The organism is Mesorhizobium sp. M0771 (assembly GCF_040320155.1).
Taxonomy (GTDB): domain Bacteria; phylum Pseudomonadota; class Alphaproteobacteria; order Rhizobiales; family Rhizobiaceae; genus Mesorhizobium.
Genome location: NZ_JAMYPC010000008.1, coordinates 1 through 55,511, shown reverse-complemented (window position 1 = coordinate 55,511; position 55,511 = coordinate 1). Strand labels below are relative to the sequence as shown.

General features: G+C 64.8%; 53 protein-coding genes (1 of these 53 running past the window's edge). 30 read left to right on the top strand and 23 right to left on the bottom strand.

Translation table 11 applies throughout. From position 1 onward, the window contains the following. A protein-coding gene (locus NKI05_RS14415) for a glutathione S-transferase family protein (protein WP_023703088.1) crosses the window boundary here: on the bottom strand, nucleotides 1–14 show its start. It extends 616 nt beyond the left edge of the window; 14 of the gene's 630 nt are visible here — the first part of the coding sequence; the start codon lies at nucleotides 12–14; the stop codon falls past the left edge of the window. 210 nt (nucleotides 15–224) lie between these two features. On the opposite strand from NKI05_RS14415, the gene NKI05_RS14410 reads away from it, so the two are divergent. The 7 genes from NKI05_RS14410 (at nucleotide 225) to NKI05_RS14380 (ending at nucleotide 7,718) form a co-directional block, all read left to right on the top strand. Beyond that, nucleotides 225–1,211, top strand: a complete 987-nt coding sequence (locus NKI05_RS14410) for a tagatose kinase (protein ID WP_023814845.1) — start codon at nucleotides 225–227, stop codon at nucleotides 1,209–1,211. Beyond that, the gene (locus NKI05_RS14405; protein ID WP_023673474.1) at nucleotides 1,208–2,485 is read left to right on the top strand and encodes a D-tagatose-bisphosphate aldolase, class II, non-catalytic subunit; all 1,278 of its coding nucleotides are present in this window, start codon (nucleotides 1,208–1,210) and stop codon (nucleotides 2,483–2,485) included. The genes NKI05_RS14410 and NKI05_RS14405 overlap by 4 nt, the downstream gene beginning before the upstream one ends. A 52-nt stretch (nucleotides 2,486–2,537) precedes the next feature. Continuing rightward, nucleotides 2,538–3,128: a DUF922 domain-containing Zn-dependent protease gene (locus NKI05_RS14400; RefSeq protein ID WP_023673473.1), complete on the top strand. Its 591-nt coding sequence runs from the start codon at nucleotides 2,538–2,540 to the stop codon at nucleotides 3,126–3,128. A 194-nt stretch (nucleotides 3,129–3,322) separates the two neighbouring features. Beyond that, entirely contained in the window at nucleotides 3,323–4,408 is a 1,086-nt protein-coding gene (locus tag NKI05_RS14395; protein WP_352792514.1) for an ABC transporter ATP-binding protein, read from the top strand. A gap of 39 nt (nucleotides 4,409–4,447) precedes the next feature. After that, nucleotides 4,448–5,773, top strand: coding sequence for an ABC transporter substrate-binding protein (locus NKI05_RS14390; RefSeq protein WP_023693796.1), 1,326 nt, complete (start codon nucleotides 4,448–4,450; stop codon nucleotides 5,771–5,773). Nucleotides 5,774–5,914: 141 nt separating this feature from the next. Then, nucleotides 5,915–6,814, top strand: a complete 900-nt coding sequence (locus NKI05_RS14385; protein ID WP_373432851.1) for a carbohydrate ABC transporter permease — start codon at nucleotides 5,915–5,917, stop codon at nucleotides 6,812–6,814. A 1-nt stretch (nucleotide 6,815) separates the two neighbouring features. Beyond that, a complete protein-coding gene (locus NKI05_RS14380) occupies nucleotides 6,816–7,718 on the top strand; it encodes a carbohydrate ABC transporter permease (protein WP_352792511.1) in 903 nt (300 codons plus the stop codon). A 30-nt stretch (nucleotides 7,719–7,748) separates the two neighbouring features. Here NKI05_RS14380 and NKI05_RS14375 read toward each other — a convergent pair whose 3' ends face one another. Further along, a complete protein-coding gene (locus NKI05_RS14375; RefSeq protein WP_352792509.1) occupies nucleotides 7,749–8,453 on the bottom strand; it encodes an SDR family oxidoreductase in 705 nt (234 codons plus the stop codon). A 131-nt stretch (nucleotides 8,454–8,584) separates the two neighbouring features. Here NKI05_RS14375 and gcvA point away from each other — a divergent pair, with 131 nt between their 5' ends. Continuing rightward, nucleotides 8,585–9,484, top strand: a complete 900-nt coding sequence (gcvA, locus tag NKI05_RS14370) for a transcriptional regulator GcvA (protein WP_352792507.1) — start codon at nucleotides 8,585–8,587, stop codon at nucleotides 9,482–9,484. Between the two features lie 58 nt (nucleotides 9,485–9,542). On the opposite strand, the gene NKI05_RS14365 is transcribed toward gcvA, so the two are convergent. Next, on the bottom strand, nucleotides 9,543–10,571 hold the full coding sequence (locus NKI05_RS14365) for a flavin-containing monooxygenase (RefSeq protein ID WP_245261747.1): 1,029 nt from the start codon (nucleotides 10,569–10,571) through the stop codon (nucleotides 9,543–9,545). Between the two features lie 532 nt (nucleotides 10,572–11,103). Beyond that, a complete protein-coding gene (locus NKI05_RS14360; protein WP_023712523.1) occupies nucleotides 11,104–11,520 on the bottom strand; it encodes a winged helix-turn-helix transcriptional regulator in 417 nt (138 codons plus the stop codon). 136 nt (nucleotides 11,521–11,656) lie between these two features. On the opposite strand from NKI05_RS14360, the gene NKI05_RS14355 reads away from it, so the two are divergent. Beyond that, nucleotides 11,657–12,244 (top strand): dihydrofolate reductase family protein, encoded by a 588-nt coding sequence (locus NKI05_RS14355; RefSeq protein WP_023814849.1) that lies wholly within the window; start codon nucleotides 11,657–11,659, stop codon nucleotides 12,242–12,244. Between the two features lie 95 nt (nucleotides 12,245–12,339). Here NKI05_RS14355 and NKI05_RS14350 read toward each other — a convergent pair whose 3' ends face one another. Beyond that, nucleotides 12,340–12,768: a VOC family protein gene (locus NKI05_RS14350; protein ID WP_156931523.1), complete on the bottom strand. Its 429-nt coding sequence runs from the start codon at nucleotides 12,766–12,768 to the stop codon at nucleotides 12,340–12,342. Between the two features lie 244 nt (nucleotides 12,769–13,012). Here NKI05_RS14350 and NKI05_RS14345 point away from each other — a divergent pair, with 244 nt between their 5' ends. Continuing rightward, nucleotides 13,013–14,221, top strand: a complete 1,209-nt coding sequence (locus NKI05_RS14345) for an MFS transporter (RefSeq protein WP_023740063.1) — start codon at nucleotides 13,013–13,015, stop codon at nucleotides 14,219–14,221. Between the two features lie 30 nt (nucleotides 14,222–14,251). On the opposite strand, the gene NKI05_RS14340 is transcribed toward NKI05_RS14345, so the two are convergent. After that, nucleotides 14,252–16,546 (bottom strand): cation:proton antiporter domain-containing protein, encoded by a 2,295-nt coding sequence (locus NKI05_RS14340; protein WP_352519871.1) that lies wholly within the window; start codon nucleotides 16,544–16,546, stop codon nucleotides 14,252–14,254. A 238-nt stretch (nucleotides 16,547–16,784) separates the two neighbouring features. On the opposite strand from NKI05_RS14340, the gene NKI05_RS14335 reads away from it, so the two are divergent. Continuing rightward, complete coding sequence (locus tag NKI05_RS14335; protein ID WP_023673885.1) at nucleotides 16,785–17,516, top strand: DUF2270 domain-containing protein; 732 nt, start codon at nucleotides 16,785–16,787, stop codon at nucleotides 17,514–17,516. Between the two features lie 37 nt (nucleotides 17,517–17,553). Here the strand turns inward: NKI05_RS14335 and NKI05_RS14330 are convergent, their stop codons facing one another. Further along, nucleotides 17,554–17,898 carry a hypothetical protein gene (locus tag NKI05_RS14330; protein WP_023699394.1) on the bottom strand — a complete coding sequence of 115 codons (345 nt, stop codon included), beginning with the start codon at nucleotides 17,896–17,898 and terminating at the stop codon, nucleotides 17,554–17,556. Nucleotides 17,899–18,182: 284 nt separating this feature from the next. On the opposite strand from NKI05_RS14330, the gene NKI05_RS14320 reads away from it, so the two are divergent. Next, nucleotides 18,183–18,488: a hypothetical protein gene (locus NKI05_RS14320; protein ID WP_023689804.1), complete on the top strand. Its 306-nt coding sequence runs from the start codon at nucleotides 18,183–18,185 to the stop codon at nucleotides 18,486–18,488. A gap of 49 nt (nucleotides 18,489–18,537) precedes the next feature. Here the strand turns inward: NKI05_RS14320 and NKI05_RS14315 are convergent, their stop codons facing one another. Continuing rightward, nucleotides 18,538–19,185 carry a Vgb family protein gene (locus NKI05_RS14315; RefSeq protein WP_023814852.1) on the bottom strand — a complete coding sequence of 216 codons (648 nt, stop codon included), beginning with the start codon at nucleotides 19,183–19,185 and terminating at the stop codon, nucleotides 18,538–18,540. 29 nt (nucleotides 19,186–19,214) lie between these two features. After that, nucleotides 19,215–20,435, bottom strand: coding sequence for a hypothetical protein (locus tag NKI05_RS14310; RefSeq protein ID WP_023685490.1), 1,221 nt, complete (start codon nucleotides 20,433–20,435; stop codon nucleotides 19,215–19,217). A 389-nt stretch (nucleotides 20,436–20,824) separates the two neighbouring features. Between NKI05_RS14310 and NKI05_RS14305 the strand changes: the two genes are divergently transcribed. From NKI05_RS14305 to NKI05_RS14295, 3 genes are all read left to right on the top strand, one after another. Continuing rightward, nucleotides 20,825–21,577, top strand: coding sequence for a DUF899 domain-containing protein (locus NKI05_RS14305; RefSeq protein ID WP_023685489.1), 753 nt, complete (start codon nucleotides 20,825–20,827; stop codon nucleotides 21,575–21,577). Between the two features lie 86 nt (nucleotides 21,578–21,663). Then, nucleotides 21,664–21,987, top strand: a complete 324-nt coding sequence (locus tag NKI05_RS14300) for a hypothetical protein (protein ID WP_023814853.1) — start codon at nucleotides 21,664–21,666, stop codon at nucleotides 21,985–21,987. Further along, the gene (locus tag NKI05_RS14295; RefSeq protein ID WP_023689800.1) at nucleotides 21,984–22,988 is read left to right on the top strand and encodes a zinc-dependent alcohol dehydrogenase family protein; all 1,005 of its coding nucleotides are present in this window, start codon (nucleotides 21,984–21,986) and stop codon (nucleotides 22,986–22,988) included. Before NKI05_RS14300 ends, NKI05_RS14295 begins: the two co-directional genes overlap by 4 nt. 18 nt (nucleotides 22,989–23,006) lie before the next feature. On the opposite strand, the gene NKI05_RS14290 is transcribed toward NKI05_RS14295, so the two are convergent. The 4 genes from NKI05_RS14290 to NKI05_RS14275 all read right to left on the bottom strand — a co-directional run bounded on the left by NKI05_RS14290 (nucleotide 23,007) and on the right by NKI05_RS14275 (nucleotide 26,902). Then, nucleotides 23,007–23,504 (bottom strand): ATP-binding cassette domain-containing protein, encoded by a 498-nt coding sequence (locus tag NKI05_RS14290; protein WP_352792503.1) that lies wholly within the window; start codon nucleotides 23,502–23,504, stop codon nucleotides 23,007–23,009. Continuing rightward, nucleotides 23,452–24,870: an ABC transporter permease subunit gene (locus NKI05_RS14285; RefSeq protein WP_352792501.1), complete on the bottom strand. Its 1,419-nt coding sequence runs from the start codon at nucleotides 24,868–24,870 to the stop codon at nucleotides 23,452–23,454. Before NKI05_RS14285 ends, NKI05_RS14290 begins: the two co-directional genes overlap by 53 nt. Before the next feature lie 71 nt (nucleotides 24,871–24,941). Continuing rightward, nucleotides 24,942–26,087 (bottom strand): sugar ABC transporter substrate-binding protein, encoded by a 1,146-nt coding sequence (locus tag NKI05_RS14280; RefSeq protein WP_032893929.1) that lies wholly within the window; start codon nucleotides 26,085–26,087, stop codon nucleotides 24,942–24,944. Between the two features lie 158 nt (nucleotides 26,088–26,245). After that, complete coding sequence (locus NKI05_RS14275) at nucleotides 26,246–26,902, bottom strand: SGNH/GDSL hydrolase family protein (protein WP_023814855.1); 657 nt, start codon at nucleotides 26,900–26,902, stop codon at nucleotides 26,246–26,248. A 166-nt stretch (nucleotides 26,903–27,068) separates the two neighbouring features. Here NKI05_RS14275 and NKI05_RS14270 point away from each other — a divergent pair, with 166 nt between their 5' ends. The 3 genes from NKI05_RS14270 to NKI05_RS14260 all read left to right on the top strand — a co-directional run bounded on the left by NKI05_RS14270 (nucleotide 27,069) and on the right by NKI05_RS14260 (nucleotide 31,416). Then, on the top strand, nucleotides 27,069–28,304 hold the full coding sequence (locus tag NKI05_RS14270; RefSeq protein WP_352792498.1) for an ROK family protein: 1,236 nt from the start codon (nucleotides 27,069–27,071) through the stop codon (nucleotides 28,302–28,304). A gap of 242 nt (nucleotides 28,305–28,546) precedes the next feature. Beyond that, entirely contained in the window at nucleotides 28,547–31,096 is a 2,550-nt protein-coding gene (locus tag NKI05_RS14265) for a caspase family protein (RefSeq protein WP_023814857.1), read from the top strand. A 14-nt stretch (nucleotides 31,097–31,110) separates the two neighbouring features. Then, a complete protein-coding gene (locus tag NKI05_RS14260; protein WP_023703064.1) occupies nucleotides 31,111–31,416 on the top strand; it encodes a hypothetical protein in 306 nt (101 codons plus the stop codon). A 24-nt stretch (nucleotides 31,417–31,440) separates the two neighbouring features. On the opposite strand, the gene NKI05_RS14255 is transcribed toward NKI05_RS14260, so the two are convergent. Then, entirely contained in the window at nucleotides 31,441–31,803 is a 363-nt protein-coding gene (locus NKI05_RS14255; protein ID WP_023672522.1) for a hypothetical protein, read from the bottom strand. A gap of 134 nt (nucleotides 31,804–31,937) precedes the next feature. Between NKI05_RS14255 and NKI05_RS14250 the strand changes: the two genes are divergently transcribed. Next, the gene (locus NKI05_RS14250; protein ID WP_031205196.1) at nucleotides 31,938–34,034 is read left to right on the top strand and encodes an alpha/beta fold hydrolase; all 2,097 of its coding nucleotides are present in this window, start codon (nucleotides 31,938–31,940) and stop codon (nucleotides 34,032–34,034) included. Nucleotides 34,035–34,043: 9 nt separating this feature from the next. Here NKI05_RS14250 and NKI05_RS14245 read toward each other — a convergent pair whose 3' ends face one another. Further along, nucleotides 34,044–34,661, bottom strand: coding sequence for a TetR/AcrR family transcriptional regulator (locus NKI05_RS14245; protein ID WP_023709407.1), 618 nt, complete (start codon nucleotides 34,659–34,661; stop codon nucleotides 34,044–34,046). 442 nt (nucleotides 34,662–35,103) lie between these two features. Between NKI05_RS14245 and NKI05_RS14240 the strand changes: the two genes are divergently transcribed. Genes NKI05_RS14240 through NKI05_RS14230 form a run of 3 tightly spaced genes read left to right on the top strand, consistent with a single transcriptional unit; the run spans nucleotide 35,104 to nucleotide 38,875 of the window. Next, nucleotides 35,104–35,598 (top strand): (2Fe-2S)-binding protein, encoded by a 495-nt coding sequence (locus NKI05_RS14240; RefSeq protein WP_023672519.1) that lies wholly within the window; start codon nucleotides 35,104–35,106, stop codon nucleotides 35,596–35,598. Continuing rightward, nucleotides 35,595–36,578: an FAD binding domain-containing protein gene (locus NKI05_RS14235; protein WP_023743891.1), complete on the top strand. Its 984-nt coding sequence runs from the start codon at nucleotides 35,595–35,597 to the stop codon at nucleotides 36,576–36,578. The genes NKI05_RS14240 and NKI05_RS14235 overlap by 4 nt, the downstream gene beginning before the upstream one ends. Further along, nucleotides 36,575–38,875, top strand: a complete 2,301-nt coding sequence (locus NKI05_RS14230) for a xanthine dehydrogenase family protein molybdopterin-binding subunit (protein WP_023743890.1) — start codon at nucleotides 36,575–36,577, stop codon at nucleotides 38,873–38,875. The genes NKI05_RS14235 and NKI05_RS14230 overlap by 4 nt, the downstream gene beginning before the upstream one ends. Before the next feature lie 184 nt (nucleotides 38,876–39,059). Here the strand turns inward: NKI05_RS14230 and NKI05_RS14225 are convergent, their stop codons facing one another. Then, nucleotides 39,060–40,070: a zinc-dependent alcohol dehydrogenase family protein gene (locus NKI05_RS14225; RefSeq protein WP_023688978.1), complete on the bottom strand. Its 1,011-nt coding sequence runs from the start codon at nucleotides 40,068–40,070 to the stop codon at nucleotides 39,060–39,062. A 106-nt stretch (nucleotides 40,071–40,176) separates the two neighbouring features. On the opposite strand from NKI05_RS14225, the gene NKI05_RS14220 reads away from it, so the two are divergent. Both NKI05_RS14220 and NKI05_RS14215 read left to right on the top strand, forming a co-directional pair. Further along, nucleotides 40,177–41,124 carry a LysR family transcriptional regulator gene (locus NKI05_RS14220; RefSeq protein WP_023743889.1) on the top strand — a complete coding sequence of 316 codons (948 nt, stop codon included), beginning with the start codon at nucleotides 40,177–40,179 and terminating at the stop codon, nucleotides 41,122–41,124. 95 nt (nucleotides 41,125–41,219) lie between these two features. Further along, nucleotides 41,220–41,720: a hypothetical protein gene (locus NKI05_RS14215; protein WP_245260094.1), complete on the top strand. Its 501-nt coding sequence runs from the start codon at nucleotides 41,220–41,222 to the stop codon at nucleotides 41,718–41,720. Between the two features lie 140 nt (nucleotides 41,721–41,860). Here NKI05_RS14215 and NKI05_RS14210 read toward each other — a convergent pair whose 3' ends face one another. The 3 genes from NKI05_RS14210 to NKI05_RS14200 are packed head-to-tail and all read right to left on the bottom strand — an operon-like array spanning nucleotide 41,861 to nucleotide 44,620. Next, complete coding sequence (locus tag NKI05_RS14210) at nucleotides 41,861–42,751, bottom strand: ribokinase (protein ID WP_023814860.1); 891 nt, start codon at nucleotides 42,749–42,751, stop codon at nucleotides 41,861–41,863. Beyond that, entirely contained in the window at nucleotides 42,748–43,623 is an 876-nt protein-coding gene (locus tag NKI05_RS14205) for a MurR/RpiR family transcriptional regulator (protein ID WP_023672510.1), read from the bottom strand. Before NKI05_RS14205 ends, NKI05_RS14210 begins: the two co-directional genes overlap by 4 nt. Before the next feature lie 13 nt (nucleotides 43,624–43,636). Next, nucleotides 43,637–44,620, bottom strand: coding sequence for a TIM barrel protein (locus NKI05_RS14200; protein ID WP_352792492.1), 984 nt, complete (start codon nucleotides 44,618–44,620; stop codon nucleotides 43,637–43,639). A 238-nt stretch (nucleotides 44,621–44,858) separates the two neighbouring features. Here NKI05_RS14200 and NKI05_RS14195 point away from each other — a divergent pair, with 238 nt between their 5' ends. The 6 genes from NKI05_RS14195 to NKI05_RS14170 are packed head-to-tail and all read left to right on the top strand — an operon-like array spanning nucleotide 44,859 to nucleotide 50,730. Next, nucleotides 44,859–45,461, top strand: a complete 603-nt coding sequence (locus tag NKI05_RS14195; protein WP_023703071.1) for a CDP-alcohol phosphatidyltransferase family protein — start codon at nucleotides 44,859–44,861, stop codon at nucleotides 45,459–45,461. Between the two features lie 41 nt (nucleotides 45,462–45,502). After that, on the top strand, nucleotides 45,503–47,284 hold the full coding sequence (locus NKI05_RS14190) for a bifunctional alpha/beta hydrolase/class I SAM-dependent methyltransferase (RefSeq protein WP_031205197.1): 1,782 nt from the start codon (nucleotides 45,503–45,505) through the stop codon (nucleotides 47,282–47,284). Between the two features lie 4 nt (nucleotides 47,285–47,288). Then, nucleotides 47,289–48,644: a phosphatase PAP2/dual specificity phosphatase family protein gene (locus NKI05_RS14185; RefSeq protein WP_352792489.1), complete on the top strand. Its 1,356-nt coding sequence runs from the start codon at nucleotides 47,289–47,291 to the stop codon at nucleotides 48,642–48,644. A 10-nt stretch (nucleotides 48,645–48,654) separates the two neighbouring features. Further along, nucleotides 48,655–49,089: a hypothetical protein gene (locus NKI05_RS14180; RefSeq protein ID WP_023693832.1), complete on the top strand. Its 435-nt coding sequence runs from the start codon at nucleotides 48,655–48,657 to the stop codon at nucleotides 49,087–49,089. Between the two features lie 3 nt (nucleotides 49,090–49,092). Beyond that, on the top strand, nucleotides 49,093–49,761 hold the full coding sequence (locus NKI05_RS14175; protein WP_023672504.1) for a lysophospholipid acyltransferase family protein: 669 nt from the start codon (nucleotides 49,093–49,095) through the stop codon (nucleotides 49,759–49,761). Between the two features lie 39 nt (nucleotides 49,762–49,800). Continuing rightward, nucleotides 49,801–50,730 carry a phosphatidate cytidylyltransferase gene (locus NKI05_RS14170; protein ID WP_031201228.1) on the top strand — a complete coding sequence of 310 codons (930 nt, stop codon included), beginning with the start codon at nucleotides 49,801–49,803 and terminating at the stop codon, nucleotides 50,728–50,730. A 10-nt stretch (nucleotides 50,731–50,740) separates the two neighbouring features. Here NKI05_RS14170 and NKI05_RS14165 read toward each other — a convergent pair whose 3' ends face one another. The 4 genes from NKI05_RS14165 to NKI05_RS14150 all read right to left on the bottom strand — a co-directional run bounded on the left by NKI05_RS14165 (nucleotide 50,741) and on the right by NKI05_RS14150 (nucleotide 55,346). After that, nucleotides 50,741–52,348: an FGGY-family carbohydrate kinase gene (locus NKI05_RS14165; RefSeq protein WP_023751870.1), complete on the bottom strand. Its 1,608-nt coding sequence runs from the start codon at nucleotides 52,346–52,348 to the stop codon at nucleotides 50,741–50,743. A 161-nt stretch (nucleotides 52,349–52,509) separates the two neighbouring features. Next, complete coding sequence (locus tag NKI05_RS14160) at nucleotides 52,510–53,238, bottom strand: SDR family oxidoreductase (protein WP_023814863.1); 729 nt, start codon at nucleotides 53,236–53,238, stop codon at nucleotides 52,510–52,512. A gap of 27 nt (nucleotides 53,239–53,265) precedes the next feature. Next, nucleotides 53,266–54,525 carry a sugar ABC transporter permease gene (locus NKI05_RS14155; RefSeq protein WP_023695496.1) on the bottom strand — a complete coding sequence of 420 codons (1,260 nt, stop codon included), beginning with the start codon at nucleotides 54,523–54,525 and terminating at the stop codon, nucleotides 53,266–53,268. Continuing rightward, nucleotides 54,522–55,346, bottom strand: coding sequence for an ATP-binding cassette domain-containing protein (locus NKI05_RS14150; protein ID WP_023814864.1), 825 nt, complete (start codon nucleotides 55,344–55,346; stop codon nucleotides 54,522–54,524). Before NKI05_RS14150 ends, NKI05_RS14155 begins: the two co-directional genes overlap by 4 nt. Nucleotides 55,347–55,511: the final 165 nt, after the last annotated feature.

Sequence of the window (55,511 nt, the reverse complement as noted above, 5' to 3'; positions counted from 1 at the left end):
TGAAGCGTGAGCATGGCTGTCCTTTCGCTGCGGTCGACGCCTGATTTGCACGGTGCCACGATACCAGCCACCCGAATCCTGCAATGTGTACGCGCGGAAACAGATAAACTATACGCATGTAGAGTTTTATTGACTTCGCTGTATGTGCGATTTACCCGATAAACACTTGCGTCGGATAACTGCGCGGGCAAGCAATCAGTTTGCGTGTGAGAGGAATCGCAAGCATGAGCCTTTCGCGCCGAAGCGAGATCGCCGCCGAGGCCGTGGGGCCAACGATTGTCGCCGGCGAAATCCTGGTCGAGATCATGGCGACGGAACGGGGTTTCGGCTTCCTCGAGCCGCAATCGCTTGTCGGGCCATTCCCCAGCGGTGCGCCGGCGATCTTCATCGATCAGGTCGCCCGGCTGGGAGGCGGCGCCGGCATTATCGGCTGCGTCGGCCGCGACGATTTCGGCACGCTCAACCTGGACAGGCTGGAGCGCGACGGCGTCGACGTCTCAGCCGTCGATATCAGCGACCGCTTCCCGACGGGATGCGCCTTCGTGCGCTACCGGCCCGATGGTATCAGGGACTTCGTCTACAACATCGCCGAATCCGCCGCCGGGCAGATCCACCTGACCACTGCTGCGCGCCTGCTGGCGGACAGGGCCGGCCATCTGCATATCATGGGATCGACGCTGTCGGTGGCAGGGCTGAAGGAGATCGTCAGCTACGCAGTGAAGGCGGTTCGTGCCCGCGGCGGCTCGACCTCATTCGACCCGAATGTGCGCAAGGAGCTGATCGACGGCTCCGACGGCGCACTGTTTTCCGCACTCATCGACGATGCCGACCTGCTGCTGCCGTCCGGCGACGAATTGCTCGCTACGGCGGGCGTCGATGACGAGCACCGGGCGGTGGCGGCGCTGTTTGCCAGGGGCGTCGGCGAGATCGTGCTGAAGCGCGGTGCTGACGGCTCTTCCTGGTTCGGCGCCGACGGCGCCAGGATCGACTGCGCCGGTTTTCAGGTCGAGGAAGTCGACCCGACGGGCGCCGGCGATTGTTTCGGCGCCACCTACCTGACCTGCCGCCGCCAGGGGATGGAGCCCGGCAAGGCGCTGCTTTATGCCAATGCCGCCGGCGCCCGCAACGTCACCCGGCGCGGCCCGATGGAGGGCGTCACCAGCTTCGACGGACTCGATCAATTCATCAAGGGAACAGCGAGACGGACATGAGCGCCAACCCGCTTGCAGGCCTCGCCAGCGCGCGCAAAAACGGCTCGCCCTACGGCATCACCTCGATCTGCTCCGCGCATCCGCTGGTGATCCAGACGGCGATCAGGCGCGCCGTTGCCGACAGGGAGAAAAACCTGCTGATTGAGGCAACCTGCAATCAGGTCAACCAGTTCGGCGGCTATACCGGAATGACCCCGGCGCTGTTCGTCGCCTTCGTGCTGGAGATCGCCTGCCGCGAGGGGCTGGAAGCCTCGCGTATCATCTTCGGCGGCGACCATCTGGGACCGAACCCGTGGCGCGCAGAGCCGGCGGCGCAGGCGATGGACAAGGCCGAGGCCATGGTCGGCGCCTATATCGCGGCCGGCTTCACCAAGATCCATCTCGACGCATCGATGGGCTGCGCCGGCGAGCCGGCGGCGCTTGACGACGAGACCATCGCCACCCGGGCGGCGCGGCTGGCAAAGGCGGCCGAAACGGGCGCGCACGCCGCAGGCAGCACCTTGCCGGTCTACATCATCGGCACCGAAGTTCCCGCCCCCGGCGGCGTCGACCATGCGATCAGCGAGTTGAAGCCGACCGAGGCGGCGGCGGCGCGGCGCACGATCGAGGTTCACCGGGAGATCTTTGCCCGCGAAGGCCTGACCGAGGCGTTCGGCCGCGTCATGGCCGTGGTGGTGCAGCCGGGCATGGAATTCGGCAGCCAAAATGTCGTCGCCTACGCGCCCGAAAAATCCAAGGGCCTGACCGGCTTGCTCGATGAGCAGCCGTCGCTCGTCTACGAGGCGCATTCGACCGACTACCAGACCCGTGCGGCTTTGACCGCGCTGGTCGCAAACGGCTTTCCTATCCTCAAGGTCGGCCCCGGCCTGACCTTCGTCTTGCGCGAGGCGCTTTACGGGCTCGACCTGATCGCCTCCGAAATGGCCAGGGACTATGGCGACCGGTCGCTCGCCCGGACCATGGAAAGCGCGATGCTGGCAGCCCCCGGCCATTGGCACAGCCACTATCACGGCAATGAAGCAGAGCTCTATGTGCAGCGGCATTACAGCTACAGCGACCGCATCCGCTATTATTGGAGCAACCCCACCGCTGTCGCGGCCGTCGAGCGCCTGCGCAAGGCGCTGGACGACGTTGCCATTCCCGAAACGCTGATGCGGCAATTCCTGCCGGCGCTGCCGGCCGAACTCGGGCCGGCGGGCAATCCCGAGGCTATCCTTCTCGAAGCTGTCGATCAGGTGCTGGCCGACTATGACGCGGCCTGCCGTGGGACCTGAGTGCATTGCGCCGGGTTGATCTTTGCCTCAGCCCAGTGTCTCTGACGTTTCCATGAAACCAGCCATGTTCTTTCTCCTGTTCGCGGCCTCCCTGCTGGCGTCGCCGGCACGGGCCGACTGGAAGCCGGTCGAAAAGGTCGAGACCTACGCCATCGCAGGGCGGACCGGCCCGGAACTCTATGCCGCGATCGGCGAAGCCGGCCCCTTGCTCGGCAAGGGTCGGGTCATTGCGCACACCAATTTCAAGCTGACCTGGACCAGGGACTACAGGCCGCAAGGCGACGCCTGCGTGCTCAAATCGGCGCGCCCGAAACTGATCATCACCTACACCTTGCCGAAGCCGGCCGAACCGTTGCCGGCTTCCGTCCAGAAGAACTGGACGGTGTTCATCGCCGGGCTCGCCGCCCACGAGAGAGTGCATGGCGCAGCCATCGCCGAGATGGTGCGCAAGATCGAGGCGGTGAGCGTCGGCCTGACCGTTACTGATGACCCCGCCTGCAGCAAGATCAGAACCGAGCTGACGAGGCAACTCGCCCAGATCTCGCTGGCTCAGCGGCAGGCGAGCCGCGACTTCGACCGGGTCGAATTCGGCCCCGGCGGAAACCTGCAGAAGCTGGTGCTGGCTTTTGTGAATGGGGGGTAGTTTGCCGGCGAACCGGTCATTGCGCCGGTGTTCCGAATGACAAGAGCACCGGCCGCATGGCCGCTTTACAGGCAGGCTTGGTAGCGCTACCGTCTGATCGTCACGCGACCTGTTGGGGGAATGGGAGACGGTCGCGAGGCGGGAGAGGAGCGGTTTCCTTCGGGGCGTCGCAAGAAGCATTCGGGAGGAGATCGATGGCGTCTGTCGCGATCGGCGATGTTTACAAATCGTTCGGGACCGTCGAGGTCCTGCATGGCGTCAGTGTGGATATCGACGACGGCGAATTCGTCACGCTGGTCGGCCCGTCGGGTTGCGGAAAATCGACCCTTCTCAGGATGATCGCCGGCCTGGAAAAGATTTCTCGGGGCGAGATCGCGATCGGGGATCGGGTCGTCAACAACGTTGCGCCGAAAGAGCGCGACGTTGCCATGGTGTTCCAGAACTACGCGCTCTACCCGCACATGACGGTCGCCGAGAACATGGCGTTCTCGCTCATGCTCAAAGGTGTTTCGAAGGCCGATTGCGCTACCAGCATTCAGCGCGCCGCCGAAATCCTCGGGCTGGTGCCATTGCTGACGCGATATCCGCGCCAGCTTTCCGGCGGCCAGCGCCAGCGCGTCGCCATGGGCCGGGCGATCGTGCGCGATCCACAGGTTTTCCTGTTCGACGAACCGCTCTCCAATCTCGACGCCAAGCTCAGGGTGCAGATGCGCGCCGAGATCAAGGAACTGCACCAGCGGCTCAAGACGACCACAGTCTATGTCACCCACGACCAGATCGAGGCCATGACCATGGCCGACAAGATCGTCGTCATGCATGACGGCATCGTCGAACAGATCGGACCGCCGCTGGAGCTCTACGACAGGCCAAACAATCTCTTCGTCGCCAGTTTCATCGGCTCGCCCGCCATGAACCTGATCAAGGGCGAGATCGTCACCGACGGGTCTCCGTCCTTTCGCGGCGCCGGGGGAATTTCCGTGCCGCTGGCCGGCGCGCCGGCCGTTGGCAACGGTCATCCGGTGGTGCTGGGAATACGGCCCGAGCATTTGCGGCTATCGTCAGACCAAGGCATTCCAGTCCCCGTCGCGGTGGTCGAGCCGACCGGGTCGGAAGTGCAGATCATCGGCCGCACCGCCGGCGGCGACGAGATCGTCGCCAATTTCCGCGAACGCCATGCCTTAACACCGGGCGAATCCATACGCCTCTCTGCCGCGCCTGGCCTGATTCATCTCTTTGACGGCAAGACCGGAACACGATTTGAAACGCGTAACGGATGGTAAGGACCGCATAGCAAGGAAGATAAACCGGAGGAGACGACCATGAAATTCACGAGACGCGATGTAATCCGCACGACCGCAGGTGCCGCGGCGGGAGCTCTGGGAAGCCGGTTCGTCGGCTCGCCGGCTTTTGCCCAGGAGGGCTTGAAATACAAGCCCGAGGAAGGCGCAAAGCTGCGGCTGCTGCGCTGGTCGCCCTTCGTCAAGGGCGATGAGGATCAATGGCTGGCCAACACCAAGCGCTTCACCGAGGCGACAGGTGTCGAGGTTCGTGTCGACAAGGAAAGCTGGGAGGACATTCGCCCCAAGGCAGCGGTCGCCGCCAATGTCGGTTCCGGCCCGGACCTCATGTTCGTCTGGTTCGACGACCCGCATCAATATCCCGACAAGCTGCACGACGTGACCGAGCTCGGCGAGTATCTGGGCTCGAAATATGGCGGCTGGCACGACGGACCAAAGCAATATGCGACGCGGGACGGCAAGTTCGTCGGCCTGCCGCTGGCCACGATCGGCAATGCCATCGTCTATCGCGAAAGCTGGGTGAAGGAGGCCGGCTTCTCCGAATTTCCGAAGGACACGGCAGGCTTCCTCGAGCTTTGCAAGGCGTTGCAGGCGAAGGGACATCCGGCTGGCTTCACGCACGGCCACGGCGTCGGCGACGGCAACAATTACGCGCACTGGCTGCTGTGGAGCCATGGCGGCCAGATGGTCGACGAGAGCGGCAAGGTGGCGATCAACAGCCCCGAGACGCTAAAGGCGATCGGATACGCGCAGGAACTCTACAAGACCTTCATTCCCGGGACCGAAAGCTGGCTCGACGTCAATAACAACCGCGCCTTCCTGGCCGGCGAACTCGGCGTCATCGCCAACGGCATTTCCGCCTACAATACGGCCAAGATCAACAAGGACAACGATCCGAAGCTGGCTGAGATCGCCAAGGACATCCGCACCACCAACCTGCCGATCGGTCCCGTCGGGAAATCGGTCGAACTGTTCCAGGTGACCACCGCCGTCATCTTCAACTACACGCCCTACCCCAATGCGGCCAAGGCCTATCTGCAGTTCATGTTCGAGGATCCGCAGATGACCGACTGGATCACCTCCTCGGCGGGCTATTGCTGCCAGACGCTGAAGGCCTTCGACAACAATCCAGTGTGGACGGCCGACCCGAACAATGCCGCCTATGCCAAGGCCTCGGCGACGCTGCGCCCCAACGGCTATGCCGGGCCGCTCGGCTATGCCTCGGCGGCGACCATGGCCGACTATGTCCTGGTCGACATGTTTGCCAAGGCGGTGACCGGCCAGGCGACGCCGCAGGAGGCGATGGAGGAGGCGGAGAAGCGCGCCAACCGCTACTACCGCGTTTGATCACGGCACCGCCGGGCAGCGTCTAGTGCGCTGCCCGGCCCGTCGCACAATCCCATGGCGGCCGTTGACGCCGTGACCTGATTCCCCGATGAGGAGCCCTCCATGGCCGTGCCGTCCGTTGCCGCCCAGCCGCGTCCGTCGATGCTTTCGCGGATCTCCGAAAGCCGCAACGCGCTGGGCTTCGGCTTCATGCTGCCGGCGGCGGCGCTGCTGCTGGTCTTCCTGACCTATCCGCTCGGGCTGGGCGTCTGGCTCGGTTTCACCGATGCCCGGATCGGCCGCCCCGGCATCTTCATCGGCGTCGAGAATTATCAGTACCTTTGGAATGACAACGTCTTCTGGCTCTCCGTCTTCAACACGCTGCTCTACACGGTCAGCGCCTCGATCCTGAAGTTCGTGCTCGGCCTGTGGCTGGCGCTCATCCTCAATGAAAACCTGCCGTTCAAATCGTTCTTCCGCGCGATAGTCCTGCTGCCCTGGGTGGTGCCCACTGTACTGTCAGCCATCGCCTTCTGGTGGATCTACGATTCGCAGTTCTCCATCCTGTCCTGGGCGCTGCAGCAAATGGGCCTGATCGACCACCGCATCAATTTCCTCGGCGATCCGGAGAATGCGCGCGCTTCGGTTATCGCCGCCAACGTCTGGCGCGGCATTCCTTTCGTCGCCATCACGCTGCTCGCCGGCCTGCAGACCATTCCGCAGTCGCTCTACGAGGCGGCCACGCTCGACGGCGCCAGTCGCTGGCAGTTGTTTCGTTATGTGACGCTGCCGCTGCTGACGCCGATCATCGCCATCACCATGACCTTCTCGGTGCTTTTCACCTTCACCGATTTCCAGCTGATCTACGTGCTGACCCGCGGCGGACCGGTGAATGCCACGCATCTGATGGCGACATTGTCTTTCCAGCGCGGCATTTCCGGCGGCCAGCTTGGCGAGGGCGCGGCCATCGCGGTGGCCATGATCCCGTTCCTGCTGGCGGCGATCCTGTTCAGCTATTTCGGCCTGCAACGCCGCAAATGGCAACAAGGCGGCGGAGACTGACATGGTCAAGACGGCCGCGACAAGGAAGGCGAAACGTGGGGATATCGACGAAGGCGGCATGGGCTACCTGCAGAGCCTGCCGCGCCGCGTGGTGACGGTCTATCTGCCGCTGCTGGTGTTCGTCTTCGTGCTTTTGTTTCCATTTTACTGGATGACGATCACGGCGGTTAAGCCCAATCTCGAGATGACCGACTATGCGCAGTTCAATCCGTTCTGGGTGGTGCATCCGACATTGGAGCATATCCGCTATCTCCTGTTCGAAACCTCCTATCCGGGCTGGCTGCTCAACACGATCATCATCTCGACCGCCGCCACGTTCCTGTCGCTGCTGGCGTCGGTGTTCGCCGCCTATGCGATCGAGCGGTTGCGCTTTTCCGGGGCGCGGCAGGTCGGCCTCGGCATCTTCCTCGCCTATCTGGTGCCGCCCTCGATCCTGTTCATTCCGCTGTCGGTGATGGTGTTCAACCTCGGGCTCTACGACACGCCCTTCGCACTCATCCTTACCTATCCGACCTTCCTGGTGCCGTTCTGCACGTGGCTGTTGATGGGTTACTTCCGCTCCATCCCGTTCGAACTGGAAGAATGCGCGCTGATAGACGGAGCGAGCCGGTCGCAGATCCTCACCAAGATCGTGCTGCCGCTGTCGGTGCCCGGCCTGATCTCCGCCGGCATATTCGCCTTCACCCTGTCATGGAACGAGTTCATCTACGCGCTGACATTCATCCAGTCCTCGGAAAACAAGACCGTGCCGGTGGGTGTGCTGACCGAGTTGGTGCGCTCCGACGTCTACGAATGGGGGGCGCTGATGGCGGGAGCGCTGATCGGCTCGCTGCCGGTGGTGGTGCTCTATTCGTTCTTCGTCGAGCACTATGTCTCGTCGATGACCGGCGCGGTGAAGGAGTGACGCGCCGGCTCACGCGAGGCGACCGCGCGGTCAGATCGCGCCGATGATGCCGCCGTCGACGCGGATGTTCTGGCCGGTGATGTAGCCCGCACCTTCGGAAGCGAGGAAGGCGATGGTCGCGGCAATTTCCTCCGAGGTGCCGTAGCGCTGCATCGGCACGCTGTCGCGGCGCTCCTCGGTGGCCGGCAGGCTGTCGATCCAGCCGGGCAGCACATTGTTCATGCGCACATTGTCGGCGGCGTAGGTGTTGGCGAAGATCTTGGTGTAGGCGGCAAGACCGGCGCGGAACACGGCGGATGTCGGGAACATCGGGCTCGGCTCGACCACCCAGGCGGTCGAGATGTTGATGATGGCGCCGGCCCTCTGCTTGATCATCTGCGGCGCCACGATGCGCACCGGCCGGATGACGTTCATCAGATAGACGTCGAGACCGGTGTGCCACTGCTCGTCGGTGATTTCGAGGATCGGCGCGCGTGGCCCGTGGCCGCCGCTGTTGACCAGCACGTCGATGCGGCCGTAGCGCTCGAGCGTGAGGTCGGCGAGCCGCTGCAGATCGTCATTCGACTGGTTGGAGCCGGTGACGCCGAGGCCACCAAGCTCTTTCGCCAAGGCCTCGCCCTTACCTGAGGACGACAGGATCGCGACCTTGAACCCGTCCGCCGCCAGCCGCTTGGCCGCCGCCGCACCCATGCCGCTGCCACCGGCGACGACCACTGCCACTTTTTCTACATTCATCTTGATTTTCCTTCGCACGGGTTGGCGGGACTCTGAAGCCCATGTTTCCGACCTTCGAGCAATGCTATAAACGGTGTTGCCATCTGGTTCGAACCAGAAAGCCTGAAATCAAGCTGTAGAAAAACTCCTGCATGCCCGAAGCCTTCCTGAGCCTGCCGCCGTTGAATGCGCTGCGTGCCTTCGAAGCCGCCGCGCGTCATCTCAACTTCCGCATCGCCGCGCAGGAGCTGAACGTGACGCAAGGGGCGGTGGCGCAGCATATACGCGGGCTGGAGGCGGATCTCGGCGCAAAGCTGTTCGACCGGCTGCCGCGCGGCCTGGCGCTGACCGATGAGGGACGTGCCTATGCGCCGAACATTCGCCGCGCCTTCGAGCTGATCTCCGAGGCAACGCTGCTGTTGCGGCCCGAGCCGGCGCGGCTGACGATCAGCGTCACGCCGAGCTTTGCCACCAAATGGCTGATCCCCAAACTGCCGGAGTTCGTCGCCCACAACCCGCTCGTCGATTTGCGCATCCTGGCCAGCCAAAGCCTGTCGAGTTTTCAGGCCGACGGCGTCGACATTGCGGTCAGGCAAGGCCGCCCGCCCTTCGGCGCCGGCCTGATGGTCGACCTGTTGTTCCCACAGCAGATCGTCGCCATCTGCAGCCCTGCCCTGCTGCCTACCGAGGCGAACGAGATCGCGACGGCCGATATCCAGCATCATGTCCTGTTGCACGACGCGCACAATCTGTGGCCGGAATTCATGGAGAGAGCGCTCGGGCTGAAGATGGCCACCGAGGCCAAACGCATGCGCTTCAACCAGACAGGCCTCGCGATCGACGCCGCCATTGCCGGCCAGGGCATCGCGCTGGCCAGCCGGTTTCTCGTCGCTGCCGACATTGCCGCCGGCCGGCTGGTGCAGCCGATCAACGCAGAGATGCGTGGGACGCACGATTTCTATGTCGTGATGCCGCGCAAGCAACGGCACCCAGAACCGACGCAAGCCGTGCGGCAATGGCTGCTCGATAAGGGCGACGCGGCGGGGCTGTGATGGATAGCCGATCTCCCCGCAAGGCGGGAGATCCGCAGCTTGGCCGACGCCGCCCCTTTCAGCCTCGCCGAGCAATGTCGGCCGCCACTGCCTTCGCCTCGCGTCCAATTTCCCTGAGCAGACCGGTGACCGGATTGTAGAAGCCGACGAGGTAGAGGCCGAGTTGCGAGGCGCGGGCGTTGACGCCACTGCGCTCCGGCTGCAATTCCACGGGCAGAAACTTTTCGTAGCCCGGGCGATAGCCGGTGGCGAGGATGACGGCGTCGAAATTTTCCTGCCTGCCGTCGGTGAACGCAGCGCCGCGCTCGGTGAAGCCCGCTATGTCGGGCGCGATCTTGATGGCGCCTTTGGTGATGGCGTCGACCGTGCCGACGTCGATGACCGGGATGCGGCCGACTTCGTCGATCTGTTGCAGGATGCCCTGTTTCGGCCTGACGATGCCGTATTTCTCGAGCTTGCCCAGCGCGAAATCGAGGATGATCGGAAACATCCAGTCGTTCAGCGCCTGCGGCATTGGCCGGCTGGCGATGCCGACCATCTGGATCGGCACGCCAAACAGCTGGCGCGGCACGATGTGGACGCCCTTGCGCACCGAAATGGTCGGACGCGCGCCACTTTCCGCCAAGTCGAGCGCGATCTCGGCGCCGGTGTTGCCCATGCCGACGATCAGCACCGAGCGGCCGGCAAAAGGCGCCGCTTGCGTATAGTCGGCGCTGTGCAGCACCTCGCCCTTGAAAGCCTCGATGGCAGGGAGCCGGGGGATGATCGGCTCGGCATTGTTACCGCTGGCGATAACGACATGGCGCGCCTTGAGGTTGTCCGATCCTGTCTCGACCAGAAAACCGCCGTCCCCGAGGCGAATGGCTTTCACCGTCACACCGAAGCGCGGGCGCAGATCGAATTTTTCCGCGTAGTCGTCGAGATAGCGGACCACCATTTCGCGCGGCACGTAGCGCGGATAATTTTTGGGAAAGAGCAGGAACGGCAGCGACGAGAACGACTTGACCGTATGCAGATGCAGCCGCCGATAGTGCCGCCGCCAGGCGGGCGCGATCTCCTGCGATTTTTCGAGCAGGATGAAATCCACTTCCTGCCCGCTTCAGGCAGGCACCGACCGCAAGGCCGGCGGGCCCGGCGCCGACAATAACGACAGTGGTGTCCAAGCGATTCTCCTCCCGCTAGCTCCTTAGGCTACGCGTAGAAGCGCAGGCGGGACAAGGCGCGCCTCACCTTCTCCCCTTGTTGGAGAAGGTGGATCGGCGCGCTAGCGCCGAGACGCCTTCGCATCGCGGCGCGCACGCTGCGCATCCTGGCCGGTCTCGGCTCACCCCCGGTGACGAATGTCTATCCCGGCAATCGCCCATGCTGTCGGACGGGCTGCCTGTCGCCGGCCGCACCGCGGTCGAAGAGCTCTACGTGCATGGCGGCATGGGCCCAATCGGCATGCATGCCGCCCCCGCCACCGCGCGCTGGCTGGAAGAGGCCGTGGTTCGGGCGATGGAAATCCGAAGCAGACATGGCTCCGGCCACAGCGATTTGCGGGATGGGAAGGGTGAGGCTGGGCGACGTCGTGTCGATCTAGCCCGCCATCGGCCCGAAGGGAGGGCTGGCCTTGCTCGCTAGCCGATATGCTCGGCGCGCAGCTTCTTCTTTATCTGCTCCATGCCCGCCTCGCCGCCCGCGGCCAGTTCATCGGCGATCCTTGCCAGCTCGTCATCGGCGTTGCGGTACTTGCTGCCCCAGGCGCCGAGCGTCGCCAGCACCGGCAACAGGTCGATGCCCGCCTCCGTCAGCTTGTAGATCGCCTTGAGCTTGTGCGTGGGGTCGTCGCTTCTGGTGACGATGCCCTCATCCTGCAAGGTCTGCAGCCGCTCGGCCAGCGTGCGTGACGAGATGCCTTCGCCTGATAGCAGGAACTCCCGGAAGTGCCTTTTTTCCGCGAAAATCATGTCGCGGATGATCAGCAGCGTCCAGCGGTCACCGAGCAATTCGAGCGATAGGCTGATGGGACAGCCGGATCTTTCCCTGGTCGACATTTAAATGCTTCCATTTTTAAATCACTTTACTATTGACATCATTTTTCGCTCATGTCAATGGTTCCGAAAGTAAAGCAATAACCAACGCCGCCTGACCTGGCGCTGGTGACACCAGAGCTCAATCAGGAGAACGACGATGAGAAAACTGATCCTGCAGATGCAGATATCGGTCGACGGTTTTGTCGGCGCGGCCGGCGATGAGCACTGGCAGCTCTGGGAATGGGGCGCCAACTGCCCGTGGGACGACGACTTGAAGCAGGATTTCAACGCGGTGTTCGCCGGCATCGACACCATTCTGCTCAGCCGCAAGATGGCCGAAGAAGGCTATCTAACCCATTGGGGCAATGCGGCAAAAAACTATCCGCGCGATCCCTTCTACGCCTTTGCGCAGCGCATCGTCGAGGCGCGCAAGGTGGTGCTGAGCGACAAGCTCGCGGCATCGCGGTGGGAGCGCACGACGCTTGCCAGCGGCGACCTGCCGCGCGAGGTCAAGGCGCTGAAAGCTGAAGGTGAAGGCGACATGGCGGTGTTCGGCGGCGCCGGCTTTGCCTCGGCGCTGATTGCAGCGGGACTGGTCGATGAGTTCCAGCTGTTCATCAATCCGGCCGCGCTGGGCGACGGCCAGCGGATTTTCGACCGTGGCGGCTTCCGGAAATTGCGCCTGCTCGGCTCTAAAGCCTATGCCTGCGGAATGGTGGTGAACCGCTACGCGCCGCCAATGTGAAGCAGTTCAGCGATTGAATCCGTGGACCGCTTCAACTCTTTGTTTTTACGAGAACTCCGGACGGATCACCGCAACCCGCTCCTCGTGAACCTGCGCTAGAAATTGATCTCGACCGAAGCGGCACTTCGCTTTGCCGGCCCGTGAAACACCGCCTCGATGTTGTTGCCGTCGGGGTCGAGCAGGAAGGCGGCGTAATAGCCGGGGTGGTAGGGCCGCTCACCCGGCGCGCCATTGTCGGCCCCGCCGGCATCGAGGCCGGCCCTGTAGAAGGCATCGACCATGGCGTTATCCCTGGCCTGGAAGGCCAGATGATGGCGCCCGGTCAGTTGTCCCCTCGCCGCCCGGCTGTCGAGGCTTGAGATGAACAGTTCGTCGGCCCAGAAATAGTCCTCGGCCTCGCCGCCGATCGGAATGCCGAGCACCTTGAAGACGGCTTCATAGAAGCGCCGGCTCGCCTTGAGGTCCCTGACCACCAGCTGGACGTGGTCGATGAGGCGGCCGCGATGCAGTTCCATGAGCGATATCTCCCGTCGCGAGACCACAAAGCTAGCGCCGCGGAGCGGCTCGTCAATTCGGCAGTCTATTTGTCGGCGCGCTTGGCAGCCTTACACCTGCTTTTGTCATATCCGGATGGACTTCCACGCAGACCGGATAAAAAATGCAACCGGATTGTCGGATTCGAAATCGCGCCAACGTCCTTCGGACGCAAGCGGCGCAACGGAGCTGGAGCGAGTGGCGCCGCATCGAAACCGATCTCGGGAGAAGAGCATGAACAGTTCCTACCGTTGGGTGATCGTCGCGTGCGGCGCGCTGATGACCTGTGTGGCGCTCGGCGCGATGTTTTCGCTGGCGATCTTTCTCGAGCCGATGGCGCTCGACACCAACTGGTCGCGAACCGGCATTTCCAGCGCCATGACGCTGAATTTCTTGGTGATGGGCGCAGGCGGTTTCGCCTGGGGCGCCATCTATGACCGTGTCGGCGCCCGCCCGGTGGTTTTTGCCGGCGCGGTGCTGCTCGGCCTGTCGCTGGTGGTGGCGAGCCGAGCCCAATCGCTGCTAGTCTTCCAGCTGAGCTATGGCGTCATCGTCGGGCTGGCGGCCAGCGCCTTCTTCGCGCCGATGATCGCGCTGACCACCGCCTGGTTCGAGACCCATCGCAGCCTGGCCGTGTCGCTGGTCTCGGCCGGCATGGGCGTGGCGCCGATGACCATTTCACCCTTCGCGCGCTGGCTGATCACCGCCTACGACTGGCGTACCGCCATGTTCGATATCGGCATCATGGCCTGGGTGCTGTTGCTGCCGGCCGTCTTCCTGGTGCGCCAGCCGTCGACGGCGGTCGCGGCAGCGGATGGCAGCGCGCCCGCGCCTGCCGCGGCCCCCGGCATGTCAGTCGGCCAGGCGCTGCGCTCGCCGCAATTCCTGGTGCTGGGTATGACCTTCTTCGCCTGCTGCGCAGCGCATTCGGGGCCGATCTTCCACATGGTGAGCTATGCCATGTCGTGCGGCGTGGCGCCGATGGCAGCCGTGTCGATCTACAGCGTCGAGGGCCTTGCCGGGCTTGGCGGGCGCGTGCTCTACGGCGTGCTCGGCGACAGGCTGGGCGCCAAGCCGGTGCTGATCGTGGGCCTCGCCATCCAGGCGGTGGTGATCGCCGCCTATCTCGCCGTCGGCAATCTCGAGCAGTTCTATCTCCTGGCGATCATCTTCGGCGCCACCTATGGCGGCGTCATGCCGCTCTATGCGGTTCTGGCGCGCGACTATTTCGGGCCGCGCATCATCGGCACGATACTTGGCGCCGCGACCCTGTTGTCCAGCCTCGGCATGTCGTTCGGCCCGCTCGCCGGCGGCATGATCTTCGACGCCTATGCCAGCTATTCCTGGCTGTTCATCGGCTCGGCGCTGATCGGACTCGGTGCTGCCGGCATCGCCATCGCGTTCCCGCCGCAGCCCGGCCGAGAGAGGCTGCAGGCGGCATGAGCGAAATTTCCCCTCGAGGGCAAATACTCATCACCCTGTCGCCGTTCCCGAGCGCAGCTCTTCCCTGACCTCGTCGTCGCGGCTGAGCCTGGCGTCCGAGATCAGCACCACCGGGCATTGGCAGCGCTGCAGCACGCCTGTGGTCGTCTCGCCAAAGAAGAGTTCCTCGCCAGGGCGCCGCGCCACGCCCATGACGATCAGCGCCGCCCCCCTGCCGGCCTGGCGGGCAATGGCATCGGCGGCGGCGGCCCGGCTGCGGATGGCCGTCTCGATCTCGACGCCATAGCGGTCGGCTAGTGCGACGGTATCCTTCAGCACCGCCTCCCTGCGGCGATGCGAGACAGTGTCGCGCGGTTCGTCGCGGCCGACGCGCGCGACATAAAGTATCTTGACCCGCGCACCCGTGACCGCTGCAATCGCCAGCGCCATTTCGGCACCCCGGCGGGCGATCGCGGTGCCGTTGACCGGAACCAGAATCTTCCCGCCTTCAGGTCCTAGCCTTGGCATCTGGCGGCCGGCGCCGGGCGCCTTCAGCACCAGGCATAGCGGGCCCTCGAAGGCGCCGGCGATCTCGTTGATGCGGCGGGCAAACCCACCTTTCGACGTGACCGCGCGGCCGAGCCCGATCAGCAGCAGCCCATAGCCTTTGCGCGCCTCCTTGGCAACCGTTTCGGCCGAAAGCTCGGCCTCGTGGCGCCGCGTGACAGGCGCCGCGCGGGCAAGCTCCTCGTCCGAACTCCTGGCGGCCTCGCGGCTGTCCTCGGCACCCTTTTCGATCGGCTCGAGCTTCGCATCCGTGCCGGGCTCGGCCTCCTCCCCCTCGCCTCGGGCATGCAGCACCGTCGTCGGCCTGCCGGCGCCCACGACTCCTGCGAGGTAAGCGGCAAAGCGGCCGACAACGCCCTCATCGGTCACCACCAGCAGTCGTTCCAGATTGGCGATGAAGCCGCGTTGGTCGATCTCCTCGCGCTCCAGACGCTTCTTCTCGTTCTCGCCCATCGGCAAGCGGCCGAGTGCCCAACGCAAGGTCGGCGGCATGGCGAGCGTGGTGATGACGGCCATGGTCACGATCATGGTGAAAAGATTGTGCGACAGAACGCCGATCGACAGGCCAATAGAGGCGACGATGACTTCGGTCGAGCCGCGCGCGTTCATGCCGCAACCGACGGCGATGCCTTCCTTGCGGCTCATGCCGGCAAGCTCGGCGCCGATGAAGGCGCCGGCGAATTTGCCGAAGCTGGCGATCAGCACGAAAGCGGCCGTGAGTAGCGCAAGCTCGTGGTCGACAAGCACGGTGAGATCCGCCGAAAGGCCGGCGACGCCGAAGAAAACCGGCATGAACAGCGCCATGATGACGCCGCGCAATTGCCCTTCGATATGACGCGACAGGATCGGCGATTCCCCAACCAGTATGCCGGCGACGAAGGCGCCGAGCACGGTGTGGACGCCGATCAGATCGGTGATCAGCGCCATTGCGCCCATGATGGCGAGAATGACGGTGACGACGGCGTATTCGCTGCGGAACGTATCGTTGGTCCAGCGGATGGCGTCGAAGACGATGCGGCGGCCAATCGTGAAGGAAAACCCCATGAAGGCGGCGACGCCGACAATGGTGAAGGCAAGGCTGCCGAGCTCGATGCGCCCCTTGGTGGCGATGCCGATGGTGATGGCGATGATCACCCAGCCGATCGTGTCCTCGATGATGGCCGACGAGACGATGATCTGACCGAGATCGCGGCGCATGAAGTTCATCTCGCGCACCACCATGGCGACGATCTTGACCGAGGAGATCGACAGCGCCGTGCCGAGGAAGAGACCGGCGACAATGCGCTCGGTTCCGTCGGCCAGCAGCGAGGCCGGCATGAACTGCGCGGCGGTGAAGCCGAGCGCGAAAGGCACGGCGACGCCCGCGGCGGAGATGGAAAAGCACGCACGGCCGACCCTGCGCACCAGCCGCAGATCCGTCTCCATCCCGGTGAGCAACAGAAGCATCAACACGCCGAGCTGGGCGATGGCGCTGATCATGCTCTTTTGGGTGGCGTCGCCTGAAAAGATCACGCGTTCTGCTTCCGGCAATAGCCAGCCGAGCAGCGATGGCCCGAGCAGGATGCCGCCGATGAGCTGACCCATCACCGCCGGCTGGCCGAGACGCTCCAGCAATTCGCCGATGCCGCGGCCGACGAGAAGCAGAAGGAGGATTTCGAGAACGAAAATGCCCTCGCTGGACATGCTGGTCTTTTCGGCTGCCAACGATGCGGCCGGCATGAATGCGAAAGCTGCCGCGGCAAGCGCGACCGGCCGGCGCCGGTTGACCACGAAGGACATCCACCCCCTCATCGTGCCCGGTATAACGTTTGCGGGCGAGATCGGTTGCACGCCACGCTCCCTTGGCGCGCCGCAGGTTCCTCATTACCTGAATCGCATAACGGGCCTATCTGACTGCGGATACACCGCCGAGACCCGGGCCGGCGACGGAACATTTTCAACCGATTGCGCGTTGCGCGGATGGGGATGACCGGCGTCGTTTCGGCCGGCCATGGCGTTGGGAGGCGCGTGGCAAGGGATGTCTCAGGTCAAGACCGTGAAAACCGACGAAGCGGCTGCAGCGCCGCGGGCCTCTGATGCGTTCGCGCTGAAGCTCACCTCATCGGAATTCGTGGCCACCATGTCGCATTTCCACCGCGCCGAAATCGCCCGCATGGCCGGCTGGCGCGACCGGCTGGACCGTACCAGCAACTGGGCGATTACTGTCGTCGCCGCCATGCTCTCAGTCTCACTCTCGACGCCCAGCGCCCATCACGGGGTGCTGCTCTTTGCCATGCTGCTGACCACGCTGCTGCTATGGATCGAGGCGCGGCGCTATCGTTTCTTCGACGTCTACCGGGCCAGGGTGCGCCAGTTCGAGCGCTATTATTTCGCGCAGATCTTCTCGCCGCAGCCCGACTACGCCTCCAACTGGCTGGCCATCGTCGGCGAAGGCCTGCGTTCGCCGCGCTTCCTGATCTCGCAACGCGCGGCGTTGGTGCGCCGGCTGCGCCGCAACTACATTTTCATGTACACGATCCTGATGCTGGCGTGGGTGCTGAAGATCACGACGCCCAGTCTGCAGCGCGAAGGGTCGCCGATAGGCTTGGGCGCGTCATTTCTCGACGCCGCGCGCGTGGCGCAGCTCGGCCCGGTTCCAGGCATCTATGTCGTGTGCATGGTCGGGCTGTTCTATGTCGGCCTACTCGCAGCCGCTTTCCTCATCTCAAGCGACGAGGGCGAGCTTTCGCATGGCACCGTGCATGTCTGAGAGCGGCCTCGAAAAGCGCAATCTGCCGCGGTGATCTTCAGCAGACATTGTCGACCATCAGAGCGGTCGCTTCCGACCGGCTTGCGGCTTCCTCAACCGGAAGCCGTGCGCGATGGCGCTTGTAGGCGGTGAGCGCGATGACCAGCACGCAGCATACGGCGTTCAGCCAGTTGATCGCCGCCAGAGCGGGATCGTTCAGATTGATGTGGGCGTAGAGTCCCGTCGTGGCGTTGGCGCCTGTCCACAACAGCCAGGTCGCGTAGGAAATCACCGACGCCCCGTGCCTGTCCCGGGCCACCCGCACGATCTGCGGCAGGTAGGACACCACGCGCAAGCCATTGAAAACAGTGAAGAGATAAAAAGACAGATCTGCAAGTGTCATCCGAAACCCCTGTCATGGCCGGACGTCCCATAGCGTTCCTTGCAGTGGCGGCATGTGAGCCCGTTCACATGCCGGCTTCGATTTTCCTGTTGCGGCCCGGCACCCGGATTCTTTCGCCATGTGGGCGTTCGCCGTGAGCCAGCCCGACGAGGTCGACATGAACCAGATCCTGTTTCGGCCGACGGCGCGGGAGTACTAAACAGATCTCGTGCTTGGGCAAAGTTCGGGTTGACCGCTGCCAAGAGCGCGGCGACTATCCCTGCAACGTGCAGGAGGACATGAGAATGGACGAACCCGATCGCTGGCGGCACATGGCGAGCGCGCCCAAGGACGGCAGCCGCATCCTGGTCACGGTCAGGCCATCGGAACAGGGGCCGGCCGAGGTCGACCTCGCTTACTGGTCGCGCGCCGACCAGTTCGGCACGGAGGGCTGGCGCTCTTCCGATTCGTCGCCAGGACGGGTGATCGAATACCCCGAACCGGAGTTGAAATGCTGGATGCCGCTGCCGACGGCCAATCTGAGCCGGGCTTCAATGCCAAGTCCGTGGCAAGGCGAAGACGTCCCGCTGCTCGACGGCTCCGGGATATGATCTCGGCGGGACGTTTCGCACCATAAGGCGAACGCCGCCGGCCGCGGCCTTATACGCTGCCGGCCGATCTGGGCCGGCGCACCGATCGCACCATGCCGCCGGGGCCGCTGCCGCAAAAGAAGCGGTCGCCGCCGTCGGATTCGAGCCCGGAAACGCCCACCCCTGCCGGCATGTCGAGCCGTTCCAGCACCTTTCCGCTTTGCGGATCGACGCGCCGGACATCGCTCTGGTCGCCTTCCCAGGTGCCGTGCCAGAGCTCGCCATCGACCCAGGTCACTCCGGTGACGAAGCGGTTTGAGTCGATGGTCCGCAGGATTTTCCCGGTCTCGGGATCGATCTGGTGGATCTTGCGCTCCCGGTTTTGCCCCACCCAGAGCGTGCCCTCGGCCCAGGTCATGCCGGAATCGCGGCCGCCGCCGGGCGCCGGGATGATGGAGAGCACCTTGCCGGTATCCGGGTCGATCTTCTGGATGCGGTCCCCGGCGAGCTGAAACAGATGTCGGCCGTCATAGGCGGTGCCGGCATGGGCGGCGACATCGATCGAGCGCAGCGTCTCACCGCTTGCCGGATCGAAGGCGGTCAGCCGCTCGCCCGTCGCAAACCAGACATTCTGTCCGTCGAAGCTCACGCCGTGCACGGTGTCGACATCAGGAAAGGGCCCGTATTCGCGCAGGATTTCCGCTGCTGAATGTTTCATGTCCTGGTCCTCGATCATGGTCACCTTTCCTAGCCGTTCGGCAGCGGCGACGGGAGTAACAAGGTGGTCGTGAAACCAGCGACCGGTGGCGTCATCCAGCGCCGCGCCCGGCCGTGGCCGAAGGACTGCACTTTGCCGGTCTCGGCCAACTGCTCGAGCGCCCGCTGTACGCTGCGCTGTCCGGCGCCCAGCGCCAGCGCCAACGCCGAGCTGGCCCAGGATTCACCATCAGCCAGGAAGGCCAGCACCGCGGCGTGCCGCTCCTCGATCGGCCGCGCCAGCACCGCCACGGAGCCTGCTTCGCGCGGCTTTAGCGCAAAGCCCTGGCTGGTCGCGCCTATGCCCGCCAGCGGCCGCAATTCGGCGCGCAGCCGGCCGATCTCGACCCGCAGCCTGGCGCGATGCGATTCATCGGCATGCCGGCCGCCAAAGGCGCGGGCAATCAGCGTCGCCCTCGGCACATCGGCCGGCCAGGCTTCGGCAAGCGCGCGCGCCAGCGCAAACAGCACCGGCCTCGTTGCCAGCGAGATCGTTGTTTCCTGCTTGTGCACGATATAGCGGAACGTATCGACGACCAGCGCGCGCGACGCCTGCAGCGCTTCGACCTCTTCGAGCAACAGCGGATGCTCCTCGCCGCCTGCGATCAGCCGCGCCGCCGGCGTCTCCAGCGCCAGGAAGGCGCTGTCGACCTCCGCCATAAGACCCGGAATGCCGGCCCGGCGGGCGGCATGGCGCGCCCACTCAAGGGCTGCGCGCGCGGCCTTCGTCTTCAGGCGCCGCATGGCGATGCCGGCAACCGCGAGTTCATGCGCGGCGCGTGAGGCCGGCGGAAGCGGCGACGGATCGAGCCCAGCCAGCACGTCTTCAGCCTCGTCGAGGCGGCCGATCAGCAGCAGGCGGCGCACTTTGAGATGCCCGGCATGCGCCGCGTTCAGCCGGTCGCCATGCTTTTCCAATGTCGACCGCGCCGCGTCGAGCGCCTTGGACGGCCAGCCGAGATCACGCGAAACAAGTGCGATCTCGGCTTCGGCGACAACGCACCTGGCGCGCGCCACCGCCTCCTTTGGACCGAAGGCACGGCCGGCCCTACGCAACAGTACTTTGGCGCGATCGAAATCGCCGAGCTGCGCCATGGCAATGCCGCGCAACGCCAGCGCCGGGGCATCCTCGCGCAAGGCGACGCGGTCGAGTGCCGCCAGCGGATTGCCCGCCGCCAGCGCCAGCCCTGCCGCGGTGATCAGCGAGTCCATGCAAATCCCGTCACATTTGTAACTCCCACCGCTCCCCTTATCGGCCCTAACTTAAGTCACCACCGCCAAGCAGCAAGCCGGGGACGGCGACCTAGCCATCTGGACTGGTTGAAGACGCCCAGGCCTGCGTTGACGGCAATATTCGCATTCGCTAGCCTGAGCATCTCAGACAGTCGTGTTAAGCTTCTCAACAAGGAAAAACCGACCATGCCTGCTTCCGAGGACTTCGAGCCCACCGTGCGGCCTCGCCACCCCTGCTGCGGTGGCCCGCCTGCAAATGCCGTCACATTTGTAACTCCGCCCTCGCCGCCTCGCGGCCCTAGCCTGCCTCACGATCAACAGGCAACGACAAGCCACAACGGCTCAACAACTGGCAAAGGAAACAAGCAATGACCAAGCACGTGGCAATGAAGACCCCACCGGTCGTTTCAAGGCAGGAATGGGAAGCCGAGCGCGAAAAGATGCTGGTGAAGGAAAAGGCAACGATGCGCGCCAGGGACGCGCTGTCGGCCGAGCGCCGGCGCATGCCATGGATGGAAGTAGACAAGCCCTATGTGTTTGAAGGTCCCAACGGCAAAGCGAGCCTGCTCGATTTGTTCGAGGGCCGGCGCCAGTTGATCGTCTACCGCGCCTTCTACGAACCCGGCGTCCACGGCTGGCCCGAACATGCCTGCCGCGGCTGTTCGCTCGGCGCCGACCAGGTCGGCCATCTCGCCCATCTCAACGCCCGCAACACCACGCTTGCCTATGCCTCCCGCGCGCCGCAGGCCGACATTGCCAGCTTGAAGCAGCGGATGGGTTGGGAGATGCCCTGGTACACAATCACCGACAGTTTCGACAAGGATTTCGGCGTCGACGAATGGCACGGCCACAACGTGTTCATCCAGGACGGCAAGAAAGTCTATCGCACCTACTTCATCAACAACCGCGGCGACGAGCAGATGGGCACGGTCTGGAGCTACCTCGACGCAACGCCGCTCGGCCGCCAGGAAATCTGGGAGGATTCGCCCGAAGGCTATCCGCAGACCGAGCTCTACAGCTGGTGGAACTGGCACGACAATTACGACGCCGCACCCGACAAGACGTGGGAGGAAGTGTCGGCGGCCGGCGAAGCCGCGTTCCGCAACAAGGACGGCAAGTAAGGACCTGGAGCGGCGCCCATCCAGCTTGGTTTCCTGTGCCTCACGGGACAGGAAACCCGGGCATTGATCATCAAGGGATTACGACCATGAGCGATATCGGCACAGGCACCGGCAGTGAGGTCCCTCAACGCTCCGATGCAGTTTCTCTCCGCACCGCCGACTGGCTGTGCCTCGCCGCGGCCCCTGTTTTCGCCGTGATGGCGCTGCTTACCTGCATTCACGCTGGCGACGGCGTCATGTCGTGCCTGGGGGCCGATGCCTCCCCGCTCACCGGCATGCCGCTGATGTATCTCTTGATGAGCGCCGTCCATCTGGCGCCTTGGCTGCGCGTGATTTCCGGCCGCCGGTCCGGCGATAGGCTGGACCGCCGCCGCCATGCTAACGCTCTTTACGTCGGAGAGAGACTATGAAGCTGGTCAGGCTGAGAGCGCCGGGCGGGTTGGACAAGCTAGACCTGGTCGAGGAGGATCAGCCCCGGCCTGGGCCGGGAGAAATGCTGGTCAGGATTCGCGCCTGCGCGCTGAACATGCGCGACGATTTCGCCGTACAAGGCAAGGTGCCGCTCGCCGACGGCCGCGTGCCGCTGTCGGATGGCGCCGGCGAGGTGATCGCGATCGGTGACGGCGTCGACACGTTCAAGCCGGGCGACAGCGTCGTCAGTGTTTTCTACCCCTGGTGGCTGGCCGGCGACATGAGATCCGATACAAGCCGCGACATTCCCGGAGACAGTTTCGACGGCTTCGCCAGCGAGTATGTGTGCATGCCGGCGCACGCCTTCACCAGGGCGCCGGCGGGCTATACGCATCTCGAGGCGGCAACGCTGACCTGTACGGGCGTCACCGCCTGGCGCGGGCTGGTGACATGCGGCAAGGTAAAGCCCGGCGACACCGTGCTGATCCTTGGCACCGGCAGCGTGTCATTGTTTGCGCTGCAATTTGCCAAGGCCGCCGGCGCAAGGGTCATCGCCACGTCGTCCGACGAAGAGAAGCTGGAGAAGCTCAGACGACTCGGGGCCGACAGCGTCGTCAACTACAAGGCGGTGCCGGAGTGGGGCGGCAGGGCCAGGGAACTGACGGACGGACGCGGCGTCGATCATGTGATCGAGGTCGGCGGACCGGCGACGCTGGCGCAGTCGATAGCGGCCTGCCGGACAGGCGGGCATATCGCACTCATCGGCGTCCTGACCGGCTTTGCAGCAGAAGTTTCGATCCCGGCGCTGTTTTCAAACCAGATCCGCATCAGCGGAATTTCCATCGGCAGCAAAGCCGACCAGCAGGACATGATCCGTGCGATAGAGGTCAACCGCCTGAAGCCTGTCATCGACAGCAGCTTTCCACTGCAGGATATCGCCGCCGCCTTCAGGCACTACGAAGCGCAAAGGCATTTCGGCAAGGTCTGCCTCGAGCTTTAGATCCTGCGATCGGCATTCCTACCCAGCGGCCGGCGCCAGCGTCCCGCTTGCCATCAGGCCCCAGAGCTGATCGGCGGTCAGCTGTTTGGCCGAGCCGTCGTAAGCCACCCTGCCGAGGCTGAGCACGACGATCCTGTCGGCCAGCGCCCTGACCGTCGACAGGTCGTGCGTGACCAGGATGACGCCGGTGCCGCTGGCGGCGATCGAACGGATCAGCTTGACGACCTGCGCGGTCTGCTTGACGCCGAGCGCGGCGGTGGGCTCGTCGAGGCAGATAAGCTTGACGTGATCGGCAAGCGCGCGGGCAATGGCGATGGACTGCCGCTGGCCGCCCGACAGCGAGCGCACCAGAACGTTTTCGTCGCGAAGCGTGACGCCCAGCGCGGCAAGCCGGGCACGACACTGCTCGGCGGCCTTTCGGTCGTCGCGAACCGGGAAGACACCGAGCCAACGCCGCGTTTCCTCACGCCCGAGGATCATATTGTGGGCGACGCTGAGGTTCGGGCAGAGCGCCAAATCCTGATAGACGGTCTCCAGGCCGGCGCCGCGTGCATCCTGCGGGCTCCTGAAGGAAATCGGCTGGCCCCTCGAGGGTCATCGCGCCGGCATCGGGTCGGATGGCGCCCGAAATAATCTTCACCAGCGTCGACTTGCCGGCGCCATTGTCGCCGAGCAGACAGACGATCTCGCCTTTGCCGACCGTGAAACTCGCCTCTTCCAATGCCGTCAGCGCGCCGTAGGATTTGCGGGCGCCGGCAATCGAGAATGCCGGACCTTGCGGGGCTTCTCCATTGCCCTCCGTCACGGCAGGGCCGGCCGAGGCGACGGCACCATTGTCCGCCACCGTGAAGTTGGTCGCGGCGGCCCGAGCGCGCCGGCCGCGAAAACCGATCGCAGCCTGGTCGGCCACCAGCGCCAGCAACAGCATGCTTCCCACCGAAATGGATTGCCACCATGATTGCAGGCCGACGAAGATCAGTCCTGCATTGAGGATGCCGATGGTGGCAACGCCGATGGCGATGCCGAGCGGCCGGCCGGAGCCGCCGGAAAAAGCGACGCCGCCAAGGATCGCGGCGGTGAGCACGTCGAGCTCGAAGCGAACGCCGATGGTCGGCGTGATGCTGCCGAGGCGGCCGGCGATCAGCACCGAGACCAGGCCGATCAGCAAGCCATTGGCGGCGTAGAGGCCAACCACCGTGCGCCCCACCGGAATGCCGCAGAGTTCGGCCGCGCGCGGGTCGCCGCCTATGGCGTAGAGCCTCAAGCCGGTGACCGTGCTGGTCAAAACAAAGGCTCCGATCACAAAGACCAGCGCGGCGATGATCACGGTGTACTGGATGCCGAAGATCTTGCCCCGCCCCAATTCTAGCAGAGCCTCGGGAAAACCATAGACCGCGGTGCTGGAGACGACGAAGGCAAGGCCGCCATAGAGCGCCAGCATCGCCAGCGTGACGATCAACGGCGAGATGCTCAGCCTGCGCACCAGCAGACCGTTGAGCAGACCGAGCAAAAGGCCCAGACCCAGGCCGACGCAGATTGCCAGCAGCGCGCTCTGCGTCGCCACCGCAACCTTGGCAGTGATGATGCCGATCAAGGCGACCATGCTGCCGATGGAGAGGTCGACATAGCCGGCGATCAGCAGCGCGGAGGTGCCGAGCACGGCGATCAGGATCGAGGTCGAGTTGACGCCGATGACGACGAAATTGTCGAGGCTGAAGAACGATTTGTTCAACAGCGAGAAGGCGACGATCAAGCCCAGCGCGACCAGCGCCAGCCCGATGCGGCCAGACGCTTCGCCCGGCGCCTTGACGCCCGGCAGCAAGGATGAAAACCGGCCCGTTTGCAGCGGTGTCGTCCCCGTTCGAAGGCTGTCTGTGCTCATGCTTGCCTCTGACTGAAGCGGGCGGTTTCAGGTCAGGCTGACCCGCCCGTATCGCGCGGGAAAAACAGGCGCTACTTTGCCTCGGATGACCAGGGGAAATTCACATACTGGTCGCGCGTATCGTAGCAAATGTTGCCGTACATCCTGAGATAGATGTCGCGGCGCTTCGGGTCCTTGTAGACCGCGGCCGGATCGGCCACGTCGGCCTCGTATTGGGCCATGTAGTCGCTGGTCAGCGCCACGGGGAGGATATCCATCGCCTGCGGGATGCTCTTGCCCTCCAGCCAGTCGGCGGCGTGCTGGCCCATGGCATAAGCGAAGACCGGCGACGCCAGGCTGATGCTTGCCTTGTAGGGACCGCCGCCTTTCTTGATCGCGGCGACCGCCTCCGGCTCGCCGTCGATGCCGCCAAGGAACTGGTCCGGCCGCGCCTTGCCCGCCGCTTCCAGCGCAGCCAGCGCGCCGAGCACGACGGTGTCGGCGCCGAGCACGACATCGACGTCGGGATGGGCCTGGAGAATAGTGCTCATCGTGGCAAAGCCGCCTTCCTTGTTGACGGGATTGGGCGAGATGTCGGCGACGATGGTGACGCCTGGCATAGCCTTGAAGATGTCGCGCATGGCGGCAAAGCGCGGCGCCAGGAATTCCATGCTGTCATGCGACAGGATGACGACATTGGCCTTGCCGCCGAGCTTGTCCTTTATGTAGGCCGCGGCCGCTTCGGCCAGCACCTTGCCGGTCTCGTATTGCGGCGCGTTGAGCAGCGACGTCGCCGGCGGCGGCACGATGGTGCCGACATAGGCGCCCGACCAGATAAGCTCCTGCAGGCTGCGGCTCATCGAGGCCGGGTCCACTGGGGCTGCGACCAGACCGCCGATCTTGGAGGCGAGAAACAATTGCACCTGCTCGACCCCCTTGGCGGCGTCATTGTTGGCAAGCGCGCGGCGATATTCCAGGCCGCGATCCTTGGCGGCGGCGGCCAGGCCGCGGTCGACGCCCTGCATGAATTCACGCTCGTTGTCCTGCGCGAAGGCCAGCACCTTGCTCAGGCCGGGCGGTGGGCTGCAGGCCGGCGCCTTCGGGTCGAACGGCGCAAATACCGCCGGCTTGGTGAGCCCGGCCGGGCCGTCCTGCGCGCTTGCCAGGATGGTACCGCCCGCGAGCACAGCGGCAACGCCGAGCAGCGTCGCCAGCATCATGTTCCTGTCAGATCGCATTTCACTTCCTCCCTGTCGTTGATTGTTGCCGCGCTTCGTAAGCCTCGCGGTCGCTACTCTTCCCAGTCTCCCCAGATACCCACCTTCCCGCTTGCAAGTCAAAAGTTTTTCCAGTGGAATTAATTAATCAGAGATAGTCGGGTGACTCGCCCACGCGATCACGCCTTGGCGATCAGCGACTGGACGGCTTTGGCCAATTCCGTGCCGAGCACGCGATGCGCGTCGCTGTCGAGGTGAATGCCGTCTACCGCGCTCGACTCGACGACGTCGCCGGCGTTGAAGAACGCGGCGCCGGCGCGCCGGGCCGCATCGCGGAACAGGCCGGCAAAGTGCATCGACTTTGCGGCGCCGCCCAGGAACATCTGGCCGAACCAGTCGACCTCCAGCATCGGCGGCGGCGCAACAATCAGGACCGCGGGCGCCACGCCCGCGGGGCCAGCTTCGCTGCGCAGGACAATTCTGGCCAAAATCTCAACGGAATCAGCGACGTCGTTCGGCGTTACCGAGAACCTATGCTTGAGATCGTTGGTGCCGAGCATAAGGATCACAAGGTCGAGCGGCATATGCGTTTCCAGGCACACCGGGAGCGATTTGAGCCCGTTCTTGTGGAGACCTTCGATCGGATCGTCGTGCACGGTGGTGCGCCCGCCCTGCCCTTCTTCGATCACATCCCATCCGTTGCCGAGCTGGCGGCGCATGATGCCCGGCCAGCGGCGGTCGGGCGTGAAGCGGTGCCGTCCGACGCGGGCCAGGGTGGGAATGGCGCCATAGGTATTGGAATCGCCAAAGCACATGATGTTCCGGGTCTGCGTCACGGCATTGCTCCTCCAGGCTTACATACTTTGAACGACAGCAGGCCGGCTGGCGTCAACTACATTTTTCCATCGGGTGGATTTAAGTGTTGCCTTGCCAGGCCCGCATTGCTACGTCAGCGCTTTGATCGGCTCGCCTTGCGGCCAAACTCCTTGCGCAGGGGAAAGCGTGACCGGCACCAGCTTCTTCAGTCTCGAAAAGATCGCCGAGGGCCGCAGCGGCGGAACCACGCAGGCCGAGAGCCGCGTCTACAACGAACGCCTGATCGTCTCGCTGATCCGCCGGCACGGCCAGCTGGCCAAGACCGATTTGACGCGGCTGACCGGGCTGGCCGCGCAAACCATCACCACCATCGTCAACCGCGCCGCCGGCAACAAGCTGCTGCTGCGCCTGGAGCCTTTGCGCGGACGGATGGGGCAACCCTCGGTTCCCTATGCGTTGAACCCGAAAGCCGCGTACGCCTTCGGCCTCAAGGTCGACCATCGCAGCGCCGATGTCGCCCTGGTCAATTTCGTCGGCGACGTGATGGCGTTCGAACGGACGCTGTTCGACTATCCGACGCCCGTCGAGGTGATGAAATTCGCCAAGGGCGCCATCGCGCGCATGTGCCGCAAGCACAGATCGATAGAGCAAGACCTCATCGCGGGTCTTGGCATCGCCTCGCCATTCCATCAGTGGAACCTGAGCGAAGAGGGCGCGGTGCCGGCGAGCAGGCTGGATGCCTGGAGGGAAATCGACATTCGCGCCGAACTGGACCGGGCGTTCGACTGGCCGGTGTTCCTCTACAACGACGCCACGGTGTCGGCCGCGGCCGAACTGATGTTTGGCGCCGGCGGATCGCGCGCCGACTTTCTCTATGCCTATGTCGGGCACTTCATCGGCGGCGGCCTGGTGCTCGATCATCACTTGTTCCCCGGCCGCAACAAGCTGGCCGGGGCGCTGGGCGACATGCCGGTGCCCGCGCCGGGGCGCAAGGGCGACGGGATGACCCCGTTGCTGCGCGTCGCTTCGCTGCATTCGCTGGCCGGCAAGCTCAACGACCAGGACAATGGGGACGAGGGCGCCGGCCGCATCTGGTCGTCGCCCGACGACTGGGGCGACCTTGGAGAGCCGCTCACCGCGTGGATCGATGAGGTTTCGGACGGGCTTGCCTATGCCGCCCGCAGTGCCGTTGCCTTGCTCGACATCGACAATGTGGTGATCGACGGCGCCATACCGAATGGCGTGCGCAAGGAGATCGCCAAGGCCATGCGCAGAAAGCTGGCACGGATCCTTGTCGATCGCCCCGAGCCGTTCTCCGTCATCGAGGGGACGTTTGGCCATCTCGGCCCCGTTATCGGCGGCGCCAGCATTCCGTTGCTGGTGAAATATTCGAACGACAAGGAACTGCTCTTCAAGGAATAGGCGCGCAGCCGCCGGCACCAGGCATTCCCCAAACAGCGAACTGTGAGACTTGTCACATACCTGCTCGTGAAGCGCGTGCTACTTGCACCCTGCGGTCGGTCGACGCCGAAAGAAATCGCCTGCCATGGTCTGGCGGTGACGGGCCTTTCACTTTATGCTGTGGCAGGTTGCATACTCTCAACGGACCTTGATGCCGCAAGCGGTGTTCTCGTCGGCGTCAGGCCGCGACCAGGAGTTTTGTCATGCTCCGACTTTGCGGATTCATCGCGGCCTTCATCCTTGCCGGCTTCACAAGCTTCGAGGCCTGCGCCGATCGAAGGGTCGCGCTCGTCATCGGCAATTCCGATTATCGCGACATCCCGGCGCTGAAGAACCCGGCCAAGGATGCCCAGGACGTATCGGCCACGTTCCGGCTGGCCGGCTTCGAGGTTTTCGTCGCCGAGAACCTCACCAAGCAGCAGTTCGAAGGCCAGTTCCGGGACTATCTGGCCGCCGCCGACGGCGCCGATCTCGCCGTCGTCTACTATTCCGGGCACGGCTTTCAGATCGGCGGCGAGAATTTCCTGATACCCGTCGACGCCTCGTTGAAGAAGGCGGCCGACATCGAGGTCCAGGCCATCAAGCTCAACGACGTGCTGGAGCAGCTGCGCTCGAAGTCGAAGATCCAGGTGATCATCCTCGATGCCTGCCGCAACAACCCCTTCCCGCGCAACAATTACTGGCTGCGCGACCAGCTTGTCACCGCCGGCAATACCGGGCTGGCGCAGGTGCGAAGCTCGCTCAACACGCTGATTGCCTTCGCCACCGAACCAGGCGCGGTCGCCTATGACGGCAGCGGCGACCTCAGCCCGTTTTCATCGGCCTTTTCGCGGCGCGCGCTGGCGCCGAACCAGGAGATCCGCACGGTCATGTCGGCGGTGCGCCGCGATGTCGTGCAGGCCACCAACGGCATGCAGGTGCCCTGGGAAAATTCCTCGCTGATCGATGACGTGGTGCTGGTGCGCCGCAACAACCGGCCTTCGCTGCCGCCAGTGCTGGAGAAGGTAGTGCTCTCGGGGGTCGGTCCTGTCGCTCTCGGCCTGCCGGAGCCGGTCGATGTCGATGGCGGCGCTATCAGCGTCAGCATCGAACGTCCGCCGGCAATGGGCCGTCTGGTGCTGGACGGCAAAGACGTCGCGGTGGGCGAACCGATCGCCGGCAAGGACCTGCCGCGCCTGCAGATGGATGTCCCCAAAGGAGCCGCCACGCAGGACGAGGTGGATATGCTGGCCTATGCCACGCATGACAATTGGGGCGGCGGAAGCCAGGGCATATTGGTGTTCCGCGTCAAGAGCGGCGAAGGTGCGGCGGGTCAGCAGATCATGGCTTCGCTCGAGGCCGAGCAGAAGCAGCAGGTTCTGGAGCGCGGCATCCACATCACCGGCGCCGCCGAAGCGATCGAGAACCGCAAGCTTGATATTCCCGTCGGCGTCGGCCCGGTCGCGCTCAATCTGGATTTCCCCACCGACGATCCGGCGGTCAGCCTGAAGGTCTCGGGGTATCCGGCAACGGGAACGCTGTCATTGCCTGATCGAACCTTGTCGCCGCAATCCAGCCTTCTGGCCGGTGAAGTCGACCATCTCCGTTACGAGCCGCAGATCGGCGCCGGCGCGCCGGTCGAGGTCGGCTTCGAAATCCGGGCCGACAGCAGCTCGGCTAAGCCCGCGACAATGAAGCTGTCGCCGACGGTCGATGCCTGCGATACCGCCGCCGGCGAGCCTCTCGACCTGCAAGGGGTGGTGCCCGGCCTGCTGCCGAACGAGATCGGCGCCGGTGCGGTGGCAGCCTGCGAGGCGGCCGTGAAAACCTATCCAGACGTCGCCCGCTTCCACTACGAGCTCGGCCGCGCCCTGCTTGCGGCAGGCCAGGTTAGAGAGGCCAGGACAGCCATCGAGGACGCCGCCAAGAAAGGCCATGTGCGCGCCGTCTTCGAACTCGGCTATCTCAACGCAACCGGAACCGGAACGACCATAGACCGCACCCAGGCCAACGCTCTCTACAAGGCTGCCGCAGACAAGGGCGATCCTTACGGCATGACCTCGTGGGGACGCGCGCTGTTCAATGGCTATGGCGTCAACCGCGATACGGCCAAGGGCCTCGACCTGCTGCTCAAGGCGGCGGCCATGGGGCACACCTATGCCATGAACGATCTTGCCGCCATCTTCACCGAGGGCCGCAACGGCGTGCCTGCCGATCCGGCCCGCGCCGTCGCCTTCCTGCAAGCGGGGGTGCAGCGCCAAGACATGTATTCGATGAACCTGCTCGGCCGCAATTACCTCGCCGGCCAGGGCATCGACAAGGATCCGAAGACGGCGCAGGCCCTGTTCCAGCAGGCCACCGATCTTGGCCAGCCCTACGCGCCCGGCAGCCTCGCCCGCATGTTCAGGGATGGCGCCGGTGTGCGCCAGGACCCGGCGGAAGCGCAAAGGCTGTTCGAACTGGCGACCACGCGCGGCGATCCGTCGAGCGCCTATGATCGCGCGGCGCTTGAAATGGCGAAAGGCGACAAGGCCGATCAGGCTGTCGCGGTGCGCTTCCTGGCATTCGCCGTCGCGCTCGATCTGCGCAAGGAGCTGCCGGACGCCAAAAAGGGCCTGGCGCAGTTCGGCACCAAGCCGAAAACGGCAGCTTTGGACGCCCTGCGTCGAGAGCTCAAGTCGAAGATTCCCGCGTCCGGTTCGCTGGACACGCAACTGGTCAATGCGGCCCGGGGGGTCTGGGAAGAAGCCAATCCGCGTCGGGATTTGTTCTGAACAATAAGGAGGCCATGGTGGGCAAGGCATTCAAGCAGACATTCGGGCAGGCATTCATCGGGATAATTCTATCCGGCGTTCTGGCCGGGCTCATGGGCTGCACCTCGGTGTCGCCGATGTTTGAGCCGGCGCCGCCGGTGAACCATCGCAAAGTGGTTCGCGTAGCACCTCAGCCAAAGGTGGTCAGATACAAGAAGGCGGCCACCGGCAAAGTGATCAAGCCGGCCGAGGAGATCCCGCAAAAGCCGCCCGTGATTCCTTCTCTCGGCGGCAGCGGAGGCGGCGGTGGGGCTGGCGGCGGCGGCGGCGGTTGGGGATGAGATCGTCGACCAAGGGCGCTGCACTCAGCGGCCCCAAAGGGTCTTGCTAAATTCCGCATGAGCCTTGGACAACGTCAAGCCGAAATCGTCCATCCCTGTCGCGGCATCGGTTGGCCAGCGGACAATTCGGCGCAGCGCTGCACGGAAAAGGCAGCGGACGAACGCTGCCAGTGCAGAGGCCACGACCGCCGCCGGATCGAGTCTGCGAGCCGCCAATGCCCGATGGGCCTGTTGTGTTTCGAGATAGCGGGCCAGCGCAATATCGTGACGCGATGGTGCGCCAAGCTCCTGCCGGTCGCGCCCGGGGTCGTCATGCCAGATGGGCCACTCGGTCGGGCCAGGGTGATGCACGGTATCCTCCTGCGAAAAGAGATCCAGTGCGAACAATCTCCTCAAGCGCCGTGAGCAACGCGTGGGAACCTGCGTGATGGAATCGTGAAAAGCGCCTCGGCGGCGGAATAAGTGTTGAAATGGACCGAGCTTGAGCGGATCGTCGTCGCGCTGTGACCGTGGCGGATCCGATGACCGGACCTTATCTTCACCTGCTGGGTGGTTTCGACTTTGGTGGCGTCGGGGCCACGGTTCCAGCCATCAGCCGCAAGGCGCGTGCGATGGTCGCCTATCTCGCGCTGCAGTCGGGGCATTCGCAGTCGCGCGAGAAGCTGGCGACCCTGCTCTGGGGCATCAACAGCGAGGCGCAGGCGCGAATGAGCCTGCGGCAAGCGGTATCGTCTGTCAGGAAGGCCATGCAGACGTGCGGCGGCGGCCGCTTCCTCACCGATGGCAACAGCGTCGCTCTGCATCTCGACGGCCTTGATTTCGACGTCGCGCGGTTCGAGGCGCTGGTCGCCAGCCCGGCACCCGAAGACCTCGAACTGGCGCTCAATGTCTACCGCGGCGACCTGCTCGACGGCTTCGGCCTGAAGGAGGAGCCATTCGAGGACTGGCTGAGGATCGAACGCGAGCGGCTGCGGGCACTGGCCGTCGCGGCGCTCGACAGGCTCGTCGCGCATTATGCCGCGACGAACGATCCTGCCGCATGCGTGCGCGCGGCGGCGCGCCTGCTGGCCATGGACCCGTTGAGGGAGGATGTCCACCGTGCCCTGATGCGCGCCTATGCGGCGCAAGGCAGGACCAATCTCGCGCTGAAGCAATATGAGCACTGCCGCACCGCGCTTCTACGCGATCTCAAGCTGCAGCCGGAGCCGGAGACGCGGCAATTGTTCGAGACGCTGCGCACACGCCGCACAATGGCGCCGGCACGGCCACCCACGACTGATGCGGATGACGCTACCGGCTTCAGCCACGAACTCGCAGCCCCCCCGACCCACTATGTCAAATCGGCCGGGATCAACATCGCGTATCAGGTGACCGGCGACGGTCCGGTCGACCTGATCCATGTGCCGGGATGGGTCTCCAACCTCGACCACGCCTGGGGCTCGCCGCGGCTTTCGCATGTGCACCGGCGGCTCGGCACTTTCTCGCGCCTAATCCGCATGGACAAGCGCGGCACCGGGCTCTCGGACCGCAATGTCGGTCTGCCGACCCTGGAAGAGCGGATGGAAGATGTGCGGGCAGTGCTGGATGCGGTTGGCTCGAAGCGCACGGTGCTTTTCGGCAGCTCCGAGGGCGGCCCGATGTGCATGCTGTTCGCGGCGACCTATCCCGAGCGCACAGCGGCACTCGTGCTCAATGGGGCCTACGCCCGCGGCAGGTGGTCACAAGACTATCCGTGGGCGAAGACAAGCGAGCAGGTGGAAGAGGATCTGGCGATCGTCGAGAAAGAATGGGGAGCGGCGGCGGATATGAGCAACGCGGCGCCCAGTCTGATGAGCGACACGTTCGAGACAGAATGGTTCGCCGCCTATCTCAGGAATTCTGCCTCGCCCGCCGACGCGATCGCCCTGTGGCGCTGGGGAGCCGAAATCGATGTTCGCGACATTCTGCCTGCTGTCCATGTTCCGACACTGATCATGCAGACGACTGGCGACGGCTGGGTGAAGCGGGAAGAAGGACGTTACCTGGCGACGCACATCGAGGGCGCCCGATACATTGAGTTCGCCGGCCGCGACCACGTCATCTGGGGCGAGAATTCCGATCGGATCGTCGACGAGATCCAGGCTTTCGTCACCGGCGCCTTGCCGGCGGCCCCAGGCGAACGGCTGCTTGTGTCGGTGCTGTCCCTCGATATGACGGGCTCGCCTTTCGGCATCGACCCGGCCGAGCGGCACGCCGAAGCGCTCCGTGGCGAACTCCTCGCGGCCGAAGGCAGAGAGATCAGCCGATCGGACGGCAAGGTGCTCGCGGTGTTCCAGCGGCCAACGCGGTCGATCCAGTGCGCGATCGCCATCCGCGATCGCTTGCGGCAATCCGGTGTCGAGGTCCGCTCGGCGGTGCATATCGGCGAGTGCGAGCAGCGGGGCCATCAATTTTCAGGCGCGGCGATCGAACTGTCATCGCGTCTGCTTGACCATGCGCGGCCGGGCGAAATCATCGCATCAAGGACGGTGCGCGATCTCGTGGTCGGCTCCGGCCTGCGGTTCGAGGAGCGTGGCGAAATGGCGGCAAGCGGGCTGCCCGGCGCGTTTCGGTTCTATGCGGTCGATGGTTCGGCTTGAGCCGCTAGGTCACCTCTTCCCTGCCCCGAACCGCAGCCCGTCCATCAGCAGCTTGACCAGCCGGCGCGAGCGGTCGCGCCAGTCCTTGGTGTCGGGGGCCGAGTAGATGCCGCCGAGTGCGTGCAGCACATCGGAGGCGTCGACGTCGCTGCGGATCGAGCCTTCGGCCACCGCCGCCTCGACCAGTTGCCGCAAGGCCAGCGACACCCGGCCCGACATGTCGGAGAACACGGCGGAATTGGTGTTGAACAGGATGCGCAGGCTGGCCGCCAGGCCGCGCTTGGTGGCGATGTAGTCGACGAAGCGCTGCATCCACTGTTCCAGCGCCATGTCGGCCGAATGGTGGCTGGCGAGGTCATCGGCCGCCGCACAGAGCGCCTCGACTTCACGCCGGTAGACCACTTCGACCAGATGCTCGCGGGTTGGGAAATGCCGGTAGAGCGTGCCGATGCCGACGCCGGCCTGGCGCGCGATCTCCTCCAGCGAGGCATCGACACCGTGCTCGGCAAAGGCCGCTGCCGCAACCTCGACCAGCCGGTCGCGGTTGCGCTGCGCATCGGCGCGCAGCGGCCTTGGCGCTGCGGCTTCGCGCTTCTCGTCGGCAATTGCTTGCGACTGCTCGGTCAATTTTTTCTCCACTGTCGATATATGGGGGCTTGAACCCAAAGGGGTAAGTCCCCAACTAGATAAACGGAGGCGCCTCCGTTTTAGTGGAGCAGTCTTATCATATAATCAGGGGAGCCGGTATGTCACGTGTTGAGATTGTGAAGACTGAAGCATCCCTGCCCGCTGGAGAGTTGGGGCGGCAGAGCTGCCAATCTCCCCACTCGTGGGGGAGATGTCCGGCAGGACAGAGGGAGCGCTGTCCCGCCGACCAACACCCGCTTGGAAAGGTCTATTTCGACGCATGTAAATCGGGAACGTCGCATTCCTTCGCGCCCCCCTCTGCCCTGCCGGACATCTCCCCCACAAGGGGGGAGATTAGGCGCACCGTCGCCTCTTCCCTTGTCCTCTCCCACTCGAGCCCATTTCAATCCCCTAGCGTCAAGCAACTGGAGCCAGACGCCTCATGACCGACCAAACCAAATCCACCACTATCCCAATCCGTCTCACCATCAACGGACACAGTCACGAACTGCAGGTCGAGCCGCGCGTCACGCTGCTTGACGCCTTGCGTGATCGCCTCGACCTGACCGGCACCAAGAAGGGTTGCGACCAGGGCCAGTGCGGCGCCTGCACGGTGCATGTCGAGGGACAGCGCGTGCTGTCCTGCCTGACGCTTGCAGCACAGGTCGAAGGCCGCGAGATCACCACCATCGAAGGATTGGCCGGCGATGACGGCACGCTCAACGCGGTTCAGGCTGCTTTCCTCGACCAGGATGCTTTCCAGTGCGGCTACTGCACGCCGGGACAGATCATGTCGGCGGTCGCCTGCATCCGCGAGGGCCATGCCGGCTCGGATGACGAGATCCGCGAATACATGGCCGGCAATCTGTGCCGCTGCGGCGCCTATCCGCACATCGTTGCCGCCGTGCGCCAGGCGGCACTGGAGGTCGCGTCATGAGGGATTTTTCCTACGTTCGCGCCGATAGCATCGATGCGGCACGACAGGCAGCCGCCCTGCCTGGGGCCATGCTGCTTGCCGGTGGCACGACGCTGGTCGATCTCGCCAAATGCGGCGTGGCCGAACCCGACAGCCTGGTCGACATCACCCATCTCAAAGGGCTCGACGCCATCAAGGTCGACGCTGACAGTGCCATGATCGGCGCGCTGGCCAAGATGAGCCACGTCGCCGACCATGCCGAGATCAAGAGCCGCTTTCCCGCGGTCTCCGAAGCGCTGTGGCAGGCGGCTTCCGCGCAACTGCGCAACATGGCGACCATCGGCGGCAATCTGATGCAGCGCACGCGCTGCCCCTATTTCCGCGATCCCGCGAATTTTTCCGCCTGCAACAAGCGCTCGCCCGGCACCGGCTGCTCGGCGATCGGCGGCGTCACCCGCGGCCATGCCGTGCTCGGCACCAGCGACGCCTGCATCGCCATGTATCCCGGTGACCTCGCCACCGCGCTGGTCGCCTTCGATGCCGTGGTTCATCTTGGCGAACGCCAGGTTGCCGTCGACGACTTCTTTCTCCTGCCCGGCGCCACGCCCGACAGGGAACATGCCATCCAACCGGGCGAGATGATCACCGCCATCAGCATACCGGCTTCCGGCACGGCCCGGCGTTCGACCTATCTCAAGATCCGCGACCGGCAGTCGTATGAGTTCGCGGCTGCAAGTGCCGCAGTCGGCATCGACTTCGAAGCCGATGGCCGCACCATTCGCGACCTGCGCGTCGCGCTGGGCGGCGTCGCGACGAAGCCGTGGCGGGCGCACGCCGTGGAAGCGGCGTTGAAGGGCAAGGTGCTCAGCGAAGACAGGGTGCGGGCAGCCAGCTTGCTCGCCGTGGAAGGGGCCATCGGCCACGGCGCCAACCACTACAAGATCGAACTGGCGCCGCGCGTCGTCGCCCGCGCCATCCTCAAGACGGGAGCCATGGCATGACCATTCACGACCCCAGGACACGGCACGGCGACGCTTCGGACGGCACTGCCGATCAGGTTGGCGGGCGGCTGTCGCGCGTCGACGGCCCGGCCAAGATTACCGGTGCGGCAAAATATGCCGTCGAGCAGCAGCTCGACGGGCTAACCTACGGCGTCCTGGTCGAAAGCACGATCGCATCAGGCAAGGTGCGCTCGATCGACACGTCAGCTGCCGAGGCGGCCTCTGGCGTGCTCAAGGTGCTGACGCCCGATACCATCATGAGCCTGCGGACCGCATCGGACTGGTTCGGCACACCGCCGCCGGACAAACCCTACTGCCCGCTGGCGCGCGACATCACCTTTTCGGGCCAGCATGTCGCCGCGGTCATCGCGGAGACTTTCGAGCAGGCCGTCGCGGCAGCGGCGATGGTCAAGGTCAGCTATGACGAGACGCCGGCCATCGTCGACCTCAGCGACGCCAAGGCCGGCGACGGCATTCCGATCGCCGCCATGACCAAGGAATGGGGCGATGCGCAGGCCGCTTTCGCCGCTGCTCCGGTGCGCGTCTGCGGCGCCTATAACACGCCGCGCGAATACCAGGCGCCGATGGAGCCGCATGGCCTCATCGCGCGCTGGGAGGGCGACCGGCTGACCGTGTGGGAACCGAGCCAGTGGCTCGACGGCATGGCCCGCACCTATGCCGAATGGTTCGGCGTGCCGTTCGAAAATGTACGGCTGGTCTCGCCTTATATCGGTGGCGGCTTCGGCTCCAAGGCATTGGCGCTCGGCCATGGCGCGGTGGCGGCTGCCGCAGCAAAAATGCTGGGACGGCCCGCGAGGGTGGTCATGACGCGGCCGCAGACTTTTACCGGCTATGGCGGCCGCGCCGCGACGCGCCAGACGGTGACGATCGGCGCCGACCGTGACGGAAAGATCCAGTCGATCGTGCATCGCGGCGTCAACGAAACATCCATAGACGGAATGTGGGTCGAGCCTTTGGGCGTGGTCACCTCGATCATGTATGCGACGCCCAACTTCTCCTCGAAGCAGAATGTCGTGCGGGTGAATTCGGTGGTGCCCGGCGCCATGCGCGCGCCGGGCGAAAACCCTAGCGCCTTCGGCATCGAAAGCGCCATTGACGAGCTCGCCTACGAGGTCGGCATCGATCCGCTGGAGATCCGGCTGAGGAATTACGCCGAGCAGGATCCGCACGCAAAAAAGGCTTGGTCGACGCGGCAGTTGCGCGAGGCTTTCGCGGCTGGCGCCGAACGCTTCGGCTGGGCCCAGCGCACGTCCAAACCGCGTTCGATGCGCGACGGCAACCAGCTGATCGGCTGGGGCGTCGCCGCCGGCACCTATCCGGTGCGGCGCGCTTATGGCGAGGCCATCGTGCGTATCCTTGCCAACGGCTCGGTCGAGGTCGAAAGCTCCTCGATCGACATGGGCCAAGGCACGTACACGATCCTGGCGCAGACGGCGGCCGAAACGGTCGGCGTGGCGGCCGACCATGTCGTCGTGAAGCTCGGCGATTCCCGGTATCCCCGCGCCGGCGTGGCCGGCGGGTCGCGGCTGGCCGGCGTGATGACGGGCGCGGTCTACAAGGCGGCGACATCGGCGCTCGATCAGCTTGTCGGACTGGCGATCAGCGATCCGCGCTCGCCCTTCCACGCGCTGCAGGCCAACACGCTGGTCGTCGCCAATGGCCGCATCAGGTCGCCGCGCGGCGATGGTCCCGATGTCTCGATCGCCGACCTGCTGGCCAGCGTCGGCCGCGACCGCATCGAGGCCACCGGCGACACCATGCCGGCGAACTCGACCGCCGAGGATCGCTACAAGAACTACACCACCATCGCGGCGGCACTGCCGCACACCGAGGGCGACTATTCGCGCCACTCCTGGTGCGCGCATTTCATCGAGGTGCGCGTCGACGAGGATTTCGGCACCGTGCGCGTGTCGCGCGTGGTGTCGGCGCTGGATTCCGGCCGGCTCTACAACCCGAAACTCGCGGAGAGCCAGTGGAAGGGCGGCATCATCATGGGCATCGGCCAGGCGCTGCTTGAAGAAGGCATTGTCGACCGCAGGCATGGCCGCATCGTCAACAACAATCTCGGCGACTATCTGGTGCCGACCAATGCCGACATCCCCGATATCGAGGTCATCTCGGTCGGCATTCCCGACCTGCACTCCTCTGTGCTCGGCGGCAAGGGTGTGGGCGAACTCGCCATCGTCGGCGTAGCGCCGGCGATCGCCAACGCGGTGTTCCACGCAACTGGAAAAAGGATACGCGACCTCCCGATCACGCTTGAGAAGTTGATCTAGGAAGCGGCGTGCGTAATCTCCCCCCTTGAGGGGGAGATGTCGCCGAAGGCGACAGAGGGGGTCGCCTCTCGTAGAGCGCCAACCTCCTTCCGCCGCAGTAGGTCGAGCCCGGTCGGACCGACCCCCTCAGCCCTGCCGGGCATCTCCCCCTCAAGGGGGGAGATTGGCAGCTCGCGCGCCTCGGCTACCAGTCGAGCTTGAACGCAAGCTTGCCGAAATGCTGCCCGCCTGCCGCCATGTGCGCGTAGGCTTCGGCCGCCTGCTCCTGGCTGAACACCTTGTCGACGACCGGGTCGATGCGGGCGGCGGCGATGGCGCGGACGGCTGCGCGAAGGTCAGATACCGACCCGGTGTTGTTGCCGACCACCTTCAGTGCCTTGATGATGATCGGCAGCAGGTCGACCGTGGCCTCGGCGCCGGTGACGAAACCGATGGTGAACAGCGTGCCGCCAGGCGCGGTGGCGTTGACGGCGCGGGCGAAGGTGGCGGTGCCGGCGGTCTCGACGACGAGGTCGGCGCCGAGGCCGCCGGTCAGTTCCAGCACCTTGCCGTCCCAGTCGGGCGTCGCGCGGTAGTTGATGAGATGATCGGCGCCGAGTGCCTTCGCCCGCTCCAGCTTCTCGTCCGACGAAGAAGTGATGATGACGGTTGCGCCGGCGGCTTTCGCCAGCTGAAGGGTGAAGATGGAGACGCCGCCGGTGCCGAGCAGCACGACGACCGAGCCCGGCCCGACATCGGCGGCGCGGACGGCGTTCCAGGCGGTGGTCGCGGCGATCGGCAGGGTCGACGCCGCCTCGAAAGAGAGACGAGCCGGTACCGGCACGAGCGAGTTGGCCGGCAGCGCGACATATTCGGCGAGCGACCCCGGCAGCGAAATTCCGCGCATCTGCGTCATCTCGTTAGGCCGGGGCGGACCGCCGATCCAGCGCGGCTTGGCATGGGCAACGACGCGATCGCCGACGGCGAAATCCGTAACGCCCTCCCCCAGCGCGACGATCTCGCCGGCGCCGTCGGCGACGGGAATGAGCGGAAAGCCGGGCACACGATAATTGCCGCTGGCCACCGCCACATCGACGAAATTCAGGCTCGCGGCGCGCTGGCGGATCAGCACTTCGCCGCGCTGCGGTTCAGGCGTGGCAATGGTGGTGGCGCGAAAGGCGTCCAGCTTGGCGGCGGTCAGTTCGATGGCTTTCATGGCTCACGCATTCCTGTTTAAGGGGTCAATCGTCAGGATTGAGTGAAGCTATCTGCTGCGCTGCAAGCAGATAATCCGGAATTTTTACATTTGAGTCCTGTGCTTTATGCAGCAATCACACGACCCCGCCAGCCTTGCCGAAATGGCCGCCTTTGCGGCCATCACCGAAGCGCGCTCCTTCACCAAGGCAGCGTTGCGCGTCGGGCGCGACTCGACGGTTCTGTCACGCCGCCTGCAATCGCTGGAGCAGCGGCTCGGCGTGCGGCTGCTGCACCGGACCACCCGAAGCGTATCGTTGACGGAGGCGGGAGCGGAGTTCCTGATACGCGTCCGCGCCATCCTGGCCTCGGTAGACGAAGCCGAGGCTGCTGCTTCCGCGCATGCCAGCGGGACGCCGCGCGGCTTGCTGCGGCTGGCGCTGCCGGGAACCTTTGGCCGTATGTGGATCGGGCCGCTGCTGCCGCAATTTCTAGCGACGTTCCCGGATGTCAGCATCGAGGCCGAGTTCTCCAACCGGTTAGTCGATCTCGTTGCAGAGAACTTCGATGTCGCCGTCCGTCTCGGCGCGCTGGAGGACTCGCGCCTGGTGGCGCGCAAGATCGCGACACGGCGGCGGTTGCTGTGCGCTGCTCCCTCCTACCTCGCCCGCCGGGGCACGCCGGAAGCGCCGGAAGCGCTCACAGAACACGCCTGCCTCGGCTTCTCCGGCTTCCAGACCTTTCCAACCTGGGAGATGACCGACAGTTCGGGACGCCGCGTCAACGTCGACGTCTCGGGGCCGATGGTGTGCGACGATGCCGAGGTGCTGGTCGAAGCCGCGGTGCAAGGCCTCGGCCTGATGATGAGCACCGACTGGCTTGTCGGACGCGAACTCGCCGACGGACGGCTGGTGCCGGTGCTGGCGGACTGGACGCTGGCCGACGAAGGCGCGGTCTATGTCGTCATGCCCTCGGCCAAGGGACAAGCCGCCAAGACACGCGCCTTCGCCGAGTGGATCGGCAAGCGCTTCGCGCCGGAGCCGCCCTGGACGTCGAGGCCGGTCTCAAAGGCTTGATCAATGGGGCGCGCCGGGGGCTAAGACGGCATATGCCGCTGTCACCAGGCCTTTTGTCCTGTATGATCTCGTTGAATGTAGCTTGGGAGGGGATCATGCAAAGTGCATTGGCGAAGTTCATGATGGCAGGTTCCGTTCTGGCCGCGCTGCAAGCCGCGCAGCCGGCTTTTGCCGCGTCCTGCAACTGGAGCGCCAAGATGGAAGAAGACGAAGGCGGCAGCGTGCTGACGGCTTCGGTGTGCGGCGGACCGAAGGCCGATGCGCATCTGATGCTCGTCTGTTTCGACAAGCCGGTGCTGAGCTACGATCTGGGTGCGGCCGGCCAGCAGCTGGAACCCGGCATCAGCGCTTCCTTCACCTTCAAGGGCGGTGACAAGAGCGTGACCAAAAAGCTCGACCTCGAGGCCATGTATAATTACTTCACGGCTGAGCTGAGCAAAGACGATCCACTGCTCGGCCTGTTGCGCAGCAAGGGCGACGTCACGGTTACGGCCGACAAATATGGCGAGAACAGCTTTCCGCTGACGGGCTCGAGCGCTGCGATCGGTAAGGTGCTGGCGCAGTGCGGCAAAAGTTCGGCCGGCGAAGCGGACTGAAGCTCCCTACTTTCGACCACGCAGCTTGGTCCCGCGCCTCCATCAGGGCAAAGCCAAGCAGGTTCTCGCCGCGCCCGGTTTGCCGTTTCGCTCATCGACGGGGGCACGGGTTTGGAGGCGGCAATATGCGGCCTGAGTTTTCAACGCGAGCTGCGCTTTCCCTCCGGTGTCGCCACCAGCGAGGCGGCGGCGGCATTGGCCGTGGCGATCGCCGCTTCCATCGGATGGCCACGGGCGAGGCCTGCCGCGAAGGCGCCGACGAATTCGTCGCCGGCGCCATGGGTGCTGACGACTTTTACCGGAATGGCCGCCAGCGCGAAGGCCGCGCCGATCCGGTCGCAATAGGCGACGCCTTCGCCGCCGGCGGTGACGATCGCCGAGGGGTAGGTATCGATCAGCCGCCGCGCGGCTTCGGTTGCGCCGGCGAGCGTATCGACGACCGGAACGCCGGCCAAAAATTCCGCTTCGATGGCGTTGACGATGACGATGTCTATCAGCGCGGTCAATTCGGCCGACAGTGTTCGCGCCGGTGCGGCGTTGAGCACGACGCGGCCGCCGGATGCCTTCACCGCGCGCGCGGCAGCGATGTTTGCGGCGTCGGGCACTTCGTTTTGCAGCAACAGCACTGCCGTCTGTACCACCACCTCCCTTGCTGCCACGACGTCATCATCGTCCAGCGTGAGATTGCTGCCGGAGACGATCACCGCACCATAGTCGCCATCGCTGTCGAAGATCGCCACGCTCATGCCGGAGCCTGCGCCTGCCGCCACGCGCACGAAGCGGCGATCGACGCCGGCGCGATCTAGATTGGCCAGCAGCGCCGTGCCGAAATCGTCGTCGCCGACGGCGCCGATCATCGCCGCACGCACGCCGGCGCGTGCCGCCGAGACCGCCTGGTTGCCGCCCTTGCCACCGCATTTCGGCTGCCAGGCATGGCCGGTCACCGTCTCGCCCTTGCGTGGACGGTCGGGCGCGTCGACCATGATGTCGTAGTGCAGGCTGCCGAAGACGGTGACCAGCGGAACCGTCATGTGCCCCGGTCTTTTCGTTTCGAGGTGACGGCCGACATGGTGCGGCCGAGATTGCGCTCCGCCGCCTGATAGTCGCGCTGCGCCACCGCCACGAACAAAGCGTCGAGGATGTTGAGCTGCGCGATGCGCGCCGCCGCGTTTTCGCCCATCAGCGGCGAGCCTTGCGCGGTCGAGCACAGCACGATGTCGGCAATCTGGGCCAGCGGCGAGTTGTCGTAGTTGGTGATGGCCAGCGTGCGGGCGCCGCTCTTGCGGGCTAGATGGATGGCGTCGATGACGGCCGACGTGTTGCCGGAATGCGAGAAGCCGACGGCGATGTCGTCGGCGCCGAGGAGCGAGGCCGACATCAGCATCATGTGCGAGTCGTCATAGACAGACGCGCGGATGCCGATGCGCAGGAATTTGTGCGAGACATCGCGGGCGATCTGGGCGGAGCCGCCGACGCCATAGAAATCGCGGTTCCTGGCGCGGTAGAGCAGATCGGCGGCACGGTCGAAATCGTCCATGTCGAGGATCGCGAGCGTCTCCTCCAGCGCCTGGATCGAGGTGCGGAACACTTTCTGCACGATCTCGGCCGAGCTGTCGTCGACCGACAGTTCCTGGTGCATCTCGGCGGTCGGGAGGCGGCTGTATTCATAGACGGCGGTGCGGAAGTCGCGGTAGCCGGAGAAGCCGAGTTTCTTGGCGATCTTGACCACCATCGCCTCCGACACGCCGGCCTCCTCGGCGATCTGCTTGAGCGGAATGGTCTCGTCGAAACCGCGCCGGCCGAAGACGGTTTCCACCACCTTGGCCTCAAGCGGGGTGAGATGCGGCATCATCATGCGGATGCGCGGCCCCACGGCTTTCAGATCGAGATTGCTCAACGTCATCCACGTCCCCTCGTCACGACCCGAGCATGGCTTCCTGGACGATAGCCTGCGACGTCACGGCGTCCTGGCTGTCCATGGCGGCGGACAGGCGGTTATCCTTCTCCAGCCGGTCGACAACGCGCAGCAGGCGCTTGACGGTGGCGATGTTGACTTCGCATTCGTGCACCGGATCGAGCCCGGTCATGTCGGGGAAGGTGTCGAAGTAGATGGCGCCGGCGTAGCCGTCGCGGCGGATCTGGCGCAGCAGTTCGATGGTCTGCAGCGTGTGCACCGCGCCGACCATCAGGCCGTCGTCGCGCTTGGCATAGCCATCGTTGAGATGGACGCCGAGCAGCTTGCTGTGGCGAGCGATCAGCGCCGCGGCGAAGGCCGGCTGTTCGTCGGCATAGAGCACATGGGCGAAATCGAGCGTGACGCCGAGAGTGGGTAGGCCGACCTCGCGGATCGCCAGCAAGGTGGTCGCCGCATCCGGCATCAGCGAGTAGGAGCGCGGTTCGTTAGGCTTGTACTCCAGGCTGATCTGGCAGCCGGGATCATGCGCGGCAACTTCACGAATCCCCTCGATTTCGTGCTGCCAGAGCGTCGCATAGTCAGTTTGAAATGCATAGTCGAAGCCATCCTGGCCCAGCCACAGCGTCATCAGACTGGCGCCGGCCGCGCGCACCGCATCGATACCGGCCTTGGTCAAGTCGATGGCTTCGCGGCGCACCGCCGGGTCCGGATTGGTGAAGGCGCCGAGCTTGAAGGCCGGATTGGAGTAGTAACGCATGGCAAAGCCATTGATGGAAAGCCCGAAATCACCGAGCTTTCGGGCGATTTCAGCCGGCTTTTCACTGACATGGTCGGGGAAATTAAGATCAAGGTCGGTCAGCCCGTCGACCTTGGCCGCGCGGGCTGCCATCTGCAGCATGGACGGCTTGCCGGTAAGATCAGGCCATTCGGCTTGCGGCCGCGAGGCGAAGGAATTCAGGCGGGTGGCGAAGCGACTGTTTGTCATGATGGACCTTTCAGTGATTTACTTCATATAAATACGAATATTTGTAAAGTTCTCATTTGCGAGGCGGTTTGTAGCGCGCAACATCCTGCTTGGCCGAGATCTTCGGCTGCGCCTCTGCATCCATGCCGGGAGTTTCGAATCCCGCAACGGTGCGGATGCTGGTGCAAGCCCTTGCGCCCTGCCTGCCGATTGACCAATCTCGCCGACACTGTCATGAGCCGCGGTTGGGGGATCGCACATGCCAACGCTTTATCAACTGAAACCGGCCTTTCAGGCCAGGCTGCGGCCGCTGGCCGACCGGCTGGCCGATGCCGGCGTCACCGCCAACCAGATCACGCTTCTCGCCGCGGCGCTCTCCATCGCCACCGGCCTGGTGGTCGCGGCCTTTGCCTACCATCCCCTGGTTTTCCTGTTGATGCCGGTGGTGCTGTTCGTGCGCATGGCGCTCAACGCCATTGACGGGATGCTGGCCAGGGAACATGGGCAAGCATCAAAACTCGGCATGTTTCTCAACGAACTCTGCGACGTCGTCTCGGACCTGGCGCTGATCCTGGCCTTTGCCACCTTGTTCCCGGCCTGGGGTGTCGTCGCCTTCGCTATTACCGCCATGCTTGTCGAGTTCGCCGGCGTGCTTGGCGTTGCCGCAGGCAGCGGGCGCAACTATGCCGGGCCGTTCGGCAAGAGCGACCGAGCCCTGGTGCTCGGCGTCATCGGCTTTCTCCTCGCTTGCGGCCTGTGGGTGGCGGGGATCGCGCCGTTTGTGTTTCCGATCATGGCTACACTGTCGGGGATAACCGCCATCAACCGGATACGCAGCGGCCTTAGAGCGGGCGGCACCTGATGCCAAAGCGTCAGGCACCCGACCGCCAGAGGGAAACCATGATCCACCAGACCATCGCCGCCCTAGCACCGGCAAGCCTCGAGCGCATCGCGCAGGAGCGCACGTTCAAGAGCCATGACGGCACCGAGATCTTCTACCGCTACTGGCCGGCCGCCGGGTCGGCGCCAAAGGGTGCGATCCTGCTGTTCCATCGCGGCCACGAGCATGGCGGCCGCATGGCGCATCTGGTCGACGAGCTCGCCATGCCCGACCATGCCTTCTACGCCTGGGACGCCCGCGGCAATGGCCGATCGGCCGGCGAGCGCGGCTATGCGCCGTCCTTTGCCGCCCTGGTGCGTGATATCGACTGCCTGGTGCGCGAGATCGGCCGGGATGGTTTTGGCCAGCGCGACATCGCGCTGATCGCGCAGTCCTTCGGCGCCGTGCTGGCTGCTGCCTGGGTGCATGACTATGCGCCCGACATCCGCGCGCTGGTGGTGGCTTCACCGGCCTTTTCGGTCAAGCTCTACGTGCCCTTCGCCAAGGAGGGCATTGCGCTGTGGCAGAAGCTCAAGGGCCGCTTCTTCGTCAATTCCTACGTCAAGGCGAAGTTCCTGACGCACGATGCCGAGCGCATCGCTTCCTTCGACGCCGATCCGCTGATCACGCGACCGATCGCCTCCAACATCCTGGTCGAGCTTTACGACCACGCTGCCCGCATCGTCTCGGACGCGCGCGCCATCACCGTGCCGACGCAGCTCTTGATCTCCGGCAGCGATTGGGTGGTGCGGCATGGACCTCAGCACGAGTTCTTCGTCAATCTCGGCAGCAGCGCCAAGGAGCGGCATGTGCTGCCCGGCTTCTTCCACGACACGCTGGGCGAGCGCGATCGCAAGCAGGCGCTGGACCTGATCCGGCCATTCCTCGAAAAGCAATTTGCAACGCCGGAGAAAACCATCGACTTGCTTCAGGCCGACCGCGCCGGCTACACCCGCGACGAGGCAGAGAGGCTCGCCTCGCCGCTGACGCTGCTGTCGCCCAACGGTATTTTCTGGGCGATGAGTCGCGCCTCGATCCGCATGGGCGCCTGGCTGTCTTCGGGCATGAAGATCGGCATGGCCACCGGCTTCGATTCCGGCTCGACGCTCGACTATGTCTACGAGAACGATGCGCGCGGCACCGGCTTCATCGGCCGCATGATCGACCGCACCTTCCTCGACGCCATCGGCTGGCGCGGCATCCGCCAGCGCAAGCTGCATCTGGAAGAGCTGATCGGCAACGCCGCCGCCAGCCTGAAGGCAGCTGGCCGTCCCGTCCACATGCTCGACATCGCCGCCGGCCACGGCCGCTATGTACTCGATGCCGTCGCCAAATGCACTGAACCGCCAGCAAGCGTGCGGCTGCAGGATTATTCCGAGCTCAATGTCGGACTGGGTTCGAAGCTGATCGCCGAGCGGCAGCTGCCGACCAGCGTCACCTTCCATCAGGCCGACGCCTTCGATGCCGACATGCTGGCCGGGCAAAAGCCGGCGCCGGACCTCGCCATCGTCTCCGGGCTTTACGAATTGTTCGCCGACAACACGATGATTTCCCGCTCGCTCGGCGGGCTGGCGAGCGCCATGCAACCCGGCAGCCTGCTCGTCTACACCAACCAGCCATGGCATCCGCAGCTGGAGATGATCGCGCGCAGCCTGACCTCGCATCGCGGCGGACAGGCCTGGGTGATGCGGCGGCGCACGCAAGGCGAGATGGACCAGTTGGTGACGGCTGCCGGTTTCGCAAAGATCGACCAGCGCATCGACCAATGGGGCATCTTCACCGTCTCGGTCGCACGGCGCGTCTGAGACCATGGCCCTGCCTGTCACTGACCCTGCCCCGGCGCGGGAACCCTATTTGGGCATCGTGCTGAGGGCAGCCCTTTGGCTGGCGCTGCTGGCGCCATTCTTCTATTCGACCTATGGCTTTGCCAACTGGCTGGCGTCGCGGCGCGACCATGTCGGCAGCATCGTGTTTGCCTGGGAACACGCCATCCCGTTCGTCGCCTGGACGATCATGCCCTACTGGTCTATCAATCTGTTCTACGGCCTGTCGCTGCTGCTCAACACGACCAGGCGCGGCGTCGACCGGCTCGCCGGCCGCTATCTCTCGGCGCAGATCATTGCCGTCGCCTGCTTCATCGCGTTCCCGCTGACGGCGACCTTCGTGCGGCCGGAAACCACCGGCCTGCCGGGTTTCCTGTTTGCGGTGCTCGGTGGTTTCGACAAGCCGTTCAACCAGGCGCCATCCCTGCACATCGCGCTGCTGGTGATCATCTGGGACCATTGGCGTCACGTTCTGGCACGTCACCGTCTCGGCGGCATTCTCCGCCCCGTCTGGCACGTCTGGTGTTTTCTCATCGGCGCCTCGGTACTGACGACCTGGCAGCATCATTTCATCGACATTCCGACCGGCGCCCTGCTCGGCCTGTTTGCGCTGTGGCTGTTTCCGTCCAAGGGCGAGCTGCCATTCTGGGGTTTTCGGTTGACGGCCGACCCAAGGGCGCGGCGGCTGGCGGGTTATTACGGGCTGGGGGCGGCCCTTGCTCTGGCCGGCGCTGCCGAGGGCGCGTTGGTCTCCGCCGATTTTATCATCCTGTTGTGGCCGGCATTGGCGCTGGCCATCGTCGCCTTCGCCTATGCTGGGGCCGGGGCCAAAGTGTTCCAGAAGGCAGCCGATGGCAGCGTCTCACTGGCCAACCGTATCCTGCTCCTGCCCTATCGGCTTGGCGCCCGGATCAATGTGTGGGTATGGACCCGCCAACTGGCGCCGCAAGCGGAGATCACCGACGGTGTTTTCCTCGGCCGGTTTCCGAGTGCCGACGAGGCCAACCGCTTCGGCACAGTGATCGACCTTGCCGGCGAGATGGAACGGCCGCGCGGCGTGACCTGCCGCTGGATCAGCTACGCGATGCTCGACCTCGTGGCGCCGCCTCACGACAGGCTGGAGCGAGCGGTGGCGGCGATCGAGCTGGCGCGCCGGCGCGGCACCGTCCTGGTCTGCTGCGCGCTCGGCTTCCAGCGCAGTGCAGCCGTCGTCGCCGACTGGCTGGTGGTGACGGGGCGCTCGTACACAGCTGCACAGGCGCGCAAGAAACTCGCCGCGTCGGGCAGGCCCGTGCACCTTCAGATCGGGCTGGATGAACCGGGGCTGGAAGAACCGACATGAGTTGGCCGGCATGAGTGGCGACAATTTTCCCGAGAAGGCCGAAATATTCGCCGCCGGGCTAATGGTGCAGGCGGTGTGGCCGATCCTGCTGGTGGTCGCGGCTGTGATGGCAGCGCCGGTCATCGGCCTGGTGGCCGGACCGCAGACGACAGCGCTGTCCGCGGCGGCCTGGCTGGTCGCGGCGGCGAGCGCCGTGGCCACGCTGGCTCTTTCGGCCTTGCTTTTGTTCGATGCGCTGCTGTTCCGGCTGATGGCAAGCCACGCCAGCGAGGCCGCCGGGGGTGCCGCGGTCGACGATGTGCTGGCGCGCATGCGCCTGAAATCCACCACTGCCGGCGGCCGCTCGCTCGACCATCGCATGGCAGGCACGCGCCGCCTGCTGACAAGGCAGCGCATGGCGCTCGCCATGTTTGCTGCGGCATCCCTTTTCGCAGCATTTGTTTGAGCCATGACAAAACTTCACCTGCGCGCCAACACCTTCACCTTGCTGCAGACGGTGACGTCGGTCGGCCTGTCGGCGGCGGCCTGGGTGGTAACCGGCGTCAGACCAATCTGGAACGGCAGCCAGCCGTCGGAGCGGCAGCGCATCTACTTCGCCAACCATGCCAGCCATGGTGATTTCATCCTGCTGTCGGCTTGTCTGAGCGAGAAAGTGCGCGCCCGCACCCATGCGATCGCGGCGGCCGAATATTGGGGCAAGTCGCGGCTGCGCCGCTTCATCGCGCAGGACATGCTGTCGTCCGTGCTCATCCACCGGCAGTGGACCGACGAAACGCAACACCCGATCTCGATCATGCTGTCGGTGCTCGACGACGGCCACTCGCTGATCCTGTTTCCCGAAGGCACTCGCAACACGACGGAGGCGGATCTGCTGCCGTTCCGCTCCGGCCTCTACAATCTGTCGATGGCGCGGCCGGATGTCGAACTCATCCCGTGCTGGATCGAGAACATGTCGCGCGTGCTGCCCAAGGGCCAGTTCCTACCGGTGCCGCTTTTGTGCCGCGTCGTCTTCGGTCCGCCGGTGGCGATCGCGCCCGGCGAAGAACGCCGCACCTTCCTCGAGCGCGCGCGCCAGACGCTGCTGTCGCTCAACCCGCGTCCCGATCGGGACCACTAGCATGACCAGGCAAAGAGACTTCGTATGACACTGCCGCCAATGCATGAAACCGTCATCCTGCTGGCCGGCCTGATCTGCGTGCTGACCATGGCGAGCATCGTTGCCGGTATCCTCTCATGGCGGGCGCCGAAGCCGCTGCCCTCGACGCTCGTCAACTTGAACCAGCGCATCAACGCCTGGTGGGTGATGGTGCTGGCGATCACCGTCGCGTTCTTCTTCGGCCGCACCGGCATGACCATCCTGTTTGCGCTGATCTCGTTTGCCGCGCTGCGCGAGTTCGTGACGCTGACGCACAGCCGGCGCAGCGACCACTGGGTGCTGCTCGGCATGTTCGGCATCATCATTCCCTTCCAGTACTGGCTGGTGTGGACCGCCTGGTACGGGCTCTTCACCATTTTCATCCCCGTCTACTGCTTCCTCTTGATGCCGGCGATCACTGCGCTCAACGGCGACACCGAGCGCTTCCTCGAGCGGGTGTCGGCGCAGCAATGGGCGGTCATGATCTCGGTCTACTGCGTCAGCCATGTGCCGGCGCTGCTGACGCTCAACGTGCCCGGTTTCGAGGGCCGCAACCTCCTGCTCATCGCCTTCCTGATCATCACCGTGCAAGGCAGCGACGTGCTGCAATACATTTTCGGCAAGCTGTTCGGCCGGCATTTTTTGTCGCCGTCCGTTTCGCCATCAAAGACCTGGGAAGGGCTGATCGGCGGGCTGGTGTCATCGAGCCTGCTCGGCGCGCTGCTGTCGTTCCTGACGCCGTTCTCGCCGCTCGCGGCGGCAGGCGTCGCCTTCATCGCCTGCCTGATGGGGTTCCTTGGCGGGCTGGTGGCGTCGGCGATCAAGCGCGACCAGGGCGTCAAGGACTGGGGTCACCTGATCGAGGGTCACGGCGGCATGATGGACCGCGCCGACAGCCTGGTCTTCGCCGCACCGGTGTTCTTCCACATCGTCCGCTATTTCTGGACGTGAGCCAAGCCGTTCAATCGCGGATGGCGCGGCCTGCCTGCTGCAGCAATTCGAAGGCGGCGAAGCGCTTGTCGTGCCAGGGCACGAGGTCGCCACCGGCCGGGCGATAGATGTCGCCGATGCGCGACATGCCGGTCATCGCCGCGATCACATCGGGATATTTTTGCGCTGCCACCGCCGCCAATATGGCCGAGCCGAGCAGCACCGGTTCGGGCGAGGTCGAACCGGCGACGGTCAGCCCCGTCGTGTCGGCCAAAAGCTGACGTACCAGCTCGCTTTGCGCCGCACCGCCGCTGACGACGATAGTGTCGATGGCAATGCCTTTTTTGGCCATCGCCGCCAGGATCTGGCGAACGCCGTAGCCGATGCCCAGCAGGCCGCCGACATAGAGGGCGACCAGACTGTCGAGGGACGTGTCCATGCCAAGCCCGGCGATCAGGGCCTTGGACTCGGGATCGGCGAAGGGCGAGCGGTTGCCGAGGAATTCCGGCACGACATGCAGTCTCCCGGCCAGGTGCGCTACGGCGGACAGGTCGGCGGACTGCTTCGCCGCCTGCTGACCAAGCCAAGCGGTCAGGCCGAGACCTTCCGCCTTGGCTTTTGCGGATGCCTCAGCCGTGGCCGGATGGAAAGCGACGAGGTGGTCGATTGCAGCACCCGCCGCCGATTGCCCGCCTTCATTGAGCCAAAGCCCCGGCACCATCGAGGAAAAATACGGACCCCAGACGCCGGGCACGAAGGCCGGCTCGCTGGTGCTGGCCATGGTGCAGGCCGAAGTGCCGAACACATAGGCCATGCGCGACTGCAAGGTGCCGACCGAGCCCTGCCCGCCAACCGTGCCGACGCCGCCGGCATGGGCATCGATCAGGCCGGCCGCAACCGGCGTTCCCGGCAGCAGGCCGAGATCGGCCGCGGCGGCCTCAGTGAGGCCTTGGGCAAGTGCCGTGCCACCCTCGACGATTTCGGTGCCGATGCGGGCAAAGCCTTCATCGGCGAGCGCGCCGAGGCCGATGGCACGGAAATAGGCATCGTCCCAGCGCCGCTCATGACCGAGATAGGTCCATTTGCAGGTCAGCGTGCAGATCGAGCGCGCCAGGCTGCCGGTCGAGCGCCAGGTCAGATAGTCCGTCAGGTCGAAGAAATGCTCGGCCGCATCGAAGGTGGCGGGCAGGTTCTCGCGCAGCCACAGCAGCTTCGGCGTTTCCATTTCCGGCGAGATGGTGCCGCCGACATAGTCGAGCACGGCGTGCTTGCCGGCATTGATGCGCTGCGCCTGGTCGAGCGCGCGGTGATCCATCCAGACGATGATGTTGCGCTGGCTGTCGCCGGAACTGCCGGCCGGCAACGGCGCGCCATCCTGGCCGACCACGACCAGCGAACAGGTGGCGTCGAAGCCAATGCCGGCAATGTCGCGCCCGGCGAGCCCCGACTTGGTCACGGCTTCACGCACGCTGGCGCACACCGCGCGCCAGATATCCTCGCTCGACTGCTCGGCGATCTCACCGGGTTCGATAAACAGTGCGATGTCACGCTTCGCCGAGGCGAGCATGGTGCCCTTGCTGTCGAACACCCCTGCCCTGGCGCTGCCAGTGCCGACATCGATGCCGAGGAAGTGGGACATGGGGAACCTCAGAAGTTAGGCAGTAGGCAGTAGGCATTAGGCAGTAGGCAGTAGGCAGTAGGCAGTAGGCAGTAGGCGAGATGGACGGCAGTGAATGGTCAGTTGCAAGAGCCTCTCCCCATTCCCTACTGCCTAACGCCTAAGGCCTAACGCCTACTGCCTCACAAATCATTGCTCTGCGGCAGGATCACCAGGTCCCGGATGGTGACGTTCCGTGGCCTAGTCAGCATGAACAGCACGGCTTCGGCGACCTCGACCGGTTGAATCAGGCCGCCCTTGGCCAGTTCATCCTCAAGCTTGTCCTTCGGCCAGTCGCTGATCAGCGCTGTCACCACCGGCCCCGGCTGCACCGCGCCGACGCGCAGGCCGTGCGGGGCGACCTGCCGGCGCACCGTGTGGACGAAGGCCTGCACGGCATGCTTGGATGCCGTATAGATCGGCTCCCAGACCACCGGCACCAGTCCGGCGATCGAAGACGTCACGATGATGTCGCCGGTCTTTCGTTCGACCATATGCGGAAGCACGGCGTGTATGGAACGGAACACCGCGTTGATGTTGAGGTTCAGCATGCGGTCCCACACATCGGGGTCGCCTTCGAGCACCGGGCCTCCGACATAGGCGCCGGCATTGGCGTGGAAGATATCGAGCTGGCCGGCCTTGTCCAGGATTTGCGGCATCATCGTCGCGACGCTGGCCGGCTCCATCAGATCGATCACCAGCGGGATCGCGTTGGGACCGAGTTCGGTGCAGACGCTTTTCAGCGCGTCGGCGGCGCGGTCGACGAGCATAACGCGAACGCCCGCGGCGATCAGCGCCCTGGCGCATTCCAGGCCTATGCCCGACGCGGCGCCGGTGATCGCCGCGACTTTTCCACTCAAATCCTGAGCCATTCTTCTATCCTCGTATTCTCTGTTGGTTCAGGCGCGGCCGTGGGAAACCCGCGAGCGGCGTGCCAGGGAGTCGACGATGACCGCAATCGCCAGAACGGCGCCGGTGATCATGTAGCGAAGCGACGATGACAGATCGAGCAAGGTCAGCCCGCTGGCGATCGACTGGATGACGATGATCCCGAGCAGCGCGGAATAGGCGCTGCCACGGCCGCCAAACAGGCTGGTGCCGCCTATGACCGCCGCCGCAATGGCGTTGAGGTTGACGTCGCCGGTGCCGGCCTGCTGGCTGGCAGAGGCCAGCCGCGCCGCCGACAGCACGCCGCCAAGGGCGGCGAACATCGAGCACATGACGAAGGCGCTGAGGTAGATCGAGCGCACCTTGATGCCGGCGCGGCGCGCCGCTTCGCGGTTGCCGCCGACGGCGGTCATCGAGCGGCCCCATTGGGTGCGGGTCAGCGCATAGTTCATCGCCACCACCAGGCCGACGAACAGGCCGAACATCCACGGTATGCCGCGCGCCTGGTTGAGATAACCGACGATCAGTTCGAGCAGGATGGTCAGGGCGGCGACGCGCACGATGAGGCCGCCGACAGACGGCGCCGACAAATTGACGGCCCGGCGGCGGCTGACGGTGCGCAGGCCGGCGATCAGCATGACAATGCCGGGCAATGCCGCCAGTGCATAGGACAGCCAGTCCGGCATGACCAGCAACTGGCCGAAATTCACCAGGTTCGAGCCATAGGGCAGATTGATCGAGCCGGTGGAGCCCAGAATATACAGCTGCAGGCCCAGCACGGCGAGCAAGCCGGCCAGCGTCGAGACGAAACTCGGCATGCCGAGCCGGTTGAACAGCAAGGCATAGAGCGCGCCGATGAAGCCGCCGACGGCGATCGCGGCGAGGATGGCGAGCGCCACCGGCCAGCCCTGGTTGACCCACAGCGTGCCGACCATGGCCGAAGCAAAGCCGCTGATCGAGCCGACCGACAGGTCGATCTCACCGACCATCAGCACACAGACGATACCGAGCGCGATGACGCCGACGGTCGAGCAGTCGAACAGGAGATTGACCAGATTGCTCGACGAGACGAAGACCGGATTGAGGGCAGTGAACACGCTCCAGATGATGACCAGTCCGACAATCACCGGCAGCGAGCCGAGGTCGCCGGAGCGGACGCGGTCGAAGAAGGCGCTGATGGCGCCACCAACGCCGGCCTGGTGCTTGACGCGCACGTCGCTGCGGTCGAGCGCCGTCGACGAGGAGGTGTCCTGCTTGGGCTCCGCGCTCATGGCCGCTGCTCCTGGTTGTGCGCTTGTTCGGCGGCCTTGCGCCGTTCGGCGCGGCGCGACACTGCATTGTTGGCGGCGCCGGTGATGGCGCTGACCAGTTCCTGGTTCGAGGCGTCGGGTTCGAAGACGCCGTTGTTGCGGCCGAGCCTGAGCACGACGATGCGGTCGGCGACGGCGCGCACGTCCTCCATATTGTGACTGATCATCAGCACGCCGAGCCCACGCTCGCGCACCCGGTCGATGAGGTTCAGCACTTCCGCCGTCTGGGCGACGCCAAGAGCGGCGGTCGGCTCGTCGAGCAGGATGACCTTGGGGTCGAGCAGCAGCGAGCGGGCGATCGCCACGGTCTGGCGCTGGCCGCCGGACAGCGAGGCGACCGCCTCGCGGACGCTTGGAATACGCGCCGACAATTCGTTGAGCAGCGTCCAGGCGCGGATCTCCATCGCCACCTCGTCCAGCCGCAGCGGGTTGAGCTCCTTGCCGAGGAAAATGTTGGCAACGACATCGAGGTTTTCGCACAGCGCCAGATCCTGGAAGACGGTGGCGATGCCGAGCGTCAGTGCAGCGCTCGGGTCGGGCATGGTCACTTGCTTGCCGCGGAAATTGATGGTGCCCGAGCTCGGCTGATGGACGCCTGCAAGGACTTTGACAAGCGTCGACTTGCCGGCGCCATTGTCGCCGACCAGCGCCACCACCTCGCCGGCATGGACGTCGAGATCGATATCGGTGAGCGCCGAAACGGCACCGAAATTCTTCGAGATGCCGCGCAGGCTGAGCACCAGCTCGCCTGCCGAAACCGGTCCGTCAGAGATGTCAGACATAATGGCAAACCTTTCCGGATGGCCGGTCAAGAGTGACTGCGGACTTGCCGGCCCCCCCAAAGCGGGGGGGGGGCAGGGATGGGAGGGTTATTAGGAGAATTTTTTTAATTGTTTTTCACAAAAACCGCCGCCCCGATTTTGCGGCGTGATAGGCTAGTGGGGGTG

Coding starts and splice junctions, on each gene's coding strand:
- NKI05_RS14395 (WP_352792514.1), top strand. CDS start 3,323: ATGGCGTCTGTCGCGATCGGCGATGTTTACAAATCGTTCGGGACCGTC.
- NKI05_RS14285 (WP_352792501.1), bottom strand. CDS start 24,870: ATGAGCACAGACAGCCTTCGAACGGGGACGACACCGCTGCAAACGGGC.
- NKI05_RS14300 (WP_023814853.1), top strand. CDS start 21,664: ATGAGCGATATCGGCACAGGCACCGGCAGTGAGGTCCCTCAACGCTCC.
- NKI05_RS14385 (WP_373432851.1), top strand. CDS start 5,915: ATGCTTTCGCGGATCTCCGAAAGCCGCAACGCGCTGGGCTTCGGCTTC.
- NKI05_RS14390 (WP_023693796.1), top strand. CDS start 4,448: ATGAAATTCACGAGACGCGATGTAATCCGCACGACCGCAGGTGCCGCG.
- NKI05_RS14185 (WP_352792489.1), top strand. CDS start 47,289: ATGGCCCTGCCTGTCACTGACCCTGCCCCGGCGCGGGAACCCTATTTG.
- NKI05_RS14335 (WP_023673885.1), top strand. CDS start 16,785: ATGTCTCAGGTCAAGACCGTGAAAACCGACGAAGCGGCTGCAGCGCCG.
- NKI05_RS14410 (WP_023814845.1), top strand. CDS start 225: ATGAGCCTTTCGCGCCGAAGCGAGATCGCCGCCGAGGCCGTGGGGCCA.
- NKI05_RS14310 (WP_023685490.1), bottom strand. CDS start 20,435: ATGGACTCGCTGATCACCGCGGCAGGGCTGGCGCTGGCGGCGGGCAAT.
- NKI05_RS14180 (WP_023693832.1), top strand. CDS start 48,655: ATGAGTGGCGACAATTTTCCCGAGAAGGCCGAAATATTCGCCGCCGGG.
- NKI05_RS14195 (WP_023703071.1), top strand. CDS start 44,859: ATGCCAACGCTTTATCAACTGAAACCGGCCTTTCAGGCCAGGCTGCGG.
- NKI05_RS14330 (WP_023699394.1), bottom strand. CDS start 17,898: ATGACACTTGCAGATCTGTCTTTTTATCTCTTCACTGTTTTCAATGGC.
- NKI05_RS14160 (WP_023814863.1), bottom strand. CDS start 53,238: ATGGCTCAGGATTTGAGTGGAAAAGTCGCGGCGATCACCGGCGCCGCG.
- NKI05_RS14155 (WP_023695496.1), bottom strand. CDS start 54,525: ATGAGCGCGGAGCCCAAGCAGGACACCTCCTCGTCGACGGCGCTCGAC.
- NKI05_RS14260 (WP_023703064.1), top strand. CDS start 31,111: ATGGTGGGCAAGGCATTCAAGCAGACATTCGGGCAGGCATTCATCGGG.
- NKI05_RS14235 (WP_023743891.1), top strand. CDS start 35,595: ATGAGGGATTTTTCCTACGTTCGCGCCGATAGCATCGATGCGGCACGA.
- NKI05_RS14320 (WP_023689804.1), top strand. CDS start 18,183: ATGGACGAACCCGATCGCTGGCGGCACATGGCGAGCGCGCCCAAGGAC.
- NKI05_RS14265 (WP_023814857.1), top strand. CDS start 28,547: ATGCTCCGACTTTGCGGATTCATCGCGGCCTTCATCCTTGCCGGCTTC.
- NKI05_RS14170 (WP_031201228.1), top strand. CDS start 49,801: ATGCATGAAACCGTCATCCTGCTGGCCGGCCTGATCTGCGTGCTGACC.
- NKI05_RS14215 (WP_245260094.1), top strand. CDS start 41,220: ATGCAAAGTGCATTGGCGAAGTTCATGATGGCAGGTTCCGTTCTGGCC.
- NKI05_RS14250 (WP_031205196.1), top strand. CDS start 31,938: ATGACCGGACCTTATCTTCACCTGCTGGGTGGTTTCGACTTTGGTGGC.
- NKI05_RS14220 (WP_023743889.1), top strand. CDS start 40,177: ATGCAGCAATCACACGACCCCGCCAGCCTTGCCGAAATGGCCGCCTTT.
- NKI05_RS14360 (WP_023712523.1), bottom strand. CDS start 11,520: ATGTCGACCAGGGAAAGATCCGGCTGTCCCATCAGCCTATCGCTCGAA.
- NKI05_RS14400 (WP_023673473.1), top strand. CDS start 2,538: ATGAAACCAGCCATGTTCTTTCTCCTGTTCGCGGCCTCCCTGCTGGCG.
- NKI05_RS14230 (WP_023743890.1), top strand. CDS start 36,575: ATGACCATTCACGACCCCAGGACACGGCACGGCGACGCTTCGGACGGC.
- NKI05_RS14210 (WP_023814860.1), bottom strand. CDS start 42,751: ATGACGGTTCCGCTGGTCACCGTCTTCGGCAGCCTGCACTACGACATC.
- NKI05_RS14355 (WP_023814849.1), top strand. CDS start 11,657: ATGAGAAAACTGATCCTGCAGATGCAGATATCGGTCGACGGTTTTGTC.
- NKI05_RS14165 (WP_023751870.1), bottom strand. CDS start 52,348: ATGTCCCACTTCCTCGGCATCGATGTCGGCACTGGCAGCGCCAGGGCA.
- NKI05_RS14240 (WP_023672519.1), top strand. CDS start 35,104: ATGACCGACCAAACCAAATCCACCACTATCCCAATCCGTCTCACCATC.
- NKI05_RS14225 (WP_023688978.1), bottom strand. CDS start 40,070: ATGAAAGCCATCGAACTGACCGCCGCCAAGCTGGACGCCTTTCGCGCC.
- gcvA (WP_352792507.1), top strand. CDS start 8,585: ATGCCCGAAGCCTTCCTGAGCCTGCCGCCGTTGAATGCGCTGCGTGCC.
- NKI05_RS14150 (WP_023814864.1), bottom strand. CDS start 55,346: ATGTCTGACATCTCTGACGGACCGGTTTCGGCAGGCGAGCTGGTGCTC.
- NKI05_RS14175 (WP_023672504.1), top strand. CDS start 49,093: ATGACAAAACTTCACCTGCGCGCCAACACCTTCACCTTGCTGCAGACG.
- NKI05_RS14280 (WP_032893929.1), bottom strand. CDS start 26,087: ATGCGATCTGACAGGAACATGATGCTGGCGACGCTGCTCGGCGTTGCC.
- NKI05_RS14315 (WP_023814852.1), bottom strand. CDS start 19,185: ATGAAACATTCAGCAGCGGAAATCCTGCGCGAATACGGGCCCTTTCCT.
- NKI05_RS14205 (WP_023672510.1), bottom strand. CDS start 43,623: ATGACGTTGAGCAATCTCGATCTGAAAGCCGTGGGGCCGCGCATCCGC.
- NKI05_RS14375 (WP_352792509.1), bottom strand. CDS start 8,453: ATGAATGTAGAAAAAGTGGCAGTGGTCGTCGCCGGTGGCAGCGGCATG.
- NKI05_RS14295 (WP_023689800.1), top strand. CDS start 21,984: ATGAAGCTGGTCAGGCTGAGAGCGCCGGGCGGGTTGGACAAGCTAGAC.
- NKI05_RS14340 (WP_352519871.1), bottom strand. CDS start 16,546: ATGTCCTTCGTGGTCAACCGGCGCCGGCCGGTCGCGCTTGCCGCGGCA.
- NKI05_RS14405 (WP_023673474.1), top strand. CDS start 1,208: ATGAGCGCCAACCCGCTTGCAGGCCTCGCCAGCGCGCGCAAAAACGGC.
- NKI05_RS14200 (WP_352792492.1), bottom strand. CDS start 44,620: ATGACAAACAGTCGCTTCGCCACCCGCCTGAATTCCTTCGCCTCGCGG.
- NKI05_RS14345 (WP_023740063.1), top strand. CDS start 13,013: ATGAACAGTTCCTACCGTTGGGTGATCGTCGCGTGCGGCGCGCTGATG.
- NKI05_RS14380 (WP_352792511.1), top strand. CDS start 6,816: ATGGTCAAGACGGCCGCGACAAGGAAGGCGAAACGTGGGGATATCGAC.
- NKI05_RS14305 (WP_023685489.1), top strand. CDS start 20,825: ATGACCAAGCACGTGGCAATGAAGACCCCACCGGTCGTTTCAAGGCAG.